Here is a 57,671-nt window from a genome sequence, read left to right on the forward strand (position 1 = left end):
TGTGGCCATATTGGCAGAAGCCAATGGCTTTGTGCAAATCGGATTCCCCGATGGCAGAAAGGCGTATGTACCTGATAATCAAATCAAAAAATCGGAAGAGTGGCTGGCAACAACCAAACCCTCAGAAGCTGCATTAGTCAGTACGGCACGCCGCATGATGGGTATCCCCTACTTATGGGGCGGCACTTCGCCCAAGGGAATGGATTGCAGCGGATTTACAAAAACGGTGTACTGGCTCAACGGGCTGATTATTCCGCGCGATGCCTCGCAACAAATTTGGGCAGGCGAAGAAGTGGATAATAAGCGTGATTTCTCCCGTTTGCGCCCGGGCGATTTGCTGTTTTTTGGCAAACCTGCTACCGACAGCACCGCCGAGAAAGTTATTCACGTAGGTATGTGGATTGGCAACGGAGAATTTATTCATGCTTCGGGCATGATTCGCGTCAGCAGCATGAACCCGAAAGCCGATAACTTTGACCAATACGAGTATGACCGCTACCTGCGCACCAAACGGCTGCTCAATGTCCCTAACGACAAGTACCTGATAACACCGGAAACGATATTAAAATAAAATCACCACCATCAGATATTATGCGCTATTGGATTGCTTGGGTTCTCCTGCTGCTTAGCAGCCATCTTGCAACTGCACAGAGTAACATACGTACCACGGACAGCATGATTGTCGCAGGTGCCGTTCGTCAGCCTGTGGTTATCACAACCGACCGACTGGCGGCTATGCAGTCCGTTGCTATTCCCGACCTGCAACTCATCAGCCACAGCGGTGCCATGCGCAACAAACTGACCCGACTGCAAGGCATCCCGTTGGTGCAATTGCTCGCCGATGTAGCCATAGATGTGCCTAACCCGAAGTTGCTCAGTGAATATTTCGTTGTACTCATTGCCACCGACGGCTACAAAGTGGTATTTTCGTGGAACGAGCTTTTTAATAACCCGCTGGGACAGTCTGTGTTCGTAGTAACGAGCGAAGGCGGCAAAAGCCTGCGGGAAATGGCTGACCGCCTGCTGGTTATCACCACATCAGATATTCACACCGGCAGACGGCACATCAAGTCGGTAGAAAAAATCATCATTCAACGTTTTGAATAAGCCTTTTATCTGTTTGACCTATGAAAATTACTTATTTCGGACACGCCTGTTTTCTGGTTGAGTTTGGAGGCAAAAAACTCTTGTTTGACCCGTTTATTACTGCCAATCCGCTGGCAAAAGGCATTGACTGGCAACAAATTAAGGCAGATTATATCCTGATTACGCATGGGCATCAAGACCACGTGCTGGATGTGGAAGCCATTGCAAAAAATACCGATGCCACACTGATTTCCAACTTTGAAATTATTACTTGGTTCAGCGAAAAAGGCCTGAAAAAAAGTCATTCCATGAATCATGGCGGGAAGTTCAGTTTTGACTTCGGCAGCGTAAAATACGTCAATGCAGTTCATTCCAGTGCTTTGCCCGATGGCAGCAACGGCGGCAACCCGGGCGGCTTTGTGATTTGGGGCAAAGACGGCTGTTTCTACGCAGCCGGCGACACTGCACTCACCGAAGACATGAAACTCATTCCGCTGACTTGTCCCAAACCCGATGTAGCTATTTTACCCATTGGCGATAATTTCACCATGGGCTATGAAGATGCTGCCATTGCTGCGGATTTTGTACAATGCAATAAAGTAATGGGCATACATTACAATACCTTCCCCCCTATCACCATTGATACGGCAAAAGCACAGGCACATTTTGCTGCCCAAGGCAAAGAACTGCTGCTGCCTGCCATTGGCGAAACAATTTCCGTGTAAGTTGGTATCTATACGCAAACCTGACGGGTTTTAGAAATCCGTCAGGTTTTAAATACCTGTTTTTCAAGAATTTACACAAAAGTATTTTCCCCAACCACTTGCGATTTTGTATATAAGAATTTGCAACGGATAAATCCCTGCACCATTGTTTCATGCTGTTTTGTCCTACTTTTTCCGAAATACCAATGCGCCGAAGGTTTGGTCGTCGCTGATAACTTCGTGGATAACTTCGTACTGCTCGGGCTTGGAAGTAAAATATTCGTAGGTCAGGCTTTCCTTGCGCAGTTCGGGGCGATACGAATAGTGCGAATCCCAAATGAACAGGCTGCCTTTGGGCGCTGCTTTGGCATTTGCATCTGTGATGAACTGCGGGCGTGTTTTAAACTCATAGCGCGTTCTGCCCAAGTAGTAATAGAACATATCGTGATGCAAATAGAGTGGAGGTTCGCCGTTGGCTTGTTCATAATTTTTGTACCACTCGGCCAATCGTTGGCAGGCAGCGTCTTCGCCCGAAAGTTTGATGGGGCGAACGGTAACTAATGCAGAAAGCACCATTAACCCGCTGATTGCCAGCCACTTCTGTTCTTGTTTCAAAGGAATGAGCAGTATGAGAATCCCCAACATGGTCAGTACGAAAGGCCGCCAGTCGCGTTCATCGGTAAAAACCACGTAGTTGTGCTCGTAGGTCATGAACAGGGCTACGACAATCGCCAGACCGCCCATAACATACAGCAACAGGTTTTTAGGTTGAAAATCGTTCCACCATTCTACGGCAAAGGCTGCCATAACCGCACCCAGCGGAGCAATTACCAACAAATAGCGCAAATTACCGCCACCCGAAGGGCCAATTTCTACTGCCTGCCAGTTGAAAATGCAATACATCAGGAAATACAAACCAAAAACCGACCAGACAATCGCATCAGGTTGTTTGAAAAGTTGGTCTATATTGCCGCCCGCTTTTTTGATTTTCATGGTCAGATAAACCACCGTCAGCAGCACTACCGGAGCACCATAGATAGTAATGGACATCAGGAAATAATGATTGAACCCTTTGCGGGGGAAAGCCCCGCCAATTTCGCCGCTCGATTTCAGAATCTGATTGAGCAGGTACAGCGGGTCGCCTGTGATAATCCAGCCCCACACATGTTGCAGCAGCGGAAAAGTGCCCAACAGAAAGGCCGCCACCCACTGCCGACGATAGGCCAGCAGCAAAAAGTACAGTCCGATAAACGGGTAAAACTCCTGACGGATAAATGCCACGTAACTCGCCGCCAACGCAGCCCCCGCCCACTTTTCTTTGAGATGCAGCCATATGGCGAGCGACAGCAGCAGGGCAGTAATAATTTCCGAATAGTTGCGGAAACCCAAGTTGAACCAAAGCGGCTGCAATGCCAAAGCGACAAAAGCCAAAGCAGGAATTTTGCTGCCCAACTTCTCGGCAATGCGGTAGGCCATCAAAGCCGTGAGTGCCGCTACCACACAGTTGAAAAAAGTTACGACACCCGAACCACCCAGTGCAGGCAATGCGTAAATAAGTTTGTAGCCGGGTTTTGCCCAGTTGCTCAAAATAGAGTTAGGGCTGAACCAAAAGCCCCTCATGGAAAGAAAGTGGGCGGCCTCATCTTGCTGATAAAACCCGTTTGCAGTGAACGAATAAGCAAAATAAATGAATGCCAACAGAGTGGTAGCCGTTAGGAGTTGTTGTTTGTTCCACATAGGTTTTTAGTTTTAACCACCTCAAAACCAATAACTTTGCTTGATTACTTTCAGAAAATAGACCACCCCTTTTTTGTCTCTCAGCTCATCAATGTACGCTTGGATGTGGTTGATATCGTCTAACAGTCTTTTTTTACGGGAGCGAAATTTGGCAGCGCTGAAATCGTATTTATAGGTCAGAAAATCGCTGATGATTTTTGCATCATCACTCTGCTGGGTATATTCCCAAAACTCTGTTTGCAGTTGGCTGAGTTGTTTGCGCAATACCTTGCAGTAGCGTTTCAGTTGCTCCTCTACTATGTCAGCCATTTTTTCCATGCCTTGCGAGTTGTGTTCCAATTGCAGGCGCATCAATTCGTAGAGGTCGTTGCGCTCATATGCCTGCGTTACTTTTTTCATCAGTTCGGTTTTTTCCTCGCGCACCTTCGGGTCGGATTCAAGGTCGGGATGCAGGGCTTTGGCCAGCGAGGTATAGATGCTGCGCACATCCTTGGCTTCCATTTGCGCCTCTTCTTTCATGCGCTTTTGGCGGGCTGTTTCTTTTTTGCTGCTCTTCTGCTCCGGCTCATCCCAATTACCGCCAAACGGATTTCCCGCCATGCGCTCGTGCATTCGCTCAAAAAAAGCCTCCGTTTTCTCTTCCGCATCTTCATCGTTGGGATTGAAACCAAACAGTTTTTCAAACAACTGATTGGCCATTTGCTCCCGTTCCTCCCGAAAAGCCATATCCTCTTCGGTTTCGTACTTTTCCAGCAATGAATCTACAAATTCATCGTCCAACACTTCCGACAACTGCTCGGCTTCATTGAGAATGAAAGCGGCCAGCGTTTTCTTTTGCCCTTTGGTAAGCGACATGGTATCGTGTATCTCATCCAATCGGTGAAGCCATGCCAATTGTTTTTCCTTTAACTCGGCAAACAGCGGCGCCAATTCGGTGAGGACTTTATCACGGGTTTTCTGCACAACAGCCTTCACACGCTCCATTTCGCGTTTGGTCTGCTCAATGGACTGCACCAAGCGATTAAATTCGCGTTGTGTGGCGTTGAGTGCTTTATCGTTGCCGGGTTGAATGCTGAGAATTATTTCGCGGGAATCTGCCTGAGGCTCATCTGCGATTTGCTGATTAACTGCTTTGGTCTTTCTGGGCATCGCTTTTTATTTCTTCAAAACTACAACTTTTATGGGGACATCCTGCAATGGCCAATAGCCCTCGTCGGTTTCCAGCGATGCAATTTTGTCCACTATCTCCATACCGTCAATCACTTCGCCGAATACGGTATGTTCGCCGTCCAAATGGGGAGCTCCGGCCGCTTTGGCATATGCTGCACGCTGTGCGGGTGTTACTTTGAAGTTGTTTTCTCGTGCGGTGGCCTCCAATTCGGCTGCCGTATAGCGCACCCCTTGTACTATGTAAAAATCGTGTGAGGCAGAGCGTTTAGCAGGATTGTCCTTGTATTCCCGCGCCATTGCCAATGCCCCGCGCACGTGCAGATGCTTCTCACTGATTTCCGAAGGGATGGTGTACTTGCCAATATTCATTACGGGCTTTTCGGAACCGCCCCCCTGAATCATAAAACCTTTGATGACTCGGTAAAATTCGGTTTTATCAAAGTAGCCCATTTTGGCAAGGCGAATAAAATTGGCGCGATGCAACGGCGTATCATCGTACAGCCTCAGGCGAATATTACCCATTGGTGTTTGTATTTCTACCTCATTTTCAGGGTTTTCTGCGCCGTATCGGGTGAGTTCTGCCACTACGTTTTGCTCGTTCAGTTCAGGGAAAATAGGAGCAGCGGTTTTGGCTTTGCCCGATTTTTCGGCCTGCCGTTGCGCCACCGCGCGACGCTCCGCAGGGCTTTTGCTCTCACAGGCCGCCAACAAACCTGCAACCAGTGCCCAATAAATCAGTCGGTTCATACTGCTTTCTTTTAAATGCCAAATTTATCCCAATTTTTGGCTTGCCGAAATACAAGTCGGGCTACTCCTTCCAATGCTCCAAAGAAGCAATCAGCTCAGAAAGTTGTTGCTTGTTCAACAACGACACGCTTACGGGAGGATAAGGCAACAAAGAAAACCGCTCGTGGATTAGTAAAATCAGCACTTTGCTCAGGCCGTAGTTGTAGCTGTTCAGTTCGTAGTCCCTGAACTCATCTTTGCGAATTTCAATAATTTTACCGATTCGCTTTACAAAAGGAAAGGGCAACAAATTGTAGAAATGCAGCCTGATAACCTGATTATCATTTTCGTAGCGGATGTAGGCAGGCTTTACGATGAAAAAAATACCGGTAATAAAAATGACAATGGCAAAAATCAGGATGCGAAAGGCCGGCAGACTCATACCGAGCGACTCCCGAAAAAAGATAAGCACCAGCGGAAAAAGGAAGGCCAACGCTGCTACCAAATAAAAACGGCGCACCTGACTGATGTTATCTATAAATGTATGCATCTGTTGGGCTTTTCGTTCCGGATAATTTCAAAATTAAGCAATAAATTGTCAAACACTTATAACGCAAGCTAAAATGGCACAACTCCCCGAAAAACCAACCCTTGCTGATTATCAGGCATATATGGAGCAAGTCTGCGAAGAACGCGGCTGGGCAAAAAATACGGCACTGGAACTTTTCCTGCTTTTTTCCGAAGAAGTGGGCGAACTGGCCAAAGCCATCCGCCGCCATCATCAACTCTACATAGAACCCGCCAAAGCACATAAACAGCCCAACTTGGCCGAGGAGTTTGCAGATGTGTTCGGCTATTTATTAGATTTAGCCAACCATTTCGGAATAGACCTTGAAAAGGCTTTCCGCGACAAAGAAGTTATTAACAGCCAACGAACTTGGAACTAACCCATGAACACCAACCTACGCATCCGCCTTTCTGCCATGATGTTCCTCCAATTTTTTGTATGGGGGGCATGGTACGGTCAAATGAGCAAGTATATGTTTACCCAACTCAACGCTACGGGCGCACAGGTGGGTAGTGCCTATGCTGCTTTTTCCATTGCAATGATTGCCGCTCCTTTTTTCATCGGTATGATTGCCGACCGATATTTTGCCGCCCAAAAGGTATTGGGCGTGCTGAATTTGTTGGGTGCGGGGTTGCTATTCTGGCTGACGCAAATCGGTGATGCCGATAATTTCTACTGGGTTATGCTGGCCTATTGCCTCACCTTTGCCCCCACCATTTCATTGGTTAATGCCATTGCCATGCGGCATATCAGCAACCCCGAGCGCGATTTTCCCGGGCTGCGTGTGCTGGGCACCATCTCGTGGATAGCTGTTACCAACTTGATTGGTTTCTGGGGTTTAGGCGATAAAGTAGCTATCTTCCAGATTGCAATGGCGGCGGCAGTGGTGCAAGGGCTCTTTGCCTTCCTTTTACCCGACACCCCTCCCAAAGCTACGGATGAAGTGAGTTTTGCCAAAATACTCGGTGCAGATGCATTCGTGCTGCTCCGCGACCGTTCTTATCTGATGTTCTTTATTGCTTCCATTCTCATCTGTATTCCGCTATCTTTTTACTATGCAATGGCTAACCCCGCACTGACCGATGCAGGCATGACTAATGTGGAAAACAAAATGTCGCTGGGGCAGGCTTCCGAAGTACTGTTTATGCTGCTTATCCCGCTGGCGTTTGCGCGGTTGGGAGTTAAATGGATGCTTATGGTGGGGCTGATTGCATGGATTGTGCGGTTCGTATGCTTTGCTTATGGCGATGCAGGCACGGGCGAATGGCTGTTTCTGGTAGCTATTCTGCTGCACGGCGTTTGTTTTGACTTTTTCTTTGTAACAGGACAGATTTATACCGATGCCAAAGCAGGCGATGCCATTAAGTCGCAGGCACAGGGGCTTATTTCGCTGGCCACTTACGGTGTAGGCATGTACATTGGCTCGCTGCTGTCCGGCAAAATCACCGACCTTTACACCACCAATGGTGTAAAAGACTGGGCAAGCATCTGGCTTGTTCCCGCAGGTATTGCCGCTGTGGTGCTGGTGTTCTTTGTACTGCTTTTCAAAGAAAAATCCGACCAAAACCGAACGCGGGTAAGTAAGGGGGCAAGTTTAAGCACACCTACCTAATATTTACCACAAGTGCACAAGAACACAAAAATCTTATGTATTTGCTATTTGTGTTCTTATGGTGGATTAAACGTCAAGTAATGTAGTGGGATATAATTTGCTCGCCTGATTAAATGACGGGGCTATGCTGACTGTTGCTCCGAAATCCCCAATCCGATATGCTTAACTATCGTTTCTCAATGATTAGTACAAAAGTGCCGTTTCGGCGGTAGAGTTTGGGCTCATCTTTGGGCGGATAGTACTTGTACACAATTTCCATCGGTTCGGTTACAATGTCCGTATTAAGGCTGCTCATCAAGGCCCCCTCGGGCTTTACGCCACTCGTATCTATTTGGCTGCCAAATACTTTTTTCAGAAAAGCCTTCCAGCCGTTGAGTGTTTTGAGTTGTGGTTTTTGAGCCGAAGCCAACCGATTGGCAAAGGCAAAATACAGGTAATAGCCCAGCGTACCGGCCAAAAGCCCCTTTAAATCTTTGGTTTTGTGCAACTTCAACGGAATTTGCAAATCAATGCAGTGCACCATTGTACCACCCGGTTTGAGCATTTGTTCCATGTGGCGGAATACATCTGCCATTGCCTCCGCAGGCACGTGCTCTAAGGTGGATACCGTAAAAATCAGGTCGTAGTAATTCAACGGAATTTGAGTGGAAGCAAAATTTCCCGCACGGTCAAAAATATAGCGCACGTCGGGATTGCGTTGCAGCAGGGTTTCGCGTTCGCCCCAACGGCTCCACATCTCCGCCTCGCCGCTTTCTACGCCGAAATCGTCTATCACGTGCACCTCGCAGCCGAATTGTGTGGCTATGTGTTGCGGCAAATCGCTGTAAGCACCGCCGATTTCCACCACCTTCATACCGGGCTTCAATTGGCAGTTTTCCAATATAAACGGCCGATTATGCCCTTTAATGCCCCAGTCGGCGAAAGGAACGCCCTTGCGGTGCATTTCCATCAGTTCGGTAACAGTACCCCAGCGAAGCTCTTTCAGATACAACATAAAAGCGTGTGCCCATTCGTTTGCGGCAGCAAAAGTAGCCGAAATCTTTACGATTGCTGATTATTTTTCAACTTATTCAAGTATGCACCCAATTGCTCAATCAGGTGGTTAGAAATACCGATGTCTTCGCGGTTTTCTTCAAAATAGCCGCGAGCGGTTTGTACATAGTCTAGAAAACCCTGCCTGTCCTTTTGTACGATGAGTTGATAAAGCGCTTCCACTTCGCGACGGAAAATATCCAACACCTTGGGTACAAACTCGTTATACATCTGAATATCGGCATACAGCCCCGCATCCTGCAACACATAGCGCGAAAAGAAGATGAGAAAAATCCGATACGGAGGCGATGCTACGTCGCGGATGATGCCTAACTGATTGCCCAGCGTGTTGAGCGTTTTGGCACTGGCAAATACATTGAAATGGTTCAACCCCTGCACCACACCCATGACCTCGTCGTGGTGCAGATAGTCCATATCAAAGCAGCGGGCTTGGTGCGCGGTAAACAATTGACGCAATTCGGTTTCCCATGCATTGCTGCCGTTCAGGTAATTAAACAAAACAACCTGCCCTTTCAGATGCCGCAACATGGGGCTGAACATGGGATGAACGGACAAAAAATCTGCCTGCACTTCGGGATGCTGTGCCTGTAACTTCTTGTAATGGTCTATGATAAACTTTTTGACGCTGCAAACTTCCACGATGGTTTTACCGTTGGCATAGGGGTAGATTTCGCCTAAAACGGCGCACATTGCACCTATGGGAACAGCCACAAAAATTACGTCCGCCCATTCGGATAAACTGCGGTTATCTGCTACTTGCGAGTGCTCATCGGCAGAGCTGAACAAAACCGGATAGCCGTTTTCTGCAAAAAATTTAACTAACCAACTTCCCAAGCCACGGCTTCCGCCAATCACTCCAATTTTTTTTATGCGCAAATCTTGCATTTGATAATATTTTGCTTACATTGTGCAACAATAGTTGTCAGCTAAGGCAAACAAACCTACGGTACTTTATTTTTCTTACTTCTCTGTTTAACTTCTTACACAATGCTAAACGTATCGTCTATACCTTTTTTCCAAGGTAAAGCTACAACCATTTCCATCCTCACCGAAATTAATTGCATTTTCTGTGTTACCAAAGGATTTCAACCCTCTGCTATTTACAGGGAGCAAGCCCTGAAACAATTGGACGCCTTCATGCAGTACAATGCGCACGGCATTATTTGGGACTTACGCGATGCCGAAGTAATTGCCAAAGAAGACCAAGATTGGACAGTGAACGAATGGCAGCCCAAAGCGCTTGCATTAGGCTATCGCCGCGGAGCTATTATCGTCCCTGAAAATGTGTTCGGGCAACTCTCCGTTAAAAAGGTAATCAGCCAAGTACAGTCTGCTAAGGCAGGAGAAGACCTTGAAATTCAGTACTTTTCCAATGCTCCTGCTGCCTACGAATGGATGAAAACTGAATTGGCTGTATTCGCATAATGCTTTGCGGCTTGGCGTAGTGGTGGATTTTTAGTACGAAAGTTCAATCAAAGCATTGCACCCGCCATTACGCCGAACCGCTGTTATAAGCCGTTTTTCTATTTGTCATTTGTGTCAATCAGTTCAAAAATCAATTCTGCCAAAATCTTTACATCACTTTCAATTGTTCCTTTCATATATCGTTCGTAAACATTTTTGTTGTCCGGAGGGTTAAGGTTGAGTATCAAGCCTTTTTCTAATGCCAAGAGTCTTAGAAACTCTCTTTGTGTTCGTCCGTTTCCTTCTCTGAACGGGTGCAAGTAGTTTACGTTATCTAAAATTTCCGCCAATTTCTCAGCTAACCTTCTTTTGTTTTCTTTCGGAATTTTCTTGAAATCGGCAATTAGTTGGTCAATGTATCTAAAAGCGTTGTTAAAATGCGAAGTAGGGAAAAATTGCTTACCATCTTTGCTAATTTCAACTGTCCGCTTTTTGCCTGCCCAAGCGTAAATCTCTTGAAATAAATGTCTGTGAATTTCAAAAAGGGTGTCTATGCCTTTGATTTTTATTGGCTTTTCGTAAAGCTCTTGTAGTCGTTTTGTTACCGCACTGCTCTCAACAAAAAGCAATACATCAGGGTCGGTTATATCCTGTAAATTTCTTAAAAGTCCTGTTTGGGGATCAGTGTAGGTGAAGTCAGGGTCTATGTATTTATAGGAATTAGACATAGGCTTTTTGTTTGGCCAATGCAACAAGTTCAGTTAGCGTAATTTTTCCGGTTACATAGTCCCTTATAATTTCTATGCCTTTGGGTGTAGGTTCAAATCCTTCAAACATATTGCTCCCCAAAGCGTTTGCAGTACTTTCAAGTGTTTTCAAGTCTGAAAACTTAACCCCCATTATTGTTAGGTTATTTCTGTCTATTTCTATCGTATTAAACATATTTTCCAGCCGTAAATGCTTTTTAAATTTACAATTTTTTAGGTCAAACCGTCTGTTTTCTGTCGCTTTAAATGGCTTATAACCTTCCACTGTGCAACTAACCTGCGATGGCACCGGCAACGGCAGCCGTCATCAAACAAGCTAAGCTGGCTCCCAACAGTGCGCGGAAACCTAATTTGGACAAATTCCCCTGCTGATTGGGGGCCATGCTTCCGATACCGCCAATCTGAATGGCAATGGAACTGAAATTGGAAAAGCCGCACAAAGCAAAGGTTGCAATCAGAATGGATTTGGGGCTGATGCTGCCGGCAGCTTTCATTTCCGCCAAACCCAAGTAAGCCACAAACTCATTGATGGCCGTTTTTTGACCCAAAAGACTGCCTACCTGCAAGGTGTCTTTCCACTCCACGCCAATGGCAAAAGCCACCAAACGGAACATCTGCCCGAGGATATATTCCAACGAAAAACCTTTGAACTGCCCGCCGGTAGATTCAACTACCAGTGTATTCAGCCCCAGCCACTCGCCAACCATATCTTTGAGGATGTAGTTTACCATGGCGATAAGCGCAATGAATGCAAGCAACATGCCGCCAATATTCAGCGCTAATTTCAGGCCGTCGGCTGCACCGTTGGAAAGCGCATCTATCAAGTTTACACCCAGATTTTCCTTGTTTACTTTCAGTTCGCGGTCAATTTTATCGGCTTCGGTTTCAGGAACAAGCATTTTGGCAAATACAATACCTGCCGGAGCGTTCATCAGCGATGCGCTGAGCAGATGTGCCGCATATACAGCCTTTTGTGCGGGGTCATCGCCGCCCAAAAATGCCACATAGGCCGCCAATACGCCGCCTGCAATGGTTGCCATGCCGCCCGTCATCAGGCACATCAGTTCCGAATAGGTCATGCGGGAAACGAACGGACGCACCAACAAAGGGGCTTCGGTTTGCCCCAGAAAGATATTGCCGGCAGCGGCCAAACTTTCCGCTCCCGAGAGGCGCATGGTGCGTGCCATCAGCCAAGCAATACCATATACGATTTTTTGCAAAATGCCCAAGTAATACAACCCCGCCGATACGGTGGAGAAGAAAATGACCGTGGGCAGAATCTGAAAGGCAAAAATAACCCCAAGAGATTTTTCACCATTGGCAGTAGCCAAATCGGCAAAGAGGAACTGTGCTCCCGCCTGAGAAAAGCCCAAAAAAGTTACAAAACCGCGGCTGAGGGCATTAAAACCATCGGCAACAAAGCCTACTTTCATCACTAACAGGCCAAAGATGATTTGTAGAACTACGCCCGTAGCTACCAGCCGCCAGTCTATTGCCCGCCTGTTGGCAGAAAACAAAAAACCGATGCTCAATAATACGGCAATGCCCGCAAAGCCGCGCAGATAGTCTTCCATGACAAAAAAGTTTTCAGATTAAAAAATTACAACGGAATATTGCCGTGTTTTTTACGCGGCAGCGAAACCGCTTTGTTTTGCAACATTTCAAAAGCCGTAATCAGTTTTTGACGGGTTTGGTGCGGCTCAATTACCTCATCAATAAAGCCGCGATGTGCCGCACGCCAAGGGTTCGCAAATTTATGGTTGTATTCTGCCTCTTTTTCTTTCAGCGCTGCCTCCGGGTCTGTGGCTTCGCTGATTTCTTTGCGGAAGATAATCTCGGCGGCACCTTTTGCACCCATCACGGCGATTTCTGCCGTCGGCCAAGCATAATTCATGTCTGCCCCGATGTGCTTGGAATTCATCACATCGTACGCACCGCCGTATGCTTTGCGTGTAATCACGGTTACGCGCGGCACAGTGGCTTCGCAGAAGGCATAGAGCAGTTTTGCTCCGTGCGTGATGATGCCGTGCCACTCTTGGTCGGTGCCGGGGAGGAAGCCCGGAACATCTTCAAACACCAAGAGCGGGATATTAAACGAATCGCAGAAGCGCACAAAACGCGCTGCCTTGATGCTTGCGTTGATGTCCAGCACGCCTGCCAGCACAGCGGGCTGATTGGCTACAATGCCGATGCTGCGGCCTGCCAAACGCGCAAAACCCACCACAATGTTTTCGGCAAAATTTTTATGTACTTCCAGAAAACCGTTTTCGCCTTCATCAATCACACCAAAAATTACCTCGCGGATGTCGTAGGGCTGATTCGGGTTGTCGGGAACAATGTTATCCAATTCGGGGCGGGTTTCGTCCGATGGTGTATAGGGCAGCATCGGAGGCTCCTCTTCGCAGTTTTGCGGAATATAGCTCAGTAATTTTTTCAGGTGATTGATGCACTCCACTTCGTTGGCACAGGCAAAGTGTGCCACGCCGCTTTTGGCGCTGTGGGTGCTTGCGCCGCCGAGTTCTTCGGAAGTTACTTCCTCATGCGTAACGGTTTTAACAACGTTGGGGCCTGTTACGAACATGTAAGAAGTGTTTTCTACCATCATGATAAAGTCCGTGATGGCAGGTGAGTAAACCGCACCGCCTGCGCATGGCCCCATAATGGCAGACAATTGCGGGATAACGCCCGAAGCAAGCGTATTGCGATAAAAAATATCGGCATAGCCGCCCAGCGACATAACGCCTTCCTGAATACGCGCCCCCCCCGAATCGTTCAAGCCAATAACGGGCGCACCGTTTTTCATGGCCAAATCCATGATTTTGCAAATCTTCTCGGCGTGTGTTTCGGAAAGCGAGCCGCCGAAAACCGTAAAATCTTGCGAGAATACGTACACCAAACGTCCGTTTACTTTGCCGTAGCCGGTAACTACACCATCGCCGAGGTAGTATTCCTTGTCTAAGCCGAAATCTTTGCAGCGGTGCATCACAAACTTGCCGATTTCCTCAAAAGTGCCGGGGTCGAGCAGCAGGTCTATGCGCTCGCGGGCTGTGAGTTTGCCTTTTTTGTGTTGCGCATCAATACGATTTTGTCCGCCACCCAACAGGGCTTCGCGGTTTTTACGCAGCAATTCCGCTGATTTTTCGGCTTTCGTCATAGGTCTGTTACTATTTTGATTGGCTCTGATATATCTTTTTCGGGATGTGCAAATTGCAGATTTTTTCGCACACTCGGGTCGCCAAAGTTATATCATTTTGCCTTTATCATCACGTATTTCGGGCAATGGCACGGAAAACCGCAGCCGAACTTTTCACCGCCTTCAGAAGTGTGTAAATCCTGCCAAATGGCTATCAACTTGTAATTTTCCTACACCGAATAGTACTTTTTTCACCCGTTATATACTTTTTCCCGCAAACTGACGTTAAGAATGGGTAAGAAAAGTGTAATTTTCATGTACAAAGCAAAGTTTTGCAAGTTTGAAACCATATACAACCTATTCCGATTACACCAAATATCTTTATGCTGACAGTCAGTACATAATGCACGTATTTTGTTAATTATTCGGGACAGCTACAGGCTGTACGTTCAACAGGCACTCCTATGGTACAACCAATACAACCCTACCTTGCACGCCGCAAACAGCTATGGATACACCACTTTTTTTCGCTTGTGTTACTAACGGTAATATTCGTAATAGGCAGCGTTGCGGAGGTATATGCGCAGAGTTGTTCATGTACTTTTACCAGTCGCCCGACAGGTGGCAGTAATCCGGCTGTACGCGAATGGACAGATGCAGGCACATGGACTACCTCAGGTGGAGCAGGCTGCGTAGGCAAAACCCTTCCCGGGCCTAATGACTGCGTGGTTATCAACAGTAATGTACGGTTGAGTTCAGGAACTGTAAATGTTTTGGGAGTTATCAACAATTCTACACTAACCGTTACAGGTGCAAATACTCGCTTAAATGTCGGCCCTATTGGCGCACCGAATAATAAAGTATATTTTATCAGTGGTAATAGCAGTACTCTTTCGGTTATTAACGCTGCCATTGTAGATGTTTGGGGTGGATGGGCAAGTGCAAACAATGGTAATACAAGTGCTGTTGGCGGTACGGCAGGATTTTTTAATGTAAGAAACTGTGGTACTGTTGGTGGCAATCCCAGCCTTTTTGATAACAGAGGAACGTGTGATAATATAAATTCCCCCCTTTCAAATCCGGGAACACTGATTTATTGTATAACCTGCGCGGCCTGTGCAGGTAGTTCCACACAGCGGCAAAGTGCAGCCCCTCCGGGGGGGCAACCCGGGTGCAATGCCATTGTAACTCCTCTCCCCATCACCTTAGTCAGTTTTGAGGCCTTTGTGCAGCAGCAGGAAGGCAGCAGTGAGCCGTATGTAGCCCTGCGTTGGACAACTGCCCGCGAAATAGACAACGATTTCTTCACCATTGAGCGCTCTGCGGACGGGGAAAACTTCACCGAAATACAACGCATACGTGGTGCGGGCAACAGCGATGCTGTGATTTCCTACGGCATTGCCGATACTGCGCCTCTGCACGGCATCAGCTATTACCGCCTCAAACAAACCGACTTTGACGGCACTTTTACATACAGCAAAATAGTTTCCGTACAGGTAAACCTGAGTCTGGCAAGTCGCTTGTCGGTATATCCCAACCCTAACAAAGGCAATGGCTTTTTCCTGAATATGAAAAGCGAAGAAGTAAAATCGCTTGCCATCTACGACCTTTCAGGGCGCTTGCAGGCATTTTGCACCGACTTTGAACTTACCTCGCAAGGTCTACAACATGTTACTGCCACCCGCCTCAGCAAAGGCAGCTATCTGGTCAAAGTCTTGTTCGCCGATGGGCAAACGGCTGTCAGAAAGTTGATGGTGCAGTAAGTAATGAATCCGCCGGTAGGAATATTTAAAAAAAACGCTGTGCCGGCAGTTTCACTTACTGATACCGTCCAACAGTGCAGCAAACTGACCTGTCAGGCGGCGATTGGTATATTGCGCTACGGCTGCCTCGTTGGTAGTGGCGGGCAGGTTTCCGTATTGTTTGTAGGCATTGTAGAAGTAGCGCAGTGCAGCCTTTATCCCTTCTTTGTCTTCATGTGCTACGCAACGGCCGGCCTCGCATTGCTGCAAAATATGGTCGGTGTCGCTGCCTGTATTGCCGATGCCCAACACGGGGCGTTTGGCTGCCAAATATTCAAACAATTTGCCCGGAATGCGTCCCTGTGCGTTGTCGGCCTTGTTCAAAATCAAAAGCAGCGCCTGCGAGTTTACCAAGCGTTTTAAAGACTCTGCGCGACTCACGGCAGGCAGTATTTCTGTCATATCTTGCACCTTGTAGCGTGCAATTGCCTCATGCACAGAGGCATCCAATTGCCCAAAAAGCCGCAATGAAAACACCTGTCGGAACTCGGGGCTTTCCTGTGCCATTTCTGCCATGGCGGCAAAGAGTTGCTCGGGGTTGCGGTCTTCGCCAATCAGCCCCGCATGAGTGAGGGTCAGTTTCCAGTCGGGGGCGTAGTTCAAGCCTTTAAAATCGTCTTCGTCGTAGCCCCAAGGAATCACGTGTACGTTCTTTGCCCCGATGCTTTCCAAATCGCGTTTCCAAGTGGGGCTGACAATGGTTGTAACGTTAGCCGTTCGGAAAGCCTCTTGCTCCATGCGGCGGTGTTTGGCATCTGCCCATGGGGTCAGGATGAGCCGTTGGTAGTAGTCCACCTGAGTCCACGGGTCTTGGAAGTCGGCAAGCCAAGGCAGCCCCGTTGCCTGTCGGATTTTACAGGCAATTACGGTGTTCGTATGCGGCGGCCCGTCGGAGAGGATAGCATCTACGCGATTGGTTTTCAGCCAATTGAGCAGAAACTTTACCGAAGGTTTAATCCACATTGCCCGCGCATCGGGAATGAAAAAGTTGCTGCGAATGAATACCGAAAGTTTGTATTTCCAATCGGTGCGCCCTGCGGCTACCAAGTCGTTATTGACGTTGGCATCGGCAGGCTTGCCCAAAAATTTCTTATAGTAGGCATACGGCTCAAAAATCGGGTGTTTGAGCACCGTCATACCCGTCGGAATATCTTTGAAATTGCTTTCGTCCAACGAGGGGTAGTGCGCATTGGCAGCGGTGTAAACGACAGGCTCCCAGCCGTAGTGGCGCAAGTATTTGGCAATTTTCAGGCAACGCAATACGCCAATGCCGCCGCTGGGAGGCCAGTAATAGGAAATTATCAGTACTTTTTTCATTGCTTGGCAAAAATACGCCGCAATTCGTCTTTTACGCGCTCCATGCCTTCGCTTGCTTTGCCTTCCAAAGCATTAAAACCAAGGCGCGGACTTATATAAGGAATTTTGGTATCTACAACAAATTTGGGAATAGCGTCGCGGGTTTCCTCAATCAAGCCCGCAGCAGGGTAAACTTGCAAGGAAGTACCCACTACAATAAAAGCATCTGCCGATGCTACAATTTCCGCCGCCGTTTCAATCAGTGGGACGGCTTCGCCAAACCAAACGATGTGAGGGCGCAACTGCGAACCCAACGGGCATTTATCACCCAATTTGATGTCTTCTTTGATGTCAAAAACAAGCGATTCATCCTTTGAACTACGCATTTTAAACAGGCTGCCGTGCAGGTGGATAACGTTTTTGCTGCCTGCCCGCTCGTGCAAATCGTCCACATTTTGCGTAACGACGGTAACGTCAAAATCTTCTTGCAGTTCTGCCAGCACATAATGGGCACGGTTAGGCTGTGCTTTTTGAGCATCTTTACGGCGCATGTTGTAAAAATCCAGCACCAATTGCGGGTTTTTGCGCCAGCCTTCGGGCGAGGCAACGTCTTCAATGCGGTAATTGTTCCAAAGACCATTGAAATCGCGGAAGGTCGGAATACCGCTTTCTGCGCTGATGCCCGCACCGGACAAAACAACTAAACGAGGAAGCATAGTGATTTGGGATTTGCGATTTTGGATTGGGGATTTATAAGTTAAGTGTGTAATCTAAAACGGCCTTTCAAATTTACCGCAAAGCCCGCTGAGTATTACGCCAATAGCACTGAGTGTTTTTATGATGAGTCTTTTCTTTGTGTACACTGCGGTTAAACCTTTGCGCACTCTGCGGTAAAAAAGAATGCATTAATCTGCTCAACTGATTACCTGTTTCTTTTGTGCTACGAAGCGGACGATTTCGTCCCAAAATTGAGCAAATTCTTCACCAAATTCGCGGTAATGGGTTTGCAGCTCTTCGGTAGCGGTTTCAATGCCCGAAGGTCGTGCGATGCGGCGCGCCATACCTTGCAATACGCGCCCGATGACTTCTACTTCGGCATAAGCCGCTAATATATCGCGCTCGGCAGCATATTGCAAAAACAGCCGCGAAGTAGGTGGCAACAACTCATAGTGCCGATTCATCAGTGCATACATCTCCTTTGAAAAAACGGGTAACGGCACGTCCATGTAACGGTTCCAAGAGGCAGCCAGAAAATGGTCGTAAAAAACATCTACCAATACGCCTGCATAGTGGCGATAGCGGGGGCGTAGTCGTTGGGCACTCTGTCGCACTAACGGGTGCGTATCGGCGAAATGGTCAATGGCACGATGCAGCAGAATCCCTGCCTGAACGGAGGGCGCAAATTCCTGCCAGCGATTGCCTTTAACGTGGTCTGCAATAAAGTTCCCGACCAGCAAACCCTCATCGGGGGCAGCCAGTGCCAAATGTGCCAGAAAATTCATGGTCGGGCATTCGTTGTTTCATCATTCAACCGATTTTCGCTGTTTTTGCTTACCATGCTGATGATGCGGTCTAAGGCAGAGAAGAAAAACTCTACGCTGTACCCTGTCAGGAATGCCACCGCCAGCGGCGACAGCGATATGGGCAGCGTGATGGAGGTATCTTCGGGTACAAAAAACAACCCCACTGCCAACCCCGCCAAAGCCCCTAAATGGATGCGCAAAATGTATTTCAGGTCGCTTTCTTTGGTATAGACCATGCGGCGCGTGTCTTCCGTAAGTTTGCGCAACACGAAAGCAAAAGCACCCAGCAAGCCGTAAAGCAGCGGCAAAATATAAAGGCTTGCAATCAGCAGCGGGTATTGTGCTACCTGTTGCACCTTTTTCATCAAACTGATGCGCTCTTCGGGGCGAAGGTTTTTGATTTTGTCCTCTTTCAGCAATTCTTTTTTGTAGTATTTATCGCGCAGAATAACGGCGTTAATCGGTGTAAGCCAGTTGGAAAGCAACTCTACGCTGCTTTGCAGGTCGGAGGTAAGCTCGTCCAAATTGGTGTTTTTTTGGGTGGTCTGCAAAATGACGGTTTCACCTGTGAGCATACTCAATCGGGCAATTTCATCTTCCAACACCAGCATCTTCTGATTGATGGAAGCAATGTTGTTCATCAGCGTATTGCCGATGAGGGAATAAATCTGAATGGAAAGCATCAGCACCACCCAAAAAAGCCCCATCCAAGTATAGCGGCGCACGGCATTCTGCGCGGGAGAAGAACTGCGGTAGGTTTTAATACCCAGTAAGCGAAACAGAAAATAAGTAGGTTGCAACGTATCGGTAGCTGCCCGCAAACTGTCGGTAGTAACGGGGCGGATAATTTGGCTGATGGCGTTGTAAGCTGTCCAAAACTGTGTTTCCGCCTCCGGTGTCCATCCGTTGGATTGTTCCAAAAACTTTGCCTGCACCAACTGCTGCGTAATTTCAGGCGGTACGTTAATGCCACGCTCGGCAGCATAGGACAGAATCAGCATAACATCCTCTATCGCCTGTTTGAGCGGGTCGGGATAGCTGGTAAGGTTCGGAGTAGAAGGTGTTTGCTCGTTTACGGATGCGCTCATGGTACTTGGAATTGGTAAGATAACTCTCTTCCGTTAATGATAATCGGTGTATTATCGGCATAAACGGGTGTGATAACCCATGTACCCGATGTAATGCGGTCGTTGGAAGCCTGTGCCTGATGTACAACCGTGCCGCCTGCCACCCGTGCTGCCGTCATCATTCTGCCTGCGTTGCTGTCCTGTGCCACGCCTGTAATAAACATTCGCGCGCCGCTGAACCGAAACCATTTAAACATGATGGGCATTTTGCGGCTGTTCTGCAACTCTGCCCACTCGCGCTCGCCGGCGGAAAGTTCAAGCGTGAATGAAACCGTCTGGATGCGCACATTGGGAGGCATGGCAGGCAGATTAACTATCTGATTCGGCGTACAGGCAATTTGTCGGTCGCCAACGGTCAGCGTTGCCCGCTCTACCCGCATGGTGGCATTGTATCCGCCCCAAAGCGGTACTACCAACCACATCCAAAACAAAAACTTCATCGGCAAGTGTTTTTTTCAGGTTTTTTCAAATATAAGAAACGAATTTTGTTTTCCGGTACTTTCCTTATCTTTAAGGGCAACAGATTTTTATGCCTCAGCACTATGAGCCACAAGCCTCAAACCATTGCAGAAAAAATTCTTTCCAACCACAGCGGGAAGCCCGTTTATGCCGATGAGCTGACCATCGTGAGCGTAGACGGTGCTATGGCCAGCGATACAACAGCCCCTTATGCCATCAAAGCCTTTGAAGAGATGGCAGGCGGCAAAACCGTATGGAATCCCGATAAAATTGCATTAGTGATAGACCACGCTGCACCTGCACCCAATCAGACCATCAGCAACCTGCACCAACTGATGCGGGAGTTCGGCAAAAAACACGGCATTCGCGTGTTTGACGTTGGCGAAGGCATTTGCCACCAAGTGATTATGGAGCACGGCTACGTAAAGCCGGGCGATGTGTTCACCGGTGCCGATTCGCATACCACGCACTACGGCTGCATCAACGCGTTTTCTACGGGCGTGGGCGCAACCGACCTTGCGGCAGTTTGGCTAACGGGTAAAATTTGGTTCAAAGTGCCGCGAAGCATCAAAATCATCATCAACGGCCGCCTGAAAAAAGGCGTTTATGCCAAAGATGTCATCATGCACGTAATGAGCCATATGGGCATAGAAGGCGCTACCTATCAGGCCATTGAGTACTGTGGTTCAACCGTTGCCAACATGACGGTCGCCAGCCGTGCCGTACTGTCCAATATGGCCGTAGAAATGGGCGGTAAAGCAGGGCTGGTACACCCCGCAGGCTTGCAATTAGGCTACGACTTTACCCCGATTGTGCCGGATGAAGGAGCGGAGTACAGCCGTGTATTAGAACTTGACGTGAGCGACCTCAAACCGCAGGTCAGCATTCCGCACCAACCCGACCAAGTTACCGATTTGGAGAAAGTTAAGGGCAAGAAGATAGATTACGCCTTTATAGGTACATGCACCAACGGCAGGTTAGAAGACCTGCACGCTGCCGCCGATGTGCTGCGCGGCAGAAAAATTCACCCTTCGGTCAGAATGTTAGTTATTCCTGCCTCTAAACAGGTATTTCAGGCCGCCATGCGCGATGGCACCATAGAAATTCTGATGGATGCGGGCGTAAGTTTTGCCACCTCGGGCTGTGGCCCTTGCGTAGGCTCGCACATGGGCGTACCTGCCGACGGCGAAGTAGTTATCTCGGCTGCCAACCGCAACTTCCGCGGCCGCATGGGCAACCCCAAAGCCGAAATTTATTTGGGTTCTCCTGCTACTGTGGCAGCCTCCGCCGTAGCCGGATGCATTACCGATGCGGCAGATTTGTAACAAAAATCAGACAAGCGCAGCAATGCGATACGGATGAACGCCGACTCGGATGTTGATGCCAACCAATCCGAACAAGCCCGCATCATCGGCGCTCCGACACTTTGCGGTAAAACACACAACAGCATGGAAAACCAAGAAATTTTTCAACCGCGCACCGACCTCAGCGCCATCACAAAAACCATTGCCGATATCAGGGCAGAGGTGGCACAACTTGTTGTAGGTCAGCACCAAATGGTTGATTTATTGATTACTGCCCTCCTTGCCGACGGGCACGTATTAATAGAAGGTGTGCCGGGAGTAGCTAAAACACTGACAGCCAAAGTTTTATCCCGCATTATGAACATCCGCTTTTCGCGGATTCAATTTACGCCCGACCTGATGCCCTCCGATGTGTTGGGGACTTCCGTGTATAGCCTGAAAAGCGGCGAATTTGAATTTAAGGCAGGGCCTGTTTTTGCCAACGTGGTACTGATTGACGAAATCAACCGCGCACCTGCCAAAACACAAGCCGCACTTTTTGAGGTGATGGAAGAACGGCAAGTTACCATTGACGGCAAGCGCTACCCGATGGAAGCTCCGTTTATTGTGTTGGCTACCCAAAACCCGATTGACCAAGAAGGTACTTATCGGCTGCCCGAAGCGCAATTAGACCGCTTTTTGTTCAAAATTCAGGTGGGGTATCCGTCGGCAGAGGAAGAACTGACGATGCTTGGCGGTTTTCAAAGCCGACATATGCAAAATGACCTGTCGGTCATACGTCCGCTGCTGACGGCGGCAGATATTGCACAATACCGTCAGTTGGTGGCAGGCATCCATGCAGAACCCTCGGTGCTGGAATATATTGTCAAAATTGTGGGAGAATCGCGCAACGACGCTGCCGTATATCTGGGTGCTTCGCCGCGTGCTTCCATCGCTATTTTGAACAGTTCAAAAGCCTGTGCCGTACTGAACGGCCGCGATTTCGTAACTCCCGAAGATGTGCGCTTTGTGGCACCGCACGTTTTGCGGCATCGCATCATGCTCACCGCAGAAAAAGAAATGGAGGGCTTTACGGCAGACCAATTGGTGCAGCAACTGATTGACAAAGTAGAAGTACCGCGATAAACAAAAAGTCATCCGCAACGAGGGATGACTTTTTGCCTCCATATTTCGGCAGCAGGCAAGTAAGCAAACCGCTTAATACGCCGCCAAAGCCTTTATCTTATCGCGAATGCGGCCTTTGGGCAGGAAGTTTTGTTCCAGCGTAGGGCTGAAAGGCACGGCAGTGTCAAGGCTGCCCTCGCGCATAACGGGTGCATCTAAGAACTCAAAGCAATGCTCGGCAATCCATGCGGCTATTTCGCCACCGATGCCGCCCGTGAGGCAGTCTTCGTGGCAAACCAGCACCTTGCCTGTTTTCTTTACCGTAGCTGCAACAGCCTCTTTGTCCCAAGGCAACAGCGTGCGCAAGTCAATAATTTCAATAGACAAATCCGGCATTTCTTTGGCAATTTGCAAAGCCCAATGTACGCCCATGCCGTAAGTAATTACGCTCAGGTCGCTGCCGCTTTGTACGGTTGCTGCTTTGCCCACTTCTACGGTATAAAAACCATCGGGCACAAGCCCCGTAATGGAGCGATACATGGCTTTGTGTTCAAAATAAATGTACGGATTGGGGTCTTCTAAGGCTGCCAGCAACAAACCCTTCGCATCGTAGGGATTGCTTGGGTAAACTACTTTCAAACCGGGCGTATGGGTAAACCATGCCTCGTTGCTTTGGGAATGAAAAGGCCCTGCGGCCACACCTGCACCTGTCGGCATCCGCACTACCACATCGGCATTTTGCCCCCAGCGATAATGGATTTTTGCCAGATTATTGACAATCTGATTGAAACCGCAGGTAACAAAATCAGCAAATTGCATTTCTACCATGCTCTTGTAGCCCTTGATGGAAAGGCCAAGTGCAGTACCTACAATGGCACTTTCGCAAAGCGGTGTATTGCGCACGCGGGCGCGTCCGTATTGCCCTACAAAACCTTCGGTAACTTTAAATGCACCGCCGTATTCGGCAATATCCTGCCCCATCAGCACTAATCTGTCCCATCGCTCCATACCTTGGCGGAGTCCGTCTTGTACTGCATCAATGAAGCGTTTTTCGCTGCCCGCGTTGTCGGGGGCGACTACTTGCTGCACGTAAGGCGCGTACATATCGGCCAGTTCTTCGGCGGTATTGGGCACGGGGTCGGGTTCGGGGAAGGCAACGGCAATGCCCCGCTCAATTTCTTCGCGAATTTCCGCGCGAATGGCCTCCACATCAGCATTTGACAATACGCCTTCGGACAGCAGGTACTGTTCGTAGTTGTTCACAGGGTCTTTTTTACCCCATTCCTCGAACAGTTCTTGCGGTACGTATTTTGTACCCGATGCCTCTTCGTGTCCGCGCATACGGAATGTAATGGCTTCCAATAGAATCGGGCGCGGGTTTTGACGGATATCTTCCAATATGCGGACGATGGCATCGTAAACTTCCAACACATTGTTGCCGTCCACTTTTACGCCCTCAATGCCGTAGCCGATACATTTATCAATGAATTGCTTGCATCGGAACTGCTCGCTGCTGGGCGTAGAAAGGCCGTAGCCGTTGTTTTCCACCACAAAAATGACAGGCAAATCCCACACGGCGGCCACGTTTACACCCTCATGGAAGTCGCCTTCGGAAGTTGCCCCGTCGCCGGTGAATACCAGCGTAGCCTTTTTATGCTGCTGCAACACATCGGCCAATGCGATGCCATCGGCAATGGCCAGTTGCGGCCCGAGGTGGGAAATCATCCCTACGATATGATGCGGATTGCTGCCAAAGTGGAACGAGCGGTCGCGACCTTTGGTAAAGCCCGATTTTTTGCCCTGAAATTGCGCAAAAAGCTGCCCCAAATCCATGCCGCGACCGGTGAAAATACCCAAGTTGCGGTGCATGGGTAAAATGTACTCGTCGGCAGCCATCGCACAAACCGCACCTACGGAAATAGCTTCCTGCCCGATGCCGGAAAACCATTTGCTGATTTTTCCCTGCCGCAGCAGTACCAGCATTTTTTCCTCAATCATGCGGGGCTTTACCAAATTTTTATACAAATGAATCAGCGTATCGGCGCTGTAATTTTTACGGTCAAATGTGAGATGCATGGGGATGATATGCGAAAAAGGTTTGAACGGCTGCAAAGTTAGCAGGAGCGCATCAAACATTTTTGCATTAGTAAACATTAACTGCCGACACGATGCGCCCAATGCAAAAGCCGATTACCTTTGCGGACTATTTCGGGCATTATGTTGCGTTTTACGAAGGTTGATAAATTGGTCAGCAAGGCATTTTACGGCATTTTTCTGTTGAGTTATGCCGTTGTGCTGTTTATCCTGCTCACTTTCGTGATGTCGCAGTACTTCGAGGATTTTGTGGGGAAAGATTTGGGCTGGGAGGTTTTTGCACAATTGTTTTTTTACTTCGGGTTGGTGCTGACTCCACAGGCTCTGCCGCTGGCGGTTTTGCTTGCTTCGCTGATGGCATTCGGCAACTTGGGCGAACACTTTGAAATCACGGCCGTAAAAGCAGCAGGCATCCCCCTAACCCGACTGATGCTGCCGATGGGCTTTTACGCCGTACTGATTACGGTGGGCGCATTTCTTTTTAACAATCATTTTGCGCCTTATGCCAACCTGAAAGCCTACAGCCTGATGTATGACGTGCGGCAAAAAAAACCCGCACTCGAATTCAAAGAAGGCGGTTTTTACACCGACCTCCCCGACTATCGCATCCGCATTGAGCGCAAAGGACGCGGTGCGGACAGCATGGTTTACGGCGTTATGATTTACGACCACACCAAACAACGCGGCAATACAGACGTAATTTTGGCTGATACGGGAAAAATTTACACCATCATGGATAACAACTACTTAGTGATGGAGCTTTGGAACGGCAATAAATTTTCCGAATACATCGGGCAAAATACCGACCGCAAAGAGTTTGTTCGCGACCGATTCCAACAGGCTAAATTCGTATTTTCCCTCTCGGCATTAGGTATGCAGAAAACGGACGAGGAACTGTTTCTTTCGCATAAAATCATGAAGAACGTGTCTGAATTGGGTATCGTAGCCGACTCTTTGAAGCGAGAAGTGCAGCGCTATCAGACACCGCTCTATCAGGACTTGAAGCCTTACTATGACTACCAGTTCAATGTGGACAGGGCTAAGTACCCGGCAGATGACAAGGACAGCGTTTCGGTGGATTTTATGCAATGGAAAGACTCCGTTACGGCGGCCGATATTACCCTGCTTTTCGAGCGGGCACAAACTAAAACCCGCAACGTAGAATCGCTGGCAACTATTGCCAAAGACCGAGTAACTTATTACGACAAAGAAGAGCGGAGTTTTCGCCTCGAGCAGCACCAACGGTTCACCATGTCGGTTGCCTGCCTGATGATGTTTCTGATAGGCGCACCTCTGGGGGCTATCATCAAGCGGGGGGGATTGGGCGTGCCTGTGCTGGTTTCCATTATTTTCTTCATTGTTTTTTACGTCATCAATATCTCCGGCGGCCACTATGCCAAAGAGGGCGTAACCTCCGTAGCCACAGGCGCTTGGATTTCCGATGCGGTGCTGCTGGTTTTCGGTCTGTGGTTCTTCCGTCAGGCGCAAAAAGACTCCCGCCTGTTTGATGCCGACGTTTATATTATCTGGCTAAGCCGCCTGAAAGCCCACCTGAAAGCCCGCCTGAGCGGTAAAAACTCACTTCAATAGCCCACCTTGCCAAAGTGCAGATTTTGGAGTTTACAAACGGCATTAAGCAGGTGGGCAGATTAATGCGTTCTTTTTTACTGCGGAGTCCGCAAAGGTTTAACCACAGTGTACACAAAGAAAAGGTTCATCATAAAAACACTCAGTGCTCTTGGCGTGATACTCAGTGGGCTTTGCGGCAAATTTGAAAGGTCGCTTTAAACTACTTAACTAACAAAAACCTCATCGGAGGCGCGTTAATCTTCCCGCTGCAAGGCCTCTAAGGCTGCCTTCAAATTGGCTACGCGCTGTTCCTGACGGTAAATAACCGGTGCCGCTGCCCGCGACTCACAGTCGGTAGCCATGCAACGTTCACAAGTTTCGCCCACCAATCGGATGGGAATAGACGGGTCGTTCCAAAAGCGGATGTTCTTTTTAAGCCCCTGATTGACCAATAGCCCCAAAGAAACACTGTGAATCACGGGAGAACCTTTAAAAGAAGGCTTCGCCATGCTGATAATCAGATACTCTTTTTCCAGCCCGTAATACTTAGAACGTTGCGCCTTGCACAATACCGCATCTTCGCCGCTCTGCTCCCTTTGCAGCCGCGTCCGCAGTTCCTGTATCACCTGAATAGACACCCAACGGCGACAATAATGCTCGTTCAGCATAGAAGCATGAGGCGCTTGCAAACCCGAAAGATGCAGTTCTTTGCTCAGGTCGTACAGTTCGGCATTGGCGCGATTGCTGAAACGCAGAAAAAACAAATCGCGAAGCCCGAAAAACCGCGGCAAAAGATTGGTTAGCCTGTGGTAAAGCAATTCGGGGGCTACGCCGTACTTATCTAACAACTGCAAAAACAGTTCAGGCTGAAAAGCCCCCGACTGAAAAATAGCTCGCAAGTCAGTCAAAATTTCCTCACGCGGTAAAAAAAGCGCACAACTGAAATAAGAGCCTTTAAAATTATTGACCGCCTGCTCAAAAGAATTAACTTCCACCCACGAGGTAGTATAAGAGCGGTCGCTGATGTTCATAAACTGAAAACCCAGTTCACGCCCCAGAATGAAACATTTTTGTGTTTCGCTCAGGTCTTTATTAAGTAACAGGCGAGGTTGCTTTCCTTTAAGCGTTACGGAACGAAGCTCCTGTAACTCAGGTTGTTGTGTCAGCCCGTCCTCTTCAATGCGATACTGATACTCTTCCGTAAGAATCCGTATCAATTCCCGTGCACCTAAGGGAACGGCATGAATACCGTATTTCTGCTTACAGGCTTCTACCTGCTGTTCTATATCTTCAAAATAGTTTTCGTGCATTTCCTGATACGAACGCAGCGCCGAAAAGTAAATATGCTCTACCTTCATGCCGTAATTACGGCTGATTTCGATAATGGTATTGATAAAAGCATTGAGTTTAACGGGAGCGACTGATAAAATATCAAACAACTGTGATTTGTCTATGCCGAAAAAGTCCAGCGGTAATTCCTCCAACAAGTTGGTTCGCAGCAACTCCGCCACAGGTATCAGGCTTTTTTGCGTTTGCAGCGATACCAACCAGTCATAACTCACGCCAAGGGTATCGGCCAGTTGGGCGATTTTTTCAACCTTGGGCAGTTTTTTACCTTTCTCGATTTCGTTGAGGTAAGAAACCGAAAGACCTGCTTTTTCGGCCAGTTCGCTTTGCGAAATATTTTTTTCCACACGCAACTGCCTGATTTTCAAACCGAAAAGTAATTTAACGGCCGATTCGCGAATAGAAGGACGAGACATGAATATTTCGGTTATTGTATCGGTTTGCAGAATTTATTTACTGCCATGATTGACTAAGTAATTGAATAGTTTAAAGGGAACTTGTCAAAATCCGCTCACAGGGTCTAACGACCGCTGTCAGGTTTGCGTATGCCTCTGTGTATCACATAGTTCCAACTCAGGGATGCAAAACTCTACCCAGCCAATTGCCTCATTCAACCCTTTAATGAAAGCAAGTTTTTCTTCTAATGTACCAAACTCATATTCCTTTACAAAAAGGCGCTTTTCTTCCTCGGTTAAGGATTGATTGCTGTATGCTTTAATGACTTGCTCCTTTCCAAATATTACGCGAACAATATGGTTCATTTCCTGAAAATATTTTGTTGATGATAATCCAGAAATTCTTTTGAAGGTAAAAATTTATCAGGAAGATTTATTTTTTGGTTTTCATATTTCATAAAAAAATCTATAATAGCCTTTTCATGTGCAAAAATCTCCAACTCCCTCGAAATCTTAACGGTAAAATCAGGTGTGATTGTAATAAATCCTCTGTCAAACGCCTTATCGTGAATAGCGTTCAGACAAAGTCCATTTCTTGGATTTAATCTATGTTTGGTATTTTTTGACCAAGGGATTATATGACTTGCCACTAAAAAATCTGGTATTGACAAACCAGTTATGCAGCATTTGAAATAATACGACGAAAGAACGGCTGAGCGAAAAAAACTTTGATTAACTCTCTGTTTTACAACTGCTTCTCTTTCAACACCTTCTCTTATATCTTCTACCTCAATTTCCGAAGTTTCCTCAATTGGTTTATGAGCAAATTTTGAAATTAACAGTTCGCTTTCGTAAGCAAGTTTTTCCCAATTTCCGTTAAACTCTTCCCATACCTCCTCCTCTATTTTGCTGCCATGACTCAATCCTACAATCCCTTGCTTTTTCAATTCAGGGTCAAGCCTGCCAAAATTTCCAACTTTCATATTTAAAGCCGATGGGCTTCGTCCGATAATATTTGCATATTTGATTATCATGGGATTTGTTTTACTACTTGCCTTAAAGGGTATTTTACAATACACATTAAACGCAATGATTGTCTCCTCTTTTGTCCAATTATTTCTTGACATTTTATATCAATTTATGTGTTGCGGCACAACCTTTTTTTGCAAAGAATAAATAATTGCAAAAACAGCAATTTTATATTTTTTAAAAGTCAAATCGGGTTTTCCGTAAACGGTTTTGTCATTTTTTCTGTACCTGTATCCCCGCTTCCAAAGTTCTTTTGCAAGTAAAGTTTCAATTTTTGAGCCTTTACTTTTCACTGCTTGCATGTTTTTTCTTCTCTGCTCTTGGGTCAGTTTGTCCATATCGGGCAATTGGCAAATCTTTTATATACAAATCTGACAGGTTTTAGCGACCTGTCAGATTTTAATCAACTGTTTTTCAGCAATTTACACAAAAAACTTTTCGCAAACCACTTGCGCTTTTGTATAACACACGGATACAGGCACATGATGCGTTTTTTCACTGACCTTTCACAATGCCGCATCCGAATTATACAACCTGCCTATGCCATCAAATCGCGGCCGATGTCGCGGCGGTAGTATTTGCCCTCGTAGGTAATGGTTTCGGCGGCACGGTAGGAGCGTTGCAGTGCCTCCTGCATGGAGTCGGCAAGGGCTGTGAGAGCAATGACACGCCCGCCTGCCGTTACCACCGTTTCGCCTTGCTGCTTAGTGCCTGCATGGAAAGCCGTTACCTCGCCGATGCGGTCTAACCCACTGATAGGTTTGCCTTTTTCAAAGGCCTCAGGATAGCCTCCCGATACCAGCATAACCGTTACGGCGGTGCGGCTGTCTATCTCAAAGGCAGCTTGTGCCAAGCGACGGCGCGAAGCGGCATCCAGCAAGGTCAGCAAATCGGTCTTGATGCGCGGAATAACCACCTCTGTTTCGGGGTCGCCCATGCGCACATTGTATTCAATCACATAAGGCTCGCCGCCTACGTTCATAAGCCCGATGAAAATAAAACCGACATAGTCAATGCCTTCTTTTTGCAAGCCTGCCAATGTAGGTTTTACAATTCGTTCTTCCACTTTTTTCAGAAACTCCTCGTTGGCAAAAGGGACGGGGGAAACTGCCCCCATGCCGCCTGTATTAAGGCCGGTATCGCCTTCGCCAATGCGTTTGTAGTCTTTGGCGGCAGGCAGCAGGCAATAATCTTTCCCGTCGGTTAGCACAAACACGGACAGCTCGATGCCCCGCAAAAACTGTTCAACCACTACCGTTGCGCTTGCCGCACCAAATTTGGCCTCGGCAATCATTTCGCGAAGGGCAGCCTGCGCTTCTGCCAAGTCATTGATAATCAGCACGCCTTTGCCTGCTGCCAGCCCGTCGGCTTTGAGCACGTAAGGGGCTTGCAGGGTTGCAAGGTAGGCAATGCCTTCTTCCAAATTGCTGCTGTCAAAACTGCGATAGGCGGCGGTTGGTATGCCGTGGCGCATCATGAACTGCTTGGCAAAATCCTTGCTGCCTTCCAGCGCTGCGCCCGCCTTGTCGGGGCCTACCACGCGCACATGATTCAGGGTGGGGTGTTGGCGCATAAAGTCGGTAAAGCCGGCTACCAAAGGTGCTTCCGGGCCGACAACGACAAGTTCTATTTCATTAGCAGCGATAAAATCGGCTAATCTGTCAAAGTCTGTGGCTTCAATGGCAACATTTTGAGCAACCTGCGAAGTGCCCGCATTGCCGGGGGCAATAAAGAGTGCCGTACAAAGCGGACTTTGTGCTATTTTCCAAGCAAACGCATGTTCGCGCCCGCCACTGCCTAAGATGAGTATTTTCATGGTATGAGAACGTTGCGACAAAATTAGCATTTACTTACACAAAGCCTAAATTTGCCGCCTGTCCACCATTTTGAATAGCCATGACGATAGACCTCCGCAGCGATACCGTTACTCTGCCTACCGCGGCCATGAAAGCGGCCATGTTCAACGCTCCGCTGGGCGATGATGTTTACGGGGAAGATGCCTCCGTAAACGCCCTGCAACAATATGCCGCCGAGCTTTTTGGCATGGAAGCCGCCTTGTTTTGTCCTTCGGGAACAATGACCAACCAAATTGCCCTGAAACTGCACCTTCAACCGGGCGATGAGGTTATTTGCGATAAACTGGCGCATATTTACAACTACGAAGGCGGCGGTATTGCCCTGAATGCCCATGCCTCCGTGCGGCTGATTGAGTCCCTAAACGGAAAAATGACTGCCGAGCAAATAGCCGCCAACATTAACCCCGACGATATTCACTACCCCGTTACAAGGTTAGTTGCCATAGAAAACACCGTAAACAAAGGCGGAGGAATTTGCTACAAAGTTGCTGACGTTGAGCCTATTGCGAAGCTGTGCAGAGAAAAAGGGCTGCCGATGCACTTAGACGGCGCACGATTGTTTAATGCGTTAGTAGCTAACAAGGAGCAGCCCCGCCAATACGGCCAATTGTTTGATACCGTTTCTATTTGTCTTTCCAAAGGTTTGGGCGCACCCGTGGGTTCGTTGTTGCTGGGTAGCCGTGCGCATATCCGCAAGGCACTGCGCATTCGCAAAGCCATGGGCGGCGGCATGAGGCAGGCAGGTATGCTGGCTGCTGCGGGCTTGTATGCACTGCAAAATCATGTAGAAAGACTGGCAGAAGACCACAGAAGAGCCGCAATTATTGCCCGACACTTAACAGCGTGCAACTACGTTGCCGAAATATTGCCCGTAGAAACCAATATCGTTGTATTCAAGTTACAACCGGGCACTTATGAACCCGCTCAGTTCAGCGAAATACTCAAAAGCAAAGGAATTTTAGCCAACCCGTTTGCCGGAGGTATTCGCTTCGTAACGCACCTCGATTTCAATGATGAGCAACTGGACACACTCCTGCAAGTCTTAAAAGTTTTGTAAGTTCATGTAAGATTTATGCTGTATTTGTAAAGCTAAATAGTTATTTTTAGCGGGATTTTTTTAAACACAACCGCAAGCGCATATATACGGATGGCGGAGCGAAAGAATAACGGTACTCGGCAGTTAGCAAACCTATCCAAAGAGGAATTAATAGGATTAATTAAACAGCAGCAGCAAACGCATGACAATCAGGTAAGCACCTTGCGGCTACTGATTGAGAATGCGTCGGATATGGTACTGTGCATAGACCGTTCTTTGCGAGTGGTAGCTTACAACAAACCCTATGCTGAACATATAAAAAAACTATATGATAAAGAAATTTGCGAAGGTGGGCTGATTAGAGATATTTTGCCTCAGGCTTCATTTTTATACTGGCAGGAATATTTTGAGAAATGTACGGTTAAAGCACAACGCATAGAAGTTGTGCATCACTTGCTGCGGGATGGTAAGCCGTACATACTGTCGGTGATAATGAATCCTTACATGGATATATCCGGAGAAGTCGGAGGCGCTATGATTTATTTGAAAGACATCACCGAGCAAGTGCTGACACAGCAGAAACTCACCCGCAACGAAGCGCGGTTTCGGGCGATTATGGCCAATACCTCCGACATTATTGCCGTAATTGACGAAGCAGGTGAAACCAAATTTATCACGCCTTCATTTTTCAGAATTACAGGGTACGACGAGCAAGACAGCAGCATCAGAAACGTACTGACACTTGTGCACCCCGAAGACCTGCCGCTGGCGCAATCGGAAATCAAACGCCTGCTTACAGGGGATGAGAGCAATCAGCCGCTGGAAATACGCATCCGCAAACAAGACGGAAGCTATATCTACTTGGAAATTATCGCCCAAAACAAGTTGAGCGATGAGAATGTCAGGGGGCTTATTATTAACGGCCGAAATATTACCAACCGCAAAAAAGCAGAAACCGAACTGATTCGCGCGCGACAAGTAGCCGAAGAAGCTGTTAAAGCCAAAGACAACTTTCTCTCCGTTATGAGCCATGAAATCCGCACGCCGCTCAGCGCGGTTATCGGCATGGCTAACCTTTTATTGCAAAACCGCCCGGGCGAGCATCAAATTGAGAACCTGCGCGCCCTGCAATCATCGGCAGACCATTTGCTGTCGCTCATCAACGATATTTTGGACTTTTCTAAGCTACAGGCCGGCAAACTTGTATTTGAATCGTCTCCGTTCAATATCAGGGATTTAATAACCAACATCAAAGACATTCACATGCTGTCGGCTATGGAGAAAGGCCTGAAACTTTCTTACGACATAGCAACGGGCATTCCCGAATGGCTCACGGGAGATAAAATACGCCTGAATCAGATTTTGCACAATTTGGTGAGCAATGCCATTAAATTTACCGAAAGAGGCAGTGTTCGCATATCGGTATCTGTTAAGGAGCGCTCCGATGACCGCGTCTTGCTGCAAATCAGCGTATCCGATACGGGTATCGGTATCCCTGCCGACAAGATAGAGCACATATTTGAGTTGTTCACCCAAATTCAAAACGAAACCACGCGCAGATACGGCGGTACGGGGCTTGGCTTGGCCATTACCAGATATTTGGTTGAGATGCAAGGGGGCAATATTTATGTGGAAAGCGGTGTGCAACGAGGTTCGGTTTTCACCTTTACCATTCCTTATAATATTGTTCAAGAACCGCCACAATTCCGCCAGACACAGGCCGCCATCAGCGAGCTGTTAAAAGACAAGCCGGTTCTTTACATAGAAGACATTGCGGTAAATCAGCTGCTGATGCAAAACCTTGCCAAAATGTGGCAGATAAACCTTACCGCCGTTTCCTCCGGCAAAGAGGCTTTGGAAAAAATAGACGATATGCGCAGTCAGGGGCATTATTTTGACCTGATTATCACCGATATTTTGATGCCCGTAATGGACGGCTATCAGGTGGCAGAAAACATCAGAAAGCACCCTGATATTCGGGTTGCCCATACGCCTATTATAGCCCTGACAGCCGATGTGTCGGCCGCCGTTGAGAAAAAAGCCAAAGATGCGGGTATCAATTTCTGCCTGACCAAACCCATTGACCAGAAGATTTTGTATCAACATATGGCGGCTATTCTGGCAGAAAAACAAACCGATTATGTGTATGCCCCCGAGCACGAGCCACTCAACTCCGATATACATCAACCCGATTTTGTTGCTGATAATCAGGCGTTTATTGAATTTTTACAATTAACAAATAAGCAGTTGAAGCACTCTTCGGAGCAATTGAGCCGCGCTATTACGGAAGCTGATGCGGAATTGTACCAAAAAGAGGCTCATGTGCTGAAAGGTATTCTTGCTTACATCCATCAGGAACGACTGATATCACAGTTGCAGGAAGTAAATCAAGTACTCACGAGTGCAGGTGCAGAAGAGCGCATGATGACAGCCATGAAAGTCAGCAACTTGCTGGAAGCATTACACAGGAAAATAGCCGCTCAAATAGCTGAATTACAGACCTGATTTGACCAATTTTCCGACAAAATGTCATATCAAGCCTGCGGATTGAATTTTGTTCATGTAACGACGACCGGCAGATTTACGCAAACAAACCGGCGCTTTCATCGTTAATTATCTGACTTATCGCATCGTCATGAATAAAATTCTTTCGTTCATACTGATTGCCACTGTTTTGCTGGCAATAGACTGGTATGTTTTTCAGGCTGTCCGCATCGTTTGGGAAGACTCGCAGGCACAAACCCGCCGCATGATTTACGGCACTTACTGGACGCTCACACTGCTCACCATCGGCATTTTGGGTATCTATCCGTACCTGCCCGCATCGGCTGCCATGCTTACCGCCCGCCGTTTTGTAATGGTATGGGGCTTTATGTTTTACTTTTCCAAACTGTTTGCGGTATTGTTTATTGCCGTAGATGATTTGCTGCGGCTTGGTCAGTGGATTTATGCGCAAATAGCTTCATGGTTTCCTCAAAGGCCGCCTAAACCGGCTGTGGCAGAGTTGCCCGCCGAGCTACTGCCCGAACCCGCGCCCAAAGGTATTACTCGCTCCGAGTTTTTGATGCAGGCAGGTTTGGTTGCTGCTGCCGTACCGCTGGCAACCATGAGTTTTGGCATTGTTTCAGGCGCACATGACTACCGTATCCGCCGCGTGCGCGTGGCACTGCCCAACCTGCCCAAGGCGTTTGACGGCATCCGCATCGGACAGTTGTCCGATATTCACTCAGGCAGTTTCTTTAATCGCGTGGCCGTTCAAGGCGGTGTAGATATGCTGCTCAACGAAAAACCCGACGTGGTTTTCTTCACGGGTGATTTGGTAAACGACAGCGCCGACGAAATGCGCGATTATTTTGACATTTTCAAAAAAGTAACCGCGCCAATGGGCGTTTATTCGGTATTAGGCAACCACGACTACGGCGACTATCGCCAGTGGCCAAGCCCACAGGCAAAGTTCCACAACTTGCAAACGCTCAAACAAACCCATGCCGACATGGGATGGCGGCTGCTGATGAATGAACACATTGACTTGCAAGCCGACGGCGAAAAAATAGCCGTGATAGGTATTGAAAACTGGGGTGCTAAGGGCAATTTCCCAAAATACGGCAGAATGAAACAAGCATATGCCGGAACGGAAGATGCCCCCGTTAAACTGCTGCTTTCACACGACCCCAGCCACTGGGATGCAGAAGTGCGCCGACAGTACAAAGATGTAGACATCATGTTTGCAGGGCATACGCACGGTATGCAGTTTGGCATTGAAGTCGGTTCGTTCAAATGGAGCCCTGTACAGTACATGTACGAACAGTGGGCAGGGTTGTATCAAAAAGAAAATCAGTACTTATACGTCAATCGCGGATTTGGCTACATAGGCTTTCCGGGGCGCATCGGCATTTTGCCCGAAATTACCATTATGGAGTTGGTGCGTGCATAGGTTTGCAGAAAATGATTAATTTCATTAACTATACAGCGTTAAATTGCTGAACCAATATGCCGCTACCCGACGAATATTTGCATTATCCGCATCGCCGCCATGCGATGGATCATGAGCGTTATCGCTGGTCTAATCTTTTTGAGCGTCAGCCTGTTACTTGGCCTGACGGCGCGCACGTGGCTTTGTGGGTTACAGTAGTATCCGAATTTTTTCCGCTGAACCAAGAAGGTAAGCCCTTTAAAGCCCCCGGAGGGATGGTAACAGCCTACCCTGATTTCAGGCACTATTCTTCACGCGACTACGGCAACCGCGTAGGTATTTTCCGCCTGTTCCGATTGTTTAAGCAGTTGGGCATTAAAGCAAGCGTTGCCATGAACGCCGCAGTAGCAGAACGCTACCCCGTGCTGGCGCGCGAGGTGGTGGCCAATGGTTATGAAATCATTTGCCACGGCTACGACATGGACACTATCCACCACAGCGGCATGAGTGAAGCCGATGAACGGGCAATTATCCGCAAATCCAAAAATATAATCTCCGACATAACGGGCGTTGCGCCGCAGGGGTGGCTTTCACCCGCTTCGGCTGAGTCTTTCCTCACGCCCGATTTGGTGCAGGAAGAGGGCTTCAGCTACCTTTGCGATTGGGCTAATGACGATATGCCTTATGCTTTCCAAACACGTCAGGGGAGCATTTGGGCGATGCCCTATTCGGAAGAGATCAGCGACCGACAGATTATTTTCGGTTATCACCATACCGAAGCGCAGTTTGCCGAACAGGTGAAAGACCAGTTTGACACCCTTTTTACCGAAAGCAAACAATACGGCGGGCGTATTTTGTCGCTTGTGCTATATCCATACATCAGCGGGCTGCCTTATCGCATTCATGCGGTGGAGGAAGCCCTGCGCTACATCGTACAACGCCCGGGTGTGTGGAGCGCCTTAGGCAGCGATATAATCGCTCATTTGCGCCGCTAACCATTGGCAACGAGCAGTTATACGAAAGCGCAAGTGGTTTGCAAAAATGCTTTTTCTAAGTCGTTGAAAAACAACTGTTTAAGCCTGACAGGTTTGTGTATACCAAAAACACCTGCATAAAAAACCCCGACGAGCTGCAATTCGTCGGGGTTTCTTGTTATTGCCGAAGCAATTACAGACTATCGCTTGCCCGTAAACTTGCGGAAAACGGTTTGCTGTTCGGCAGTCGGGTTGCTGACAGGGACAAGCGTATATTGTGCCGTGCCGGCGGTGCCTACTTTTACCGTCATTTCGCGGATGAGGCCATCGCGTGCAAGTGTGATTTTTACGGCATCACCTATTTTGCGACCGGCAATGTAGGCGTTCATGGCCGCTGTATTGCTCATGCGGAAGCCATCTATGGCGATAATTTCATCGTTTACGTTAATGCCGTCGTTATAGGCGGGTGCATCTTTGCGGGTTACTTTTACAATGATGCGGTTATTTTCGTCGGCAGCAGTCATGCCAAGGCTTGGCGTGTTGTCGGGAGTTACGTTCAGGCGCAAGCCCGCATAGGCAAGGTATTTTTCGTAATTGGTTGGCTTTGTACCAAATACGTAGTCATTAAAAATGTCATCCAGATTTTTTCCGGCGGCTGCTTCGCAGGCCTTTTTCAGTTCGGCTTCGGTAAAACCGCGATTGGCTTTTTTATAGGTGTCGGCATAGAGGGCACGCATCACATCGTCCAAACTTTTCTGCCCTTTGCTGTTGTGAAGAATTTCCAAGTCAATGAGCATGGCTACTCTTGCTCCCGAGCCGTAGTAGGAAATGCTGCTGTTGATGGAGTTTTCGTTGCGGCGGTAGTACTTAATCCACGCATCAAAACTGGCTTCACCTACGGACTGCACCTTGCTGCCCGGCGAATTTTCATGTTCGTTGATATTGGCAGCCACATCGCGCAGGTAAGAATTTTCGTCAATCAGACCGGCGCGGCGCACGATGAAATCGTCGTAGTAAGACGTAAAACCTTCTGCCATCCAGAGTTGGCGGGTGTAGTTTTCGTTGTCATAATCAAACGGGCCGAGCACATCGGGGCGCAGACGTTTTACGTTCCACAGGTGGAAATATTCATGGGCAGCCAGTCGCAAAAAGCCCAGATAGCCGCTTTGCGTCTGATAAGCGTTGCGGTTCACTGCCAAAACGGTTGAATTCAAGTGTTCCAGACCGCCGGTAGCACCGCCGCCGAGGTTGTGTACAATAAAAATGTACTCTTTGCAGGGCAATTCGCCAAAAATTTCTACCGCTGCTTCAATAATGGCTTTTGTGTCGCGAACAAGGCGTTCTTCGTCGTATTGTGCTACGCCGTACATGGCATATTGGTGAGGTACGCCCGCGGCAGTGAAGGAGATAATTTTCTGATTGCCGATTTCAATCGGAGCATCTGCCAGTTCGTCGTAGTTAGGAGCGCGCAGTGTGTACTTGTCGCCGTTTACTTTTTCTAAGGTGCAGGAAATTTCTTTCCACTCTTTGTAAGGCTTAATGCGGAGCGTAGAAGGCAGATTTACAAAGCCGTCGGGGAACATGAACACGCCCGAAGGGCTAATGAAAGCGTGCGAATCATCTACAAAACTGGTGCGAACAGATTGCTCAAAAGCATACACTTTGTAGCTGAATACCACACCTTTGGCTGTGCCCAATTGCACGCGCCAGTTGTTTTTATTGATTTTTTGGAATTTGAGGGCATTGCCGTTGAGGTCTTTGGCAACTTCTCCTTCCACGTTTTTGGCAAATTCGCGCACCAAATAAGAACCGGGCGCCCAAACAGGCATTTTAAAGTCCACATAGCCGCGTTTTTGGACGTTGGCAGGCAGATTTTCAAAACGAATTTCCACATCCACATAGTGCGTATGCGGGGCATCCATGCTGAGTTGGTAAGAAAGCTGCTGTGCCCAAACGCTGCCGGTCAGCCATAGGGCAGACAGTAGCACAAAGAGTTTTGTTCTCATCATCGTATTCAATTGATTTTGCAATAATGGCAAAAGTAAGCCTATCGCACGCTAAATCAACGGCTTGCACGGGTGATTTTGAAAACCTGCGCATATTTCCCGTTGCAGCCGAGATTTCAACCCCGAAAATGAAAGGCGGCATCTTTTGACGCACTACCGACAGCAATGGTCTGTTATGTCGTACAGAAAGGCACGGATAGGCAACCATGTGCTATCAACTGTTCAGAATTTTATCTACTTCTGCCAGTACGGAAGCACTGCCTAAGTCCTGAATGCTGTTCAGGTCGGCGGTGAGTTGCTTTAGCTGATGGAAGGTTGCAATTTGCAGGTCGTGGTTGCTTTGCGCCTCTTCGCCGCGCTGATTTTGTGCCGCCAAAGATTTGAGTTCGGCCCCTGCCTGTGCAAGTTTTTTCTGCGCCAGCAACTCCTGTTTCATGCCTGACAGTTTCTCCGCAATTTGTCGGTAGGCTTCTATGCGTTTATTAACGGTTGTCAGGTTTTGCTGTGCCTGCAACAGCAACTGCGCCCCTTGCTGAATGGCTTGTTCGTTAAGCCCGGGTTGGTAGTCATTGTCCAGAAAATAGGTCGCGCCATCGTTGGGATTGGACTGATGCTTAAACAGTACAACCGCTTCGGGATGCTCTTTGAGGTACAGTTCGCCTCTCGGTACATACAGCGCCTTAAAGCCGTCAAGCAGGTTTTGGGTCAGCAATTCTTTGAGTTGCTCGTCTTTGCGGATGTATTGCCTGTTTTCTGCAATCAGTGCATCGTATTGCGAAGCATCGGGCAGCATGTTTGCCCCCGCAAGTTGCGTTTGCAGCACATACACAAGGCTTTCAAAGTCGGAAAGACCGAATTTGGCCGCAGGAATTTCAATGCGCTGCCCCTTGCCGTCGGTAACGGTCAGTATGGCCTTGTTATTAGCAGTGAACGATTGCACTTGCTGCAAGGGAATTTTTTGCACTTTTCCGTCGGCTAATTGCTGCAACTCTGCCTTGCTGATTTCAGCCAGTGCAATTTGTTGCGTCTTACCCGCCGACTGCAAGGCCAGCCGCTCTTCGTTGAGCAGTACCGTCTGTACAGGTTTTGAAAAATATTGCACGGCACCTACCCCCATACCAATCAGCCCAACCGCTCCCAGCACAAAAGCAAGCACGCCGCCAAGCATCCAGCCCGCTGCGGCAAGCACAAGCCCGCCAAGCAAATAGCTGAGTGCCACATTTTTAGACGGCGTTTTTTCGGGAAGCACATAAATTTCGTTTTCCATTTTTGTAATTTGTTGTTGAAAGTTTCACCTATCGGATGGAGCACTAACATCTGTTACAGGCTGTGAGTCCTATAGCAATGTTCCCCGACGATTCAAATTATACATTTTTCCTTGATTTTTCTGTGTTATGCTGCTCGGCTTCATTATTCTTTACCTGCTCTTTACCATTTTGATTGGTTATTGGGCTTCGCGAAAAGTTACTACCACCGAAGATTTTCTGGTGGCAGGCAAGCAATTGCCAATGGCTGTTACGGCGGCAGCACTTTTTGCTACATGGTTCGGTTCGGAAACGCTGATGGGGGCTTCTTCCAAATTTATTGAGAAAGGAGCAATGGGCATTATTGAAGACCCTATCGGGGCTGCTCTGTGCTTTATCTTGGTCGGTTTTTTTTACGCCAAACCCCTCTACAAACTTAATATACTAACAATCAACGATTTTTTCGGGATTCGCTTTGGCAGAAAGGCAGAGTTGATTTCTGCCATTTTTATGGTGCCGTCCTATTTCGGATGGATTGCCGCGCAGTTGGTGGCATTGGGGCTGCTGCTGCAAACCATCACCGGCCTGCCGATGATGTGGGGTATCTGGCTCTCCATGATAGTCGTATTGTTCTACACCTACATCGGCGGCATGTGGGCGGTTTCCGTTACCGACTTTCTGCAAACTTTTATCATTATTGTCGGGCTGTTTTTTCTGATGAGCCGTTTGTGGACAGATGTAGGCGGCTGGGAAGCCATCAATCAAAATACACCAAAGGGCTTTTTCAACATGACACCTGAGTTTTCTTGGTTGGGCATCACCCACTACATCGCCGCACTGATTACGTTGGGGCTGGGGTCTATCCCTTCGCAAGACCTTTTCCAGCGCATCATGTCGTCTAAGTCTGCCAAAGCTGCTGTCAATGCGTCTTTCCTAAGCGGGTTCATGTATCTTTCCATTGGCATTATGCCACTGATTATCAGTCTTTGCGGTAGCATTTTGTACCCTGACATCATGAAAGGCGACACGCAGTTGGCGCTGCCGACAATGGTTATGCAGCATACAGAACTCTGGTTGCAAATTCTTTTTATGGGTGCGTTGCTGTCGGCTATTCTGAGCACTACGAGTGGGGCAATTCTGGCTCCCGCAGCCGTTTTGGGTGAAAATATTCTCAAACCGCTTTTTAAAGGTACAAAACTCTCCGACCGTCAGGTACTTCACCTGATGCGCGGCTCTGTTGTTGCAGTAGCGGTGCTTTCTGCCGTAATGGCCAACATGAGCGCAAGCATCTACGAATTGGCAGCTATGGCATCTGCTTTTACATTAGTTTCACTTTTTGCACCACTAACGGCAGGATTATATTGGAAAAAAGCAAATTCATCGGGTGCTATTGCCTCCATGGTTAGCGGTATGTTCGTATGGCTGCTTTGCATTCTGCTGGAAACAGAAACTCCACCACTGATTTACGCCACATTAATCAGTATTTTTAGTATGATAGCAGGCAGCTATATCAAAAAATAATTTCAATAAAAATTCAAAATTTATTAACAGTATAAGTATATTCGCTATAGATAATTATTAATGGCAAATGTATGAGAAACCACTTAATCGTCTATTTTGCAGCAATAATGGTGATTTTCTCAACAGCTTTTGTCTTATAAAGCAGGCGATGATACACAAGCACAAGTGATTTGCAAGAAATAATTTTTTTTGTAAAATATTGAAAAACAGTTATTTAAACCTAACAGGTTTCTGATACCTGTCAGGTTTATGTATAATACTTCCACTCGCACCCACAAAAAAGCCACCCTGCAAACAAACAGGATGGCCAAAAGCATATAGTATCTGATTTTCGGATAGTTACACATTGAAACGGAAGTGCATAATATCTCCGTCTTGCACTACATATTCTTTTCCCTCAATAGCTATTTTACCGGCCTCGCGGCAAGCAGCCTCGGTGCGATATTTCACATAATCGGGCAATTTGATTACTTCGGCTTTGATGAAACCCCGCTCAAAGTCGGAGTGAATAACACCGGCAGCCTGCGGAGCTTTCCACCCGCGATGAATCGTCCATGCACGCACTTCTTTTTCACCTGCCGTGAAGTAGGTTATCAGGTTCAACAGGTCATACGAAGCACGAATGAGGCGGTCTAAGCCTGAGTTTTTCAGGCCGTATTCTTCCAAAAACATTTTGCGCTCGTCCGCATCGTCCAGTGCGGCAATTTGGGCTTCAATGGCGGCGCAAATTACCACTACCTGTGCGTTTTCGTCTTTAACAGCCTCTTTCAAACGCTCAACGTGCTCGTTGCCGCCTTTGGCAAGGTCAGATTCGTTTACGTTGGTGGCATATATCACAGGCTTTTGCGTCAGCAGGAACAAATCGGCTACGGCTTCCCACTCTTCGGCATCTGCTTCAAGGGTACGCACGTTTTTGCCTTGTTCCAAATGCGCTTTTACTTTTTCTAATGCAGCCAATTCTTTCTTGCTTTTGGCATCGCCCGACTTGGCGGCGCGCTGCACTTTGGCTAATTTTTTCTCTACCGACTCCAAGTCGCGCAGTTGCAACTCTGTGTCAATAATTTCTTTATCGGCAACGGGGTCTACTTTGCCCGCTACATGCACCACGTTTTCATCTTCAAAGCAGCGAATTACGTGAATAATGGCATCCACCTCGCGGATATTGGCCAAAAACTGATTGCCTAAACCTTCGCCTTTGCTTGCGCCTTTTACCAGCCCGGCAATGTCCACAAACTCTATGATGGTTGGAATAACTTTTTGTGGATTGACGATTTCAGCCAAAATGTCCAGACGCTCGTCGGGAACGGTTACAACGCCCACATTCGGCTCAATTGTACAAAACGGATAATTGGCAGCCTCCGCTTTGGCGTTGGAGAGTGCATTAAACAAAGTGGATTTGCCAACATTAGGCAAACCGACAATACCGCATTTCAATCCCATTGTATTTAATTTTCAGGGCGCAAAGGTATGCAATTCAGGCAAGACTTTTCAGGGCTGCCACTAATTTATCCAAATCGGAAAGAGAGGTGTACAGGTGCGGCGTAATTCGCACGCCTTTAACAGTCGGCATATCAATAGCCACGGTAAAAATCCGATGTTTATCGTATAGAAAATCGGCCAATTGGGCAGGCTTCATGCCTTTTACCGCAACGTTGCCCAGCGCGCAGGAACGTTCTTTTTCCAACGGCATATTGAGGGTCAGATGAGGCAGCGATGCCACTTTCTCCGCCCAATAGTGGCACAAATAGCGCAGGCGCTCTTCTTTCAATTCACTGCCGATTAACTGATGAAAACGAATGGCATTGGCAATCGCCAAATGGTTGGAACAGGGCTGTGTACCGTTGCGTTCAAACTTGCGGATGTTGTTTTCTCCTGTGGAAACATCGCCAAAAAGCGGCCAGATATTGGCTATTTTTTCCTTGCGGATGTAAAGCATTCCCGAACCAAGCGGCGCACAAAGCCATTTGTGGAGGCTTGTGCCGTAGTAGTCGCAACCCAAATCAGGAATTTTGAAGTTTAACTGAGCAAAAGCATGCGCACCATCAACGATTACCTCCACATTGCGCTGCTTGCCCAATTGGCACAACTTGCGCACAGGCAGCACCTGCCCTGTCAGGTTAATCACATGTGTTACCAGCATGGCTTTGGTGCGGGCAGTTATGGCCTGTTCGTAGGCTTGCAGCACCTCTGCATCGCTTTTCGGGTGTAGTGGCAGCGAAATAGTTTTAACAACAATACCCTCTCGTTTGGCGCGCATATGAACGGCCTCTACCATATTGGGGTAGTCTTGGTCGGTGATAATAAACTCATCGCCTTTTTGCAGCGGCAAACCCATAATCAGGTTGTCCAATGCCTCGGTTGTGTTGCGCAGCAAAGCAATTTCATCGGGAGAAACACCTGCAAATTCTGCCAGCAGGCGGCGGATGTTATCGCGCTCTTCAAACTGTCGGCGGCGCATATAGAACGTATGCAACCCGTTAATTTCCCGAATATTGTCCATCCATGCCTCCTGCGTTTCCATCGGCATGGGGCTGAAGTAGCCGTTTTCCAAATTGATGAAATGGGGCGAAGGGCGAAAAGCCCGCTGAACAGGCAGCCAAAATCGCTCATCGCGTGCCAATTGCTCGATATTGTCGCGCCGAAAGCCTGCAAGCTCATGTGCCAAAGCAGCAAGCGTATCGTTGTGCAATAGGAAGGCACTTCCGGCAGTAGCTGCCACCGTTTTACGGATGAAACTGCGTCTTTGCATAGACATTATTAAAGTAAAAGCCATTCTAATGCTTCGCTATCGTTGGAAAAATTGCCAATATCAAGTATTTTTTCACTTTGTTGTACCTGACTCACCTCATCCATAATCTGTTCATTAGACAGTTCAGCTATCATATCTTCAGGCATTACAATAGCATATTTTTTTAAACATCCTTGATTTGCTATTTGGTGCATATAGACAGCTACCCACTCCTGTAATTCGGGTAGAATAGGATAATTTACTTTTACACTGTTATCAAGAACTCGTCTACATCCCGTAGTGCAAATCAACTCAAAACATTTTGTAACTTCTTGACGCAACAACTCATCCGAAGGAATATCTGATGTAGCAAACCATTCACAATACATCACTCCATTCAACGGATGAACAAGACAACGCAGTAATGCACCTTCATAAATAACCTGAAAATCACCTATCATAGCAACTTGTATAATTTGAGTGAGGAAACAAGATTTCGGATTTTTAGAAACCGGCAAAAACTGTATCATCTGCAACAACCTATGTACTGATACAATGCTTAGTCAATCGCGCCTTACAAATATAATTTTCGTGGTTTGATTAATTCAAGTTATTGAAACACTGTGTTTAACTTTGTTGTTAATAGCCCGTAAACAAATTAAAATCATGACACAAGAACCTGTTAAAAGAGAGAAAAATACTCTTGCCGATTATCTTTCCTTAGGCCCTATGTTAGGCTATTTTCTGCGTGTTTTTAAGAAAGACGGCGGCAGTGGGCATATCAATTTCAACCTGCGCATGATGCACGGCATCAACCGCATTTCTATTCTGATGTTTCTTTTTTGCTTGATTGTCATTATTGTCCGCAGGCTCTTCCTGTAAGTTTTCACTTTTTTTTATTAATTGCATATGCATACAATCGCAAGCATATGCACATAGAGGCTTTCAGAGAATTTTGCCTTTCACTGGCAGGAACTGTCGAGGAGTTTCCTTTTGACGAACAAACACTGGTTTTTAAGGTGGGCGGCAAAATATTTGCCCTTACCTATGTGGATGATTTTGAGAGCATTAATGTAAAATGCGACCCTGAAACTGCCATTGAACTGCGCGAAAAGTACAACGACATAAAGCCGGGCTATCATATGAACAAACAGCATTGGAACACTATCGTTGTGAACGGCGATGTGCCCGATGCGGAAATCATACGATGGGTACGCCACTCCTATGAGCTTGTGCGCCTCAGTCTTCCCAAAAAAGTACAAGTATCTATTCAGGCAATTTCTTCAACCGATGCGTAAAAAGTGGCTGTTTTGCATTTTCGCTTTTTGGTTACAAGCGGCGGCGGCTCAAAAAATTACATACACTGTCGAGGGAGAAGTAACCGATGCCGCCGATAACCTCCCGATTGCCGAAGCACTGGTCGTAGTTACGTCTAACACCAGCACCAACCAAATGCGCATTTTGACCAACGAGGCGGGTAAATACAGGGTCAGTTTGCAACAAGGGCAATCATACCTGATAACAGCCCTGCACAAAGAGTATTTTGCACAGCCTGCTATTAAAATTAACACCATTGGCGAGCAATCCTCCTTTCGGCTACCTATCAAGTTGAATAAACTTGAGAAAAATAAACCTTTCCGAATAGACAGTATTTATTTTGACATCAGTTCCGATTCACTCTTGCCGGAGTCTAAACCCGCACTTTTGCAATTGCAGTTACTGCTCTCGCTCAACAGTCGCATCAAGGTTGAAATAGCCGTCCATACCGACTCCCGCGGCGACGATGCCTTCAATCTGGGGCTTTCGCAACTGCGCGCCGTTCGCATCGCAGACTATCTGATTGGCAAAGGAATAGACGGCAAGCGCATAACCCCCAAAGGCTACGGGGAAACGCGGCTGCTGAACCATTGCCGAAACGACGTTAAATGCAGCAATGCCGAACATCTCGTCAATCGGAGAGTAGAGTTAATTATTACAGATTATTAAAAAATTTTGTAACCCTTTTGACAGGCTGTTCGTACAAATGCATAAATCGTCAAATTACTTACAGCCATGAAATTGCTTACCAAATCTCAGGAAAACAAAATGGTAGCCGGCGTATGTGGAGGCTTAGGCCGCTACTTCAACATAGACCCTGCCCTGCTGCGCGTGGGTTTTGTAGTAGCTACCGTTTTTGGTGTAGGCATGCCCATTGTTCTCTACGCCGTATTGGCAGCAGTTCTTCCCCAAGAAAGATACTGGTAAAATGAATAGTAAATAGAGTCTTCTAAATCACTAAACTAAAAAGAAAAGGCTGCGCTCGTTGAGGCAGCCTTTTTCTTTGATGCTTAGTCTATCTTCAAAATAGCCATAAATGCTTCTTGCGGCACTTCTACGCTGCCAATTTGGCGCATGCGTTTCTTACCTTTTTTCTGTTTTTCCAACAGTTTGCGCTTACGGGAAATATCGCCGCCGTAACATTTTGCCAACACGTTTTTGCGGAGGGCTTTAATGGTTTCGCGGGCAATAATTTTACCACCGATAGCCGCCTGAATGGCAATTTCAAATTGCTGACGCGGCAAAAGTTCGCGGAGTTTTTCGCAAAGTTTTTTGCCCCACTCGTAGGCTTTGTCGCGGTGGACAATGGCAGACAGCGCATCAACTTTTTCACCGTTTAGCAGGATATCCAACTTCACCATGTTCGACTCGCGATAGCCAATCAGTTCGTAGTCCAACGAAGCATAGCCCCGTGAAATGGATTTTAACTTATCAAAGAAGTCAAAAACCATTTCGGAAAGCGGCATTTCAAAAATCATCTCCACGCGGTCGGTTGTGAGGTATGATTGAGAAACAAGAATGCCGCGTTTGTCCATGCAGAGAGTCATTACGGGGCCTATGTATTCTGCCTTTGTAATAATCTGTGCTTTGATGTAGGGCTCTTCAACCCAATCGAGCACACTTGGGTCGGGCATTTCGGAGGGAGCATTCACAACAATTTGCTCGCCTTTTTTAGTGAAGGCATGGAATGACACGGACGGTACAGTTACCAATACGGTCATATCAAACTCGCGCTCTAAACGCTCCTGCACAATTTCCATGTGCAACATGCCCAAAAACCCGCAGCGATAGCCAAAGCCCAGCGCTGCAGAACTTTCCGGCTCCCATACAAGGGCTGCATCGTTGAGTTGGAGTTTTTCCAACGATGCGCGAAGGTCTTCCAGTTCGGATGTATCTACGGGGTAAATACCCGCAAATACCATCGGTTTTACTTCTGAAAAACCTTTGATATCTTCTTTACAAGGATTGTTTACGTGCGTGATTGTATCACCTACTTTTACCTCTCGGGCAGATTTGATACCTGAAATCAGATATCCTACATTACCGGCCGACATTTCCTGCACGGGCTCTTGCTTAAATTTGAGAATACCGATTTCGTCGGCATTGTACTCTTTGCCCGTGTTGAAAAATTTTACTTTGTCGCCTTTTCTGATAGTTCCGTTCATAACGCGGAAGATTACTTCCACGCCGCGGAAACTGTTGAAAACCGAATCAAAAATGAGTGCCTGCAACGGCGCTTCGGGGTCGCCTTTGGGTGGCGGAATACGCTCCACCACCGCATCCAGAATTTCTTTGATACCGATACCTTCTTTGCCGCTGGCAGGGATGATATCTTCCCGACGGCAGCCCAGCAAATCAACCATTTGGTCTTTTACCTCCTCGGGCATTGCACCGGGCAGGTCAATTTTGTTCAGCACGGGAATAATTTCCAAATTATTGCCCAAGGCCAAAAACAGGTTAGAAATAGTCTGAGCCTCAATGCCTTGCGAAGCATCTACCAATAGCAATGCGCCCTCGCAGGCGGCAATGGAACGGGACACTTCGTAAGAAAAATCAACGTGGCCGGGGGTATCAATCAGGTTGAATATATAGTGTTCACCTTTGTAGTGATAATTCATCTGGATGGCGTGGCTTTTAATGGTGATGCCGCGCTCGCGCTCCAAATCCATATTGTCAAGCAACTGGTCTTGCATTTCCCGCTTAGTGATGGTATTGGTATATTCCAGCAGGCGGTCGGCCAGCGTGCTTTTTCCGTGGTCAATATGAGCAATAATGCAAAAGTTGCGAATGTTCTTCATAGACTGCAAAATTAACGCGAAATCAGCGATATAACCTATTGTGAGCAAAAGGGTTTGCTGAAAAGAATTGCATTATTCCTATCAATTCAGTAATTAGCAAACCGTTAGCGTCGGCTGCAACTTTTGCCGTTGCCTGCCGCCAATGCCCCGGCAGGGGGATAACCTGTTGAAAATGGAAACTATAACTGTAACTGTAACTGTAACTGTAACTGTAATTTATGAGCATAGCTGCTTCACAACGGCTAATGTCGCTGGATGTTTTTCGCGGCATTACCATTGCCGGCATGATTTTAGTCAATAATCCGGGCTCTTGGGCGCACATGTATGCCCCGCTGAGTCATGCCGCTTGGCACGGCTGGACACCCACCGACTTGGTTTTTCCGTTTTTCCTCTTCATTGTTGGCGTTGCTATTGTATTTGCACTTTCGGCAACGGTGGAGCAAAGCAAGGAAGGCAAACGGGCGGCAGTTCGCAAGGCTTTTATTCGCTCCGCAAAAATCTTCGGCTTGGGGCTTTTCATGTCGGCTTATCCTTTTTGGGACTTTGATGCCATGACCATTTCCAAACAAGTAACACACATTCGGATTATGGGCGTATTGCAGCGTATTGCACTCTGCTACCTGATTGCTTCGCTGCTGTTTCTGTATCTGAAGCCAGCCGCAATTTATCGGATTGCATTGGTGTTGCTGTTTGGCTACTGGGGGCTGATGCTGTGGGTAGAAGTGCCCGGCTATGGCGCAGGCAGTATTGACTCGGAGTTTGGCAATTTGGCTGCCTACATAGACCGCCTCATCCTAACCGAAGACCACCTCTGGGCAGGCGCACAGCGGCAACGCGACCCCGAAGGGCTGCTCAGTACGTTGCCTGCCGTTGTTACAGCTATCATCGGCATCCGCGCAGGACTGACCATGAAAAACAAAGAATGGACAAGCGAACAAAAAACCGTGCGTTTGTTTGCCGAAGGCTGTCTGTTGGTAATTGCAGGCTATGTCTGGGATTGGTTCTTCCCTATTAACAAACCCCTCTGGACAAGTTCCTATGCGGTTTTTACGGGCGGACAAGCCATGTGCGGGCTGGCGCTTTGCTATTATTTCATTGACCAACGCGGCTATCGCCGTTGGGCGTTCCCGTTTCAGGTATATGGCGTTAATGCAATTATCGTATTTGTATTGAGCGGTGTGCTGGCAGAAACATTCGGCCTGTTCAAGGTAGATTATGAAGGCAGCCGCGTAGGGATTAACACTGTCTTATATCTGTTTTACAGTAAATTTTTAAGCCCGAACAACGCATCGCTTGCCTATGCACTTACGTGGGTCAGTGCTTGGTACTTAGTACTGTTGTGGATGTTCAAAAGAAACATTATCATCAAAGTTTGAGATGGCACAAAATCTTATCTGGGGAATTGATTTGGGCGGCACCAAAGTAGAAGGCGTTGTATTGCGTTCACCTGACGCAAACGATGTGGCAGCCCGCCTGCGGATAGACACAGAAGCAGACAAGGGCTACGAACACGTACTGGGGCAAATTAGCCGCCTTTGCAGCGAACTTGCCGCCATTGTAGGAACGCAACCCCATCAGATTGGCATCGGCACACCGGGCAGCATTAGCCCGACCACAGGCCTGATGCGCAACAGCAATACCCTGTGCCTAAACGGTAAACCGCTGCACAAAGACTTGGAAAACCTGTTGCAGATTCCCGTACATATTGCCAATGATGCCAATTGTTTTGCACTGGCAGAAGCTACGCTGGGTATTGTCCCCGAAAAACTCTCTCGTTTTGAGTCGGTTTTTGGGGTCATTATGGGCACAGGAGTAGGCGGCGGAGTAGTCTTTGGCACACCTTCGGGTGAGGCTTTACTCATCAACGGCAAACAAGGCATTGGCGGCGAATGGGGGCACAATTTCCTAGATGAAAGCGGCGGTGCTTGTTATTGCGGCAAAACGGGTTGCGTAGAAACCATTCTTTCCGGCACAGGCTTGCAGAAGTATTATGCCCAAATCAGCGGCCGCAAAGACAGCCTCAAAGCCATTTATCAGCGCTACAAAGAGGGCACCGACCCGCACGCAACAGCCACCATTGATCGATTGATTTACTTCTTCGGCAAAGCCATTGCCAACATTGTTAATATTTTAGATCCCGATGCCATCATATTGGGCGGCGGCGTAGGCAATATTGCCGAACTTTATACGTTAGGAGCATTGGAAGCCAAAAAATATATATTCAACAATAATCCCGAGATACTCTTGCTCCGCCCCAAATTAGGCGACAGCGCGGGAGTGTTTGGCGCTGCCATGCTTTCATTTGGAAACAAAGGATGATTTTTGATGTAAAATTATCCGAAAACTGTATATTTGCTCTACTTTCATGCGAATACAAAAGATACGACAACTACTATGAGTTACAGCAATATTAACTTGGTGATGCTTGTGGATGACAGTGATACTGATAATTTCATCAGCAGACGCATCATTGAAATAACCAAATTTGCCCCTAAAATTGAAGTAAAAAACTCCGGAAAATCAGCTTTGGAGTACTTGGAAAAAGCCCAATCAGACCCGGCTTTGTTGCCCGACTTGATTTTTTTGGATATCAACATGCCCATTGTAGATGGTTTTAGTTTCCTCTTTGAGTTTAGTCGCTTCCCTGAGAACGTGAAAGAGAAATGTAAAATTGTGGTATTATCAAGCTCGGACAACAAACGCGACATAGAGCGCATCATCAGCGAAAAATACGTAATCACGTTCATTACCAAGCCGCTTACTGACGATGCACTCAAAAAGGTGAAAGAAAAATTAAACGGTTTGCACTAAAACTAAACCGACTTTAATCTGAAAATAAAGTGCCTGATTGAGATGGCGGCGTAATTTTCAGGTGTTTGTAGGCAAGTGGCGTAGCTTCTCTCCCCCGCGATGTTCGCTTGATATAACCCTCCTGAATCAGGAAAGGCTCATACACCTCCTCAATCGTTTCTGCTTCTTCGCCACAGGCAGTGGCAATTGTTGAAATTCCTACCGGCCCTCCTTTAAATTTTTCAATAATCGTCAGCAGAATACGGTTATCCATCTCATCAAGGCCGTTTTTATCTACATCCAACGCGGCCAGTGCCATTTCGGCAATATCAATAGTTATTTTACCCTGCCCTTTTACCTGCGCAAAGTCGCGAGTGCGACGCAATAAGTTATTGGCAATACGCGGTGTCCCTCTGCTGCGGCGAGCAATTTCATAGGCTGCCTCGTCGTCTATGGGAGTCATCAAAATATCGCAAGAACGTTTTACGATGCTCATCAGCAGCTCGGCACTGTAATACTCCAAACGGGCATTGATGCCGAAACGCGCGCGCAGCGGCGAAGTCAGCAAACCGGCACGAGTGGTAGCCCCAATCAAAGTAAACGGATTCAACCCGATTTGGATGGAACGCGCAGAAGGGCCTGAATCGAGCATGATGTCTATTTTGTAATCTTCCATTGCCGAGTAGAGGTATTCCTCTACCACAGGGTTGAGGCGATGAATTTCATCAATAAATAATACATCGCCTGCCTCCAAATTGGTAAGCAGGCCGGCAAGGTCGCTTGGTTTGTCTAAAACAGGGCCTGAAGTTATTTTGATGTTGCTGCGCAATTCGTTGGCAATAATATTGGAAAGCGTGGTTTTGCCAAGCCCGGGAGGGCCGTGCAACAATACATGGTCTAATGCTTCGCCACGCATTTTGGCAGCTTCTACAAAAATTTTTAAATTTTCAACGATTTTATCCTGACCGGCGAAATCGCTAAACGTAAGAGGGCGCAATGCGCGTTCTATTTCTTTATCTTCTTTATTTTCGCCGGGTTCGCCGCTGAGATAGTCTTTGCGCATAGCCAAACTGTTTATGCAAAGTTAAATATTTAATAATTGAAATGCTTGCCTCGTATGGGTATATTCAAACGTCCGTATTTTTGGCTCATCCTGCTGGGTTTGGGCTGCCTTATCAGCCTTGCGTATGTTTTCTGGCGGCAGCGACCGCTGCGTGCCAATACGAGTGATTTGGCAGTGGCCTTTGCCATCAAAAAAGTGAATGCGAACTACGGCAGGCGTGTGGAACTATTTGCACGCCAATTGGATTTACCTGTCAATTATTTTAAAGCATTGATTTTGTTGGAATGTTCGGGTAATTATCCGCCGGGCAGCCGCTACGAGCCGCATGTATTTGCACAGTTATTGGCCGTACAGCAAGGTACCATACCTGCTTACAGCGGTATCAGACAGGCACATTTGAAAGGACGCAGTAAAAAAACCTTACAACAAATGGCTACCTCTTGGGGACCGTTGCAAATTATGGGCTACCATTCCATACATCTTGGCATCCATATTGATGAACTAAAAGGCGAACGAAGTTTGTATCACGGCATGGTTTGGGCAAAACAAAACTATGGTCATTTACTGAAAAAAAAGGCATACCGCGATGCCTTCCATTTTCATAATACCGGAAAACCATACCCGAAAATCGGTGCACCATTGACCCACGACCGTTATTATGTAGGCAATGGCATTCGGTATATGCAGAAACTTGCAGAAAACAACCGTTTATCGCAAATAACCACTATGCAATAACAACTACCCCGATTTTTAAACTGACCTGTTTGCATTTATGAGAAACCGAATACTGACAGTATGGCTGCTGTTGATGACAGTTGTTGCGCATACGGCTTGGCCACAATCGTTGAAAAAAGTAATTACACACTTTGATTCGGTGGATACGGCCGTTAAGGAGGAATATTTCGTGAAAGAAAAAGACGGAAAAGAGGTGATACACGGCGCATACACAAGCTACTACAAAAGCGGCAAGCTGAAAACCAAAGGACAGTTTGATGAAGGAAACATGGTGGGCAAATATGTGCGCTACTACGAAACCGGCGAGTTGGAAGCCAACGGCAACTTTGTCAATGGCAAGCGCGAAGGTACTTTCACCGAATTTTACGTTACGGGGCAAAAAAAATTGGAATATGAGTGTAAAAACGATAAGCGGCAGGGTGAACTGATTGTTTATGACTTGCAAGGGCGCGTGCTGCAAAGGGGCAAATTTGTTGAAGATGCCTTGCAAGACACGTTTTACACGTACTTTCCCAACGGTAAAATCAAGTCAAAGGCCGTATTTGAGCGCGATTCGTTGAACGGCCCTGCCATTGAGTATTACGAAAACGGCAACCCGAAAGAAATTGCCCATTACAAAAAACACCTGCAACACGGCAAACTGACGACTTTTTACGACAACGGCAATCCGCAAAGTGAGGTCTATTATATCAACGGGCAAATTTCGGGAGATACCATTCGTTCATTTTTCCGCAACGGGCAGTTGCAAACCGAAATCCTGCGCGACAACCAACGATACAGCGTATTTAAAAAATTCAGCCCCAACGGCACCAAAGTTATTGAAGGGCGCGTACTGATGAAGCAAAAGGGCTTACTGGAAGGCCAAAACTCCATGACGGCCATTTTGGGTGCAGTGCTGCACGGCACGGTAAAAAGTTATTATGAGAGTGGTGCGCTGAAAAGCGAACTCAACTACCAACAAGGTAAGTTGCAGGGCACTAACGACTACTACTACGAAAACGGAAAACTCAAAGAACGCATCGTTTACCGCAACAACGAACAAGACCGCAAGATTAAGTCTTACTACGAAAACGGCAACCTCCAAAACGTACAGGAATATGTAGCCAACAAGCCTGTGGGCACGTGGGAATATTACCACGACAACGGACAACTGCGCCGCCGCGAAAAATACGTAGAAAACAGAATAGACGGGGTGCGCCTTTCGTGGCATCGCAACGGCAAAACGGCAGCGGAAGAAAACTTTGTTAAGGGAACTCTTCAAGGCTGGCAAAAATATTACCACGAAAACGGCAACATAGCTTCCGAACAAATGTACAGAAACGGCAAAATCAACGGCGATGTCAAAAATTATCACCCCAACGGCAAGTTGGAGTCTTACGGCAAACAACTTGGCGACCGCAAACTTGGCAAATGGCTGTATTATGACGAAAACGGCAAACTGCTGCGCGCAGAAATGTGGCGGAAAGGCGAAATTATTTCTACAACCACGCCACCCGTAAGAAATTAAACAAATACAGACAACAGCATGTTAAAAAAACGTGCTTACCATCCAACGTTTTACTCAAAGCAATATTAACGAGTGGCTGACAGCCATGCGTCAGCAGGGTGATGCGCCTGCTGACGCCTTTATATCTTTACTGTTTGAAGACAGCCCGCGCCAAGCACTGCCGGCGCTTCATCAATGGGCTTCCGAAAAAAATACGCCCCTGCCCCTGATGCTGTATCCCGAGCATCCGTTTTGGCTGCACTATCAACAAATGCCCGACTGGGCAGATAAGCAGCAGTTGCAAACGGGCAGAGCATTTTTCCGCCAATATGCGGAAGACATTATGCTATTGCTCGGCTTCCTGTCTTTGCCCTATTGTTATGCCGCCGCCGATGGTGCAAAAGTGTTGTATCGCACCCGACGCATTGCGGAAGACACACGCCGCCGATTGGCAGAAACCGCTCAGTTTGTGCTTGCCGTACACACCGATGATATATTTGACCTCACCCAAGCACAAATGCCCCAAGCAATGCGCACGGTTGTTACCGTCAGGCTGATGCACGCTGCCGTGCGCTACCACATCCGCCGTTCGGGCAAGTGGAACGATGAGCAGTTGGGAGTACCTGTAAATCAGGAGGATATGGCAGGCACGAATCTGGCTTTTTCGTTCATCATCATACAGGGTTTACGCAAAACAGGTCATGCCATTGCACACGAACAGGCCGCTGCATTTATCCATTTGTGGAACGTCATCGGGCACTTTTTGGGTGTACAGGAGCAACTGTTGCCTGCCGATGAAAGAGTAGCCGCGCGTTTAGACCGTGCCATTGCACAACGGCAGTTCCGACCTTCGCCCGAAGGCACGGCACTCACCCGTGCACTGATTGAGAGCATAGAAGAAAATGTAACGGCCTCTCCGCTGATGCAGGTAAAAGGCTTCGTACCTGCCTACATGCGCTTTCTGCTGGGCGACTCCATCGCCAACCTGCTTAGGATTTCCGCTGCCGGCGTTCCTTCATCGCTTTTCGGTATTTTTCAACTCAAAAATTTACGCCCCGCCTCCGCAAGCAACTCCGCTGCTGATTTTCAGAATATTTTGCAACGTACCTACGGCAAGCTGACGTATCGGTTACCGGAGCGGCTGTCTTAAAAAATTGCCAAATAGTGAAATAACAAGCGAAAGCCATTAAATTAGCCTATTCTTACACGCAAAATATGACGTATTTTCTGTTTGTAGTAGGTGTATTCCTGCTCATCTTCGGCGCTAACTGGTTAGTGGACGGCGCTTCTTCATTGGCCAAACGCTTTAATGTTTCCGATTTGACTATCGGCCTAACCGTTGTTGCGCTGGGCACTTCCGCCCCCGAAATGATTGTCAATCTCACGGCAGGCATACAGGGCAGCACAGATATGGCTATCGGCAATGCCATTGGCAGCAATATTTTCAATGTGATGGTGATTTTGGGGCTGTCGGCAGTACTCAACCCCGTTGATGTCAAACACAATACAATCTGGAAAGAAATACCGCTTTGCCTGCTGGCTGCCGTTGTAGCATGGTTAGTTGCCAATGATACCTTATTCAATGGTGAAGCGGTTTCGGTTATTTCCCGCTCCGAAGGGCTCTTGATGCTTTGTTTCTTTGGCATATTTATGTATTACGTTACCGATGTTGCCCGCTCCGATACCGACTCCGGCGAACCGATAACTGTTTTGCCGCTTTACCAATCCATTGCCTACATTCTGTTAGGCATTGGCGGGCTCGTTGTCGGGGGGAAATGGATTGTAGAAGGCGGCATAGCGATGGCACGCGCATTCCAAGTAAGCGAAGCCGTTATAGGACTGACCATCATTTCCGCAGGCACATCACTGCCCGAACTTGCTACCTCTGCCGTTGCGGCCTACAAGAAAAATTCCGACATCGCCATCGGCAATGTGGTAGGTTCTAATATTATGAACATATTTCTCATTTTGGGTGCAAGCGCAGTTGTTACACCGCTGCCTTTTAACCCTGCCATGAATACGGAACTTTTGATTAACATAGGTATCAGCATTGCCATGTTCGTATTCCTTTTTACGGGTAAAGGCCGACGCATTGACCGATGGGAAGGGGGCGTGCTGCTTACCATATATATCGCCTACATTTCACTGCTAATTTACCAACAATAAAAACCGTTGATAATGAAAAAGTTGTGCTTCTTATGGTTGATTTTTTCAGGTGTTATTTTCCGCTTGCAGGCAGGTGACGGATTTGGAAGAAGGCTGCAACAAGCTGAACATGCGTACCTGTTTACGGAGAACAAAGGACAGTGGGAACAGCAAATCCGCTATCGGGCAGATATTCCCGCCGGCTTTTTCTTCCTGATGAACAATGGCATACACTACGGTTTCTACGACCAGCAACGCGTCAATGACCTCAAACACGGCAGGAATCTTAGGAACGATTCGGGCATATCGCAACTTTCGCGCGCGGAACAGGCTGCCCCGATACCTGTCAGAACCATACAGGCACACGGTGTGCGGGTGCATTTTGTCAATGCAAATCCTGCCCCCCAAATTAACGGGCTGCTGCCTGCATCTACCCTGCAAAACTATTTTATCGGTTCGGATGAAAGCCGCTGGGCAACCAACGTAAAATCATATGCCGAAGTGCGCTATGAACAACTCTATGAAGGAATTGATATGCGCATTTTTACGAACAGTACGGCATTAAAATATGAGTTTGAGGTAGCTCCCCAAGCCAATCCCATGCTCATTGCCTTGCACTATGAGGGTGCAACAGGCATCAAGCTGGAAACCAACGGCAACCTGACCGTACAATCCTCGCTGCAAACCATTACCGAATATAAGCCCTACACTTTTCAGGTGATTGACGGAGCAGAAGTGGAAGTCCCTTCTCGTTTTGTATTAGACGGCGATGTGCTGCGTTTTGATTTTCCGAAAGGGTACAACGCAAACTATCCGCTCATCATAGACCCGCGACTCGTATTTTCAACTTATTCAGGCTCTATCAGCGACAACTGGGGCAACTGCGCCACCTTTGACAGTGAGGGTAATACCTACACAGGAGGTACCGTTTTCGGCAGAAATTTTCCCGTTACCATTGGCGCATTTCAAGTGGTGTTCGGCGAATTGGTAGATGTTGCCGTGCAGAAATTCAGTCCCGACGGTCGTAATTTATTGTTTTCCACCTTTTTA

55 protein-coding genes (2 of these 55 cut by a window edge) are annotated in these 57,671 nt (G+C 47.5%); 27 read left to right on the plus strand and 28 right to left on the minus strand.

Features of this window, described 5'->3' with window-relative positions; genetic code table 11:
- The 3 genes in view from NDK19_RS08885 to NDK19_RS08895 are tightly spaced (at most 20 nt apart) and all read left to right on the plus strand, a layout consistent with a single transcriptional unit that may run on beyond the window.
- On the plus strand, window positions 1-571 hold the 3' portion of the coding sequence (locus NDK19_RS08885; RefSeq protein WP_250631521.1) for a C40 family peptidase. 680 nt of this gene lie to the left of the window's left edge; 571 of the gene's 1,251 nt are visible here — the last part of the coding sequence; its start codon lies beyond the left edge, outside the window; its stop codon occupies window positions 569-571.
- 20 nt (window positions 572-591) lie between these two features.
- Window positions 592-1,107, plus strand: a complete 516-nt coding sequence (locus tag NDK19_RS08890) for a hypothetical protein (RefSeq protein ID WP_250631522.1) — start codon at window positions 592-594, stop codon at window positions 1,105-1,107.
- Between the two features lie 20 nt (window positions 1,108-1,127).
- Window positions 1,128-1,811 (plus strand): metal-dependent hydrolase, encoded by a 684-nt coding sequence (locus tag NDK19_RS08895; RefSeq protein ID WP_250631523.1) that lies wholly within the window; start codon window positions 1,128-1,130, stop codon window positions 1,809-1,811.
- 165 nt (window positions 1,812-1,976) lie between these two features.
- On the opposite strand, the gene NDK19_RS08900 is transcribed toward NDK19_RS08895, so the two are convergent.
- The 4 genes from NDK19_RS08900 to NDK19_RS08915 form a co-directional block, all read right to left on the minus strand.
- Entirely contained in the window at window positions 1,977-3,527 is a 1,551-nt protein-coding gene (locus NDK19_RS08900) for a DUF2029 domain-containing protein (RefSeq protein ID WP_250631524.1), read from the minus strand.
- A 21-nt stretch (window positions 3,528-3,548) separates the two neighbouring features.
- Complete coding sequence (locus NDK19_RS08905) at window positions 3,549-4,676, minus strand: hypothetical protein (protein ID WP_250631525.1); 1,128 nt, start codon at window positions 4,674-4,676, stop codon at window positions 3,549-3,551.
- Between the two features lie 6 nt (window positions 4,677-4,682).
- Window positions 4,683-5,444: a peptidylprolyl isomerase gene (locus NDK19_RS08910; protein WP_250631526.1), complete on the minus strand. Its 762-nt coding sequence runs from the start codon at window positions 5,442-5,444 to the stop codon at window positions 4,683-4,685.
- 61 nt (window positions 5,445-5,505) lie between these two features.
- Window positions 5,506-5,973 (minus strand): hypothetical protein, encoded by a 468-nt coding sequence (locus NDK19_RS08915; RefSeq protein WP_250631527.1) that lies wholly within the window; start codon window positions 5,971-5,973, stop codon window positions 5,506-5,508.
- Window positions 5,974-6,046: 73 nt separating this feature from the next.
- Here NDK19_RS08915 and NDK19_RS08920 point away from each other — a divergent pair, with 73 nt between their 5' ends.
- Both NDK19_RS08920 and NDK19_RS08925 read left to right on the plus strand, forming a co-directional pair.
- Window positions 6,047-6,370 carry a MazG nucleotide pyrophosphohydrolase domain-containing protein gene (locus NDK19_RS08920; RefSeq protein WP_250631528.1) on the plus strand — a complete coding sequence of 108 codons (324 nt, stop codon included), beginning with the start codon at window positions 6,047-6,049 and terminating at the stop codon, window positions 6,368-6,370.
- 3 nt (window positions 6,371-6,373) lie between these two features.
- Window positions 6,374-7,603 carry a nucleoside permease gene (locus NDK19_RS08925; RefSeq protein WP_250631529.1) on the plus strand — a complete coding sequence of 410 codons (1,230 nt, stop codon included), beginning with the start codon at window positions 6,374-6,376 and terminating at the stop codon, window positions 7,601-7,603.
- A 166-nt stretch (window positions 7,604-7,769) separates the two neighbouring features.
- Here NDK19_RS08925 and NDK19_RS08930 read toward each other — a convergent pair whose 3' ends face one another.
- Window positions 7,770-8,597: a class I SAM-dependent methyltransferase gene (locus NDK19_RS08930; RefSeq protein ID WP_250631530.1), complete on the minus strand. Its 828-nt coding sequence runs from the start codon at window positions 8,595-8,597 to the stop codon at window positions 7,770-7,772.
- A 47-nt stretch (window positions 8,598-8,644) separates the two neighbouring features.
- Complete coding sequence (locus tag NDK19_RS08935) at window positions 8,645-9,532, minus strand: prephenate dehydrogenase/arogenate dehydrogenase family protein (protein WP_250631531.1); 888 nt, start codon at window positions 9,530-9,532, stop codon at window positions 8,645-8,647.
- A gap of 111 nt (window positions 9,533-9,643) precedes the next feature.
- Between NDK19_RS08935 and NDK19_RS08940 the strand changes: the two genes are divergently transcribed.
- Window positions 9,644-10,081, plus strand: a complete 438-nt coding sequence (locus NDK19_RS08940; protein ID WP_250631532.1) for a hypothetical protein — start codon at window positions 9,644-9,646, stop codon at window positions 10,079-10,081.
- 98 nt (window positions 10,082-10,179) lie between these two features.
- Here NDK19_RS08940 and NDK19_RS08945 read toward each other — a convergent pair whose 3' ends face one another.
- The 4 genes from NDK19_RS08945 to NDK19_RS08960 are packed head-to-tail and all read right to left on the minus strand — an operon-like array spanning window position 10,180 to window position 13,981.
- On the minus strand, window positions 10,180-10,788 hold the full coding sequence (locus NDK19_RS08945) for a Fic/DOC family protein (protein WP_250631533.1): 609 nt from the start codon (window positions 10,786-10,788) through the stop codon (window positions 10,180-10,182).
- Window positions 10,781-11,092 (minus strand): antitoxin VbhA family protein, encoded by a 312-nt coding sequence (locus tag NDK19_RS16960; protein WP_250631534.1) that lies wholly within the window; start codon window positions 11,090-11,092, stop codon window positions 10,781-10,783. Before NDK19_RS16960 ends, NDK19_RS08945 begins: the two co-directional genes overlap by 8 nt.
- A gap of 7 nt (window positions 11,093-11,099) precedes the next feature.
- Entirely contained in the window at window positions 11,100-12,401 is a 1,302-nt protein-coding gene (locus NDK19_RS08955) for a NupC/NupG family nucleoside CNT transporter (protein ID WP_250631535.1), read from the minus strand.
- Window positions 12,402-12,427: 26 nt separating this feature from the next.
- The gene (locus NDK19_RS08960) at window positions 12,428-13,981 is read right to left on the minus strand and encodes an acyl-CoA carboxylase subunit beta (RefSeq protein WP_250631536.1); all 1,554 of its coding nucleotides are present in this window, start codon (window positions 13,979-13,981) and stop codon (window positions 12,428-12,430) included.
- 443 nt (window positions 13,982-14,424) lie between these two features.
- Here NDK19_RS08960 and NDK19_RS08965 point away from each other — a divergent pair, with 443 nt between their 5' ends.
- The gene (locus tag NDK19_RS08965) at window positions 14,425-15,723 is read left to right on the plus strand and encodes a T9SS type A sorting domain-containing protein (RefSeq protein WP_250631537.1); all 1,299 of its coding nucleotides are present in this window, start codon (window positions 14,425-14,427) and stop codon (window positions 15,721-15,723) included.
- A gap of 51 nt (window positions 15,724-15,774) precedes the next feature.
- On the opposite strand, the gene NDK19_RS08970 is transcribed toward NDK19_RS08965, so the two are convergent.
- The 5 genes from NDK19_RS08970 to NDK19_RS08990 form a co-directional block, all read right to left on the minus strand.
- Window positions 15,775-17,079, minus strand: a complete 1,305-nt coding sequence (locus tag NDK19_RS08970) for a glycosyltransferase (RefSeq protein WP_250631538.1) — start codon at window positions 17,077-17,079, stop codon at window positions 15,775-15,777.
- Complete coding sequence (locus tag NDK19_RS08975) at window positions 17,076-17,774, minus strand: SIR2 family NAD-dependent protein deacylase (RefSeq protein WP_250631539.1); 699 nt, start codon at window positions 17,772-17,774, stop codon at window positions 17,076-17,078. Before NDK19_RS08975 ends, NDK19_RS08970 begins: the two co-directional genes overlap by 4 nt.
- A gap of 198 nt (window positions 17,775-17,972) precedes the next feature.
- Window positions 17,973-18,560, minus strand: a complete 588-nt coding sequence (locus tag NDK19_RS08980; RefSeq protein ID WP_250631540.1) for an acyl carrier protein phosphodiesterase — start codon at window positions 18,558-18,560, stop codon at window positions 17,973-17,975.
- Window positions 18,557-19,669, minus strand: coding sequence for a hypothetical protein (locus NDK19_RS08985; protein ID WP_250631541.1), 1,113 nt, complete (start codon window positions 19,667-19,669; stop codon window positions 18,557-18,559). The genes NDK19_RS08980 and NDK19_RS08985 overlap by 4 nt, the downstream gene beginning before the upstream one ends.
- Window positions 19,666-20,148 carry a hypothetical protein gene (locus NDK19_RS08990; protein WP_250631542.1) on the minus strand — a complete coding sequence of 161 codons (483 nt, stop codon included), beginning with the start codon at window positions 20,146-20,148 and terminating at the stop codon, window positions 19,666-19,668. The genes NDK19_RS08985 and NDK19_RS08990 overlap by 4 nt, the downstream gene beginning before the upstream one ends.
- A 102-nt stretch (window positions 20,149-20,250) precedes the next feature.
- On the opposite strand from NDK19_RS08990, the gene NDK19_RS08995 reads away from it, so the two are divergent.
- Together NDK19_RS08995 and NDK19_RS09000 are read left to right on the plus strand one after the other, a co-directional pair.
- A complete protein-coding gene (locus tag NDK19_RS08995; RefSeq protein ID WP_250631543.1) occupies window positions 20,251-21,492 on the plus strand; it encodes a 3-isopropylmalate dehydratase large subunit in 1,242 nt (413 codons plus the stop codon).
- Window positions 21,493-21,615: 123 nt separating this feature from the next.
- Window positions 21,616-22,596, plus strand: coding sequence for an AAA family ATPase (locus tag NDK19_RS09000; protein WP_250631639.1), 981 nt, complete (start codon window positions 21,616-21,618; stop codon window positions 22,594-22,596).
- Between the two features lie 72 nt (window positions 22,597-22,668).
- Here NDK19_RS09000 and NDK19_RS09005 read toward each other — a convergent pair whose 3' ends face one another.
- A complete protein-coding gene (locus tag NDK19_RS09005; protein ID WP_250631640.1) occupies window positions 22,669-24,651 on the minus strand; it encodes an alpha-ketoacid dehydrogenase subunit alpha/beta in 1,983 nt (660 codons plus the stop codon).
- A gap of 120 nt (window positions 24,652-24,771) precedes the next feature.
- On the opposite strand from NDK19_RS09005, the gene NDK19_RS09010 reads away from it, so the two are divergent.
- Window positions 24,772-26,259, plus strand: a complete 1,488-nt coding sequence (locus tag NDK19_RS09010) for an LptF/LptG family permease (protein WP_250631544.1) — start codon at window positions 24,772-24,774, stop codon at window positions 26,257-26,259.
- 233 nt (window positions 26,260-26,492) lie between these two features.
- Here NDK19_RS09010 and NDK19_RS09015 read toward each other — a convergent pair whose 3' ends face one another.
- The 5 genes from NDK19_RS09015 to purD form a co-directional block, all read right to left on the minus strand.
- A complete protein-coding gene (locus NDK19_RS09015) occupies window positions 26,493-28,001 on the minus strand; it encodes a helix-turn-helix domain-containing protein (RefSeq protein ID WP_250631545.1) in 1,509 nt (502 codons plus the stop codon).
- Window positions 28,002-28,118: 117 nt separating this feature from the next.
- Window positions 28,119-28,346 carry a hypothetical protein gene (locus tag NDK19_RS09020; protein ID WP_250631546.1) on the minus strand — a complete coding sequence of 76 codons (228 nt, stop codon included), beginning with the start codon at window positions 28,344-28,346 and terminating at the stop codon, window positions 28,119-28,121.
- Window positions 28,343-29,107 carry an HNH endonuclease gene (locus NDK19_RS09025; RefSeq protein ID WP_250631547.1) on the minus strand — a complete coding sequence of 255 codons (765 nt, stop codon included), beginning with the start codon at window positions 29,105-29,107 and terminating at the stop codon, window positions 28,343-28,345. The genes NDK19_RS09020 and NDK19_RS09025 overlap by 4 nt, the downstream gene beginning before the upstream one ends.
- Window positions 29,108-29,113: 6 nt before the next feature.
- Window positions 29,114-29,347: a very short patch repair endonuclease gene (locus NDK19_RS09030; RefSeq protein WP_250631548.1), complete on the minus strand. Its 234-nt coding sequence runs from the start codon at window positions 29,345-29,347 to the stop codon at window positions 29,114-29,116.
- A 200-nt stretch (window positions 29,348-29,547) separates the two neighbouring features.
- Window positions 29,548-30,825, minus strand: a complete 1,278-nt coding sequence (gene purD, locus NDK19_RS09035; RefSeq protein WP_250631549.1) for a phosphoribosylamine--glycine ligase — start codon at window positions 30,823-30,825, stop codon at window positions 29,548-29,550.
- 80 nt (window positions 30,826-30,905) lie between these two features.
- Here purD and ltaE point away from each other — a divergent pair, with 80 nt between their 5' ends.
- The 4 genes from ltaE (at window position 30,906) to NDK19_RS09055 (ending at window position 36,809) form a co-directional block, all read left to right on the plus strand.
- Window positions 30,906-31,922, plus strand: a complete 1,017-nt coding sequence (ltaE, locus tag NDK19_RS09040) for a low-specificity L-threonine aldolase (protein ID WP_250631550.1) — start codon at window positions 30,906-30,908, stop codon at window positions 31,920-31,922.
- A 90-nt stretch (window positions 31,923-32,012) separates the two neighbouring features.
- The gene (locus NDK19_RS09045; protein WP_250631551.1) at window positions 32,013-34,406 is read left to right on the plus strand and encodes an ATP-binding protein; all 2,394 of its coding nucleotides are present in this window, start codon (window positions 32,013-32,015) and stop codon (window positions 34,404-34,406) included.
- Between the two features lie 130 nt (window positions 34,407-34,536).
- Window positions 34,537-35,835, plus strand: a complete 1,299-nt coding sequence (locus tag NDK19_RS09050) for a metallophosphoesterase (protein ID WP_250631552.1) — start codon at window positions 34,537-34,539, stop codon at window positions 35,833-35,835.
- Between the two features lie 56 nt (window positions 35,836-35,891).
- Window positions 35,892-36,809 (plus strand): polysaccharide deacetylase family protein, encoded by a 918-nt coding sequence (locus NDK19_RS09055; RefSeq protein WP_250631553.1) that lies wholly within the window; start codon window positions 35,892-35,894, stop codon window positions 36,807-36,809.
- Between the two features lie 179 nt (window positions 36,810-36,988).
- Here the strand turns inward: NDK19_RS09055 and NDK19_RS09060 are convergent, their stop codons facing one another.
- Both NDK19_RS09060 and NDK19_RS09065 read right to left on the minus strand, forming a co-directional pair.
- Entirely contained in the window at window positions 36,989-38,797 is a 1,809-nt protein-coding gene (locus NDK19_RS09060) for a M61 family metallopeptidase (protein ID WP_250631554.1), read from the minus strand.
- A 211-nt stretch (window positions 38,798-39,008) separates the two neighbouring features.
- A complete protein-coding gene (locus tag NDK19_RS09065; protein ID WP_250631555.1) occupies window positions 39,009-40,061 on the minus strand; it encodes a hypothetical protein in 1,053 nt (350 codons plus the stop codon).
- Window positions 40,062-40,188: 127 nt separating this feature from the next.
- Here NDK19_RS09065 and NDK19_RS09070 point away from each other — a divergent pair, with 127 nt between their 5' ends.
- Window positions 40,189-41,559, plus strand: coding sequence for a sodium:solute symporter family protein (locus NDK19_RS09070; protein ID WP_250631556.1), 1,371 nt, complete (start codon window positions 40,189-40,191; stop codon window positions 41,557-41,559).
- 339 nt (window positions 41,560-41,898) lie between these two features.
- On the opposite strand, the gene ychF is transcribed toward NDK19_RS09070, so the two are convergent.
- From ychF to NDK19_RS09085, 3 genes are read right to left on the minus strand one after another with little or no spacing between them, the layout of a single operon-like run.
- Window positions 41,899-42,999, minus strand: coding sequence for a redox-regulated ATPase YchF (gene ychF, locus NDK19_RS09075; protein ID WP_250631557.1), 1,101 nt, complete (start codon window positions 42,997-42,999; stop codon window positions 41,899-41,901).
- Window positions 43,000-43,033: 34 nt separating this feature from the next.
- Complete coding sequence (locus tag NDK19_RS09080; RefSeq protein WP_250631558.1) at window positions 43,034-44,308, minus strand: aminotransferase class V-fold PLP-dependent enzyme; 1,275 nt, start codon at window positions 44,306-44,308, stop codon at window positions 43,034-43,036.
- Window positions 44,309-44,316: 8 nt separating this feature from the next.
- Window positions 44,317-44,817, minus strand: a complete 501-nt coding sequence (locus NDK19_RS09085; protein WP_250631559.1) for a hypothetical protein — start codon at window positions 44,815-44,817, stop codon at window positions 44,317-44,319.
- Window positions 44,818-44,953: 136 nt separating this feature from the next.
- Here NDK19_RS09085 and NDK19_RS09090 point away from each other — a divergent pair, with 136 nt between their 5' ends.
- The 4 genes from NDK19_RS09090 (at window position 44,954) to NDK19_RS09105 (ending at window position 46,531) form a co-directional block, all read left to right on the plus strand.
- Complete coding sequence (locus tag NDK19_RS09090) at window positions 44,954-45,169, plus strand: DUF6728 family protein (protein ID WP_250631560.1); 216 nt, start codon at window positions 44,954-44,956, stop codon at window positions 45,167-45,169.
- Window positions 45,170-45,216: 47 nt separating this feature from the next.
- Window positions 45,217-45,585, plus strand: coding sequence for an MmcQ/YjbR family DNA-binding protein (locus tag NDK19_RS09095; protein WP_250631561.1), 369 nt, complete (start codon window positions 45,217-45,219; stop codon window positions 45,583-45,585).
- The gene (locus NDK19_RS09100; RefSeq protein WP_250631562.1) at window positions 45,578-46,273 is read left to right on the plus strand and encodes an OmpA family protein; all 696 of its coding nucleotides are present in this window, start codon (window positions 45,578-45,580) and stop codon (window positions 46,271-46,273) included. The genes NDK19_RS09095 and NDK19_RS09100 overlap by 8 nt, the downstream gene beginning before the upstream one ends.
- Window positions 46,274-46,339: 66 nt before the next feature.
- Complete coding sequence (locus tag NDK19_RS09105; protein ID WP_250631563.1) at window positions 46,340-46,531, plus strand: PspC domain-containing protein; 192 nt, start codon at window positions 46,340-46,342, stop codon at window positions 46,529-46,531.
- 83 nt (window positions 46,532-46,614) lie between these two features.
- Here the strand turns inward: NDK19_RS09105 and lepA are convergent, their stop codons facing one another.
- Window positions 46,615-48,402 carry a translation elongation factor 4 gene (gene lepA / locus NDK19_RS09110; RefSeq protein WP_250631564.1) on the minus strand — a complete coding sequence of 596 codons (1,788 nt, stop codon included), beginning with the start codon at window positions 48,400-48,402 and terminating at the stop codon, window positions 46,615-46,617.
- Window positions 48,403-48,620: 218 nt separating this feature from the next.
- Between lepA and NDK19_RS09115 the strand changes: the two genes are divergently transcribed.
- The 3 genes from NDK19_RS09115 (at window position 48,621) to NDK19_RS09125 (ending at window position 51,213) form a co-directional block, all read left to right on the plus strand.
- A complete protein-coding gene (locus tag NDK19_RS09115) occupies window positions 48,621-49,778 on the plus strand; it encodes an acyltransferase family protein (protein WP_250631565.1) in 1,158 nt (385 codons plus the stop codon).
- Window position 49,779: 1 nt separating this feature from the next.
- Window positions 49,780-50,721 (plus strand): ROK family protein, encoded by a 942-nt coding sequence (locus tag NDK19_RS09120; protein ID WP_250631566.1) that lies wholly within the window; start codon window positions 49,780-49,782, stop codon window positions 50,719-50,721.
- Between the two features lie 75 nt (window positions 50,722-50,796).
- Complete coding sequence (locus tag NDK19_RS09125; RefSeq protein ID WP_250631567.1) at window positions 50,797-51,213, plus strand: response regulator; 417 nt, start codon at window positions 50,797-50,799, stop codon at window positions 51,211-51,213.
- Window positions 51,214-51,226: 13 nt separating this feature from the next.
- Here NDK19_RS09125 and ruvB read toward each other — a convergent pair whose 3' ends face one another.
- Window positions 51,227-52,255, minus strand: coding sequence for a Holliday junction branch migration DNA helicase RuvB (gene ruvB / locus NDK19_RS09130; RefSeq protein WP_250631568.1), 1,029 nt, complete (start codon window positions 52,253-52,255; stop codon window positions 51,227-51,229).
- 54 nt (window positions 52,256-52,309) lie between these two features.
- On the opposite strand from ruvB, the gene NDK19_RS09135 reads away from it, so the two are divergent.
- The 5 genes from NDK19_RS09135 to NDK19_RS09155 form a co-directional block, all read left to right on the plus strand.
- A complete protein-coding gene (locus NDK19_RS09135; protein ID WP_250631569.1) occupies window positions 52,310-52,990 on the plus strand; it encodes a hypothetical protein in 681 nt (226 codons plus the stop codon).
- A gap of 37 nt (window positions 52,991-53,027) precedes the next feature.
- Complete coding sequence (locus NDK19_RS09140) at window positions 53,028-54,497, plus strand: toxin-antitoxin system YwqK family antitoxin (RefSeq protein WP_250631570.1); 1,470 nt, start codon at window positions 53,028-53,030, stop codon at window positions 54,495-54,497.
- Between the two features lie 31 nt (window positions 54,498-54,528).
- Entirely contained in the window at window positions 54,529-55,626 is a 1,098-nt protein-coding gene (locus tag NDK19_RS09145; RefSeq protein WP_250631571.1) for an oxygenase MpaB family protein, read from the plus strand.
- 65 nt (window positions 55,627-55,691) lie between these two features.
- Window positions 55,692-56,642 (plus strand): calcium/sodium antiporter, encoded by a 951-nt coding sequence (locus tag NDK19_RS09150; RefSeq protein ID WP_250631572.1) that lies wholly within the window; start codon window positions 55,692-55,694, stop codon window positions 56,640-56,642.
- A gap of 12 nt (window positions 56,643-56,654) precedes the next feature.
- A protein-coding gene (locus tag NDK19_RS09155; RefSeq protein WP_250631573.1) for a gliding motility-associated C-terminal domain-containing protein crosses the window boundary here: on the plus strand, window positions 56,655-57,671 show its start. 3,282 nt of this gene lie beyond the right edge of the window; 1,017 of the gene's 4,299 nt are visible here — the first part of the coding sequence; it begins with the start codon at window positions 56,655-56,657; its stop codon lies off the right edge, out of view.

It is taken from the genome of Rhodoflexus caldus, from assembly GCF_021206925.1.
In the GTDB taxonomy this organism is placed as follows: Bacteria; Bacteroidota; Bacteroidia; order Cytophagales; family Thermoflexibacteraceae; genus Rhodoflexus; species Rhodoflexus caldus.

Coding starts and splice junctions, on each gene's coding strand:
- NDK19_RS08925 (WP_250631529.1), top strand. CDS start 6,374: ATGAACACCAACCTACGCATCCGCCTTTCTGCCATGATGTTCCTCCAA.
- NDK19_RS08930 (WP_250631530.1), bottom strand. CDS start 8,597: ATGTTGTATCTGAAAGAGCTTCGCTGGGGTACTGTTACCGAACTGATG.
- NDK19_RS09120 (WP_250631566.1), top strand. CDS start 49,780: ATGGCACAAAATCTTATCTGGGGAATTGATTTGGGCGGCACCAAAGTA.
- NDK19_RS09090 (WP_250631560.1), top strand. CDS start 44,954: ATGACACAAGAACCTGTTAAAAGAGAGAAAAATACTCTTGCCGATTAT.
- NDK19_RS08990 (WP_250631542.1), bottom strand. CDS start 20,148: ATGAAGTTTTTGTTTTGGATGTGGTTGGTAGTACCGCTTTGGGGCGGA.
- NDK19_RS08985 (WP_250631541.1), bottom strand. CDS start 19,669: ATGAGCGCATCCGTAAACGAGCAAACACCTTCTACTCCGAACCTTACC.
- NDK19_RS08915 (WP_250631527.1), bottom strand. CDS start 5,973: ATGCATACATTTATAGATAACATCAGTCAGGTGCGCCGTTTTTATTTG.
- NDK19_RS09100 (WP_250631562.1), top strand. CDS start 45,578: ATGCGTAAAAAGTGGCTGTTTTGCATTTTCGCTTTTTGGTTACAAGCG.
- NDK19_RS09105 (WP_250631563.1), top strand. CDS start 46,340: ATGAAATTGCTTACCAAATCTCAGGAAAACAAAATGGTAGCCGGCGTA.
- NDK19_RS08970 (WP_250631538.1), bottom strand. CDS start 17,079: ATGAAAAAAGTACTGATAATTTCCTATTACTGGCCTCCCAGCGGCGGC.
- NDK19_RS09140 (WP_250631570.1), top strand. CDS start 53,028: ATGAGAAACCGAATACTGACAGTATGGCTGCTGTTGATGACAGTTGTT.
- NDK19_RS08905 (WP_250631525.1), bottom strand. CDS start 4,676: ATGCCCAGAAAGACCAAAGCAGTTAATCAGCAAATCGCAGATGAGCCT.
- NDK19_RS08995 (WP_250631543.1), top strand. CDS start 20,251: ATGAGCCACAAGCCTCAAACCATTGCAGAAAAAATTCTTTCCAACCAC.
- NDK19_RS08940 (WP_250631532.1), top strand. CDS start 9,644: ATGCTAAACGTATCGTCTATACCTTTTTTCCAAGGTAAAGCTACAACC.
- NDK19_RS09020 (WP_250631546.1), bottom strand. CDS start 28,346: ATGAACCATATTGTTCGCGTAATATTTGGAAAGGAGCAAGTCATTAAA.
- NDK19_RS09000 (WP_250631639.1), top strand. CDS start 21,616: ATGGAAAACCAAGAAATTTTTCAACCGCGCACCGACCTCAGCGCCATC.
- NDK19_RS08945 (WP_250631533.1), bottom strand. CDS start 10,788: ATGTCTAATTCCTATAAATACATAGACCCTGACTTCACCTACACTGAT.
- ychF (WP_250631557.1), bottom strand. CDS start 42,999: ATGGGATTGAAATGCGGTATTGTCGGTTTGCCTAATGTTGGCAAATCC.
- NDK19_RS09125 (WP_250631567.1), top strand. CDS start 50,797: ATGAGTTACAGCAATATTAACTTGGTGATGCTTGTGGATGACAGTGAT.
- lepA (WP_250631564.1), bottom strand. CDS start 48,402: ATGAAGAACATTCGCAACTTTTGCATTATTGCTCATATTGACCACGGA.
- NDK19_RS09025 (WP_250631547.1), bottom strand. CDS start 29,107: ATGTCAAGAAATAATTGGACAAAAGAGGAGACAATCATTGCGTTTAAT.
- NDK19_RS09030 (WP_250631548.1), bottom strand. CDS start 29,347: ATGGACAAACTGACCCAAGAGCAGAGAAGAAAAAACATGCAAGCAGTG.
- NDK19_RS08975 (WP_250631539.1), bottom strand. CDS start 17,774: ATGCTTCCTCGTTTAGTTGTTTTGTCCGGTGCGGGCATCAGCGCAGAA.
- NDK19_RS08900 (WP_250631524.1), bottom strand. CDS start 3,527: ATGTGGAACAAACAACAACTCCTAACGGCTACCACTCTGTTGGCATTC.
- NDK19_RS09060 (WP_250631554.1), bottom strand. CDS start 38,797: ATGATGAGAACAAAACTCTTTGTGCTACTGTCTGCCCTATGGCTGACC.
- NDK19_RS09135 (WP_250631569.1), top strand. CDS start 52,310: ATGGGTATATTCAAACGTCCGTATTTTTGGCTCATCCTGCTGGGTTTG.
- NDK19_RS08980 (WP_250631540.1), bottom strand. CDS start 18,560: ATGAATTTTCTGGCACATTTGGCACTGGCTGCCCCCGATGAGGGTTTG.
- purD (WP_250631549.1), bottom strand. CDS start 30,825: ATGAAAATACTCATCTTAGGCAGTGGCGGGCGCGAACATGCGTTTGCT.
- NDK19_RS09070 (WP_250631556.1), top strand. CDS start 40,189: ATGCTGCTCGGCTTCATTATTCTTTACCTGCTCTTTACCATTTTGATT.
- NDK19_RS09005 (WP_250631640.1), bottom strand. CDS start 24,651: ATGCATCTCACATTTGACCGTAAAAATTACAGCGCCGATACGCTGATT.
- NDK19_RS09050 (WP_250631552.1), top strand. CDS start 34,537: ATGAATAAAATTCTTTCGTTCATACTGATTGCCACTGTTTTGCTGGCA.
- NDK19_RS08910 (WP_250631526.1), bottom strand. CDS start 5,444: ATGAACCGACTGATTTATTGGGCACTGGTTGCAGGTTTGTTGGCGGCC.
- NDK19_RS09065 (WP_250631555.1), bottom strand. CDS start 40,061: ATGGAAAACGAAATTTATGTGCTTCCCGAAAAAACGCCGTCTAAAAAT.
- NDK19_RS08960 (WP_250631536.1), bottom strand. CDS start 13,981: ATGACGAAAGCCGAAAAATCAGCGGAATTGCTGCGTAAAAACCGCGAA.
- NDK19_RS09080 (WP_250631558.1), bottom strand. CDS start 44,308: ATGCAAAGACGCAGTTTCATCCGTAAAACGGTGGCAGCTACTGCCGGA.
- ltaE (WP_250631550.1), top strand. CDS start 30,906: ATGACGATAGACCTCCGCAGCGATACCGTTACTCTGCCTACCGCGGCC.
- NDK19_RS08920 (WP_250631528.1), top strand. CDS start 6,047: ATGGCACAACTCCCCGAAAAACCAACCCTTGCTGATTATCAGGCATAT.
- NDK19_RS09115 (WP_250631565.1), top strand. CDS start 48,621: ATGAGCATAGCTGCTTCACAACGGCTAATGTCGCTGGATGTTTTTCGC.
- ruvB (WP_250631568.1), bottom strand. CDS start 52,255: ATGCGCAAAGACTATCTCAGCGGCGAACCCGGCGAAAATAAAGAAGAT.
- NDK19_RS09150 (WP_250631572.1), top strand. CDS start 55,692: ATGACGTATTTTCTGTTTGTAGTAGGTGTATTCCTGCTCATCTTCGGC.
- NDK19_RS09045 (WP_250631551.1), top strand. CDS start 32,013: ATGGCGGAGCGAAAGAATAACGGTACTCGGCAGTTAGCAAACCTATCC.
- NDK19_RS08890 (WP_250631522.1), top strand. CDS start 592: ATGCGCTATTGGATTGCTTGGGTTCTCCTGCTGCTTAGCAGCCATCTT.
- NDK19_RS09095 (WP_250631561.1), top strand. CDS start 45,217: ATGCACATAGAGGCTTTCAGAGAATTTTGCCTTTCACTGGCAGGAACT.
- NDK19_RS08955 (WP_250631535.1), bottom strand. CDS start 12,401: ATGGAAGACTATCTGCGCGGCTTTGCGGGCATTGCCGTATTATTGAGC.
- NDK19_RS08895 (WP_250631523.1), top strand. CDS start 1,128: ATGAAAATTACTTATTTCGGACACGCCTGTTTTCTGGTTGAGTTTGGA.
- NDK19_RS09085 (WP_250631559.1), bottom strand. CDS start 44,817: ATGATACAGTTTTTGCCGGTTTCTAAAAATCCGAAATCTTGTTTCCTC.
- NDK19_RS09015 (WP_250631545.1), bottom strand. CDS start 28,001: ATGTCTCGTCCTTCTATTCGCGAATCGGCCGTTAAATTACTTTTCGGT.
- NDK19_RS09055 (WP_250631553.1), top strand. CDS start 35,892: ATGCCGCTACCCGACGAATATTTGCATTATCCGCATCGCCGCCATGCG.
- NDK19_RS08965 (WP_250631537.1), top strand. CDS start 14,425: ATGGTACAACCAATACAACCCTACCTTGCACGCCGCAAACAGCTATGG.